The following is a 55,453-nucleotide window of genomic DNA, read 5'->3' as shown; positions in this document are numbered from 1 at the left end:
GAAGAGGTGGCGAAGCTGAACACCGTGGCCAAGGGCGGCAACATCGACCAGATCAAGGCAGCGGTCGGCGATGTCGGCAAGAGCTGCAAGGCCTGCCACGACAACTACCGCAAGGAGTGAACCGACGGCGCCGGTGATGGCGCCTCGGGTTCAGCAGCCGGCGCCGCCGGCCAGCGTGATCTGCAGTGCCCGCAGCGGCCGGCCGCCTGGCGCGTCGGTCAACACGAACACCGCCTGTGCCGCGTGGCCGGCACTGACCCCGGGCAGCGCCCAGCTCGCCCGGTGGGCCTGGCCGGCTGGCCAGGCGGCGACCGGCTGGTAACGCCGCACCACGTGCTCGTGGCGCAGCGCGCGGCCCGAGTTCTCGCCCGCGGCCACCTGGCTCTGGTGGCCGTCTTCGAGCAGGGCCCAATAACCCGCCAACGCACCGCTGCCGCCGGCCCCGATGTCGGCGACCAGCTCGGCGCCTTCGCGGCGCAGATGCAGGCTCGGCGCGTCGGCCGGCCAGGCCGGGGCAGTGGACGCCAACGCCGCCGCCGGCAATTGGCGCCAGCCGGGGAAGTCGCGCCCGCCGACGATCAACTGCGGCGTGTAGACGAAGCGCGCGCCGCTGCTGGCCTGCAGCTGGCGCTGGCGGTCGGTGTAGGCTGGATCGGCGAAGCGGTCGGCCCAGCCCAGGCTGTCCCAGTAGTCGACGTGGAAAGCCAGCGCCAGCACCGAGCCGTCGCGCGGCAACGCGGCCAGCCACGCATCGGCCGGCGGGCAGGAGCTGCAGCCCTCCGAGGTGTACAGCTCGACGATGACCTTGGGCGCGCGCGCGTCGGCGGCCGCGCAGGACGTTGGCGCTGACGCTGACGCCGCTTGCGCCGGCATCAGCGCGGTCAGCGCGGCCCACGAGATGACCGCCAGCGAGGTCGCTGCAGCGGGAAGACGGGTGCGGGGCATGGGGCTCCTTCAAGCCGGCGCCGCCGCGCTGCAGGGCGTGCGCGGGCGGGCCTGCTCGTCGGTCGCCGCAGAGCCGCCAGGCCTTACAGGGTTTGCCGCCCGGCCTTACAAGGCTTGCCCCTCGGCGGGCTTGAGCCAATGCAGCGCGAACCAGCGCCGCGCGTCGACCCACACCGCCTCGGGCGCGAAGCCGGCCTGGCGCGCCAGGCGCTGGAAGCCGGCCACCGTGTACTTGTACGAGTTCTCGGTGTGCACGCTGTCGCCCTCGGCGACCGGGATGGCGTGGCCGCACAGGTGCACCACCTGGTCACTGCGGCTGACCAGGTGCATCTCGATGCGCTGCAGAGCCGGGTGATAGAAGGCGCTGTGGGCCCAGCGGTTCAGTTCGAAGTCGGCGCCCAGCTCGCTGTTGGCGCGCACCAGCAGGTTGCGGTTGAAGCGCGCGGTGACGCCCTGCGCATCGTTGTAGGCCGCGTGCAGCAGGTCGGGCTCCTTGACCAGGTCGACCCCCACCAGCAGCCCACCGTCGAGCCAGCCGGCCATGCGCTGCAGCAGCCGGCGCGCTTCGTCGGGCTCGAAGTTGCCGATCGAGCTGCCGGGGAAGAAACCGACCCGCGGCCCGTGGGCCGGCGGCAGCACCAGGTCTTGCGTGAAATCGGCCGCCAGCGGGCGCACCGCCAGGCCGGGCCGGTCACGCTGCAGCTGGGCCGCGCTGGCATGCAGGTGCTCGGCCGAGATGTCGATCGGCAGCAGGCCCGCCGGGCGCTCCAGCGCCTCGAGCAGCAGGCGCACCTTGCGTAGGCTGCCGGCGCCGAACTCGACCAGCTCGACCCCCGGGCCCAGGCGGCGCGCGATGTCGTTTGCATGGCGGTCGAGCAGGCCCAGCTCGGTGCGTGTCGGGTAGTACTCGGGCAGCTCGCAGATCGCGTCGAACAGGCGCGAGCCCTCGGCGTCGTAGAACCACTTGGGCGAGATGCGGCGCGGGGTCTCGGTCAGCGCCTGTTGCATCGCATGGGCGAATTCGCTGGCGCAGGTGTCGGGCGATGGCTTCATCAGTCAAGGTCCTTGGCCAGGCGCACACCGCTGAATTGCCAGCGTGCCGACGGCGGGAAGAAGTTGCGGTAGGTGAGTCGCGAATGGCCGGGCGGCGTGGCGCAGCTGCTGCCGCGCAGCACCAGCTGGCCGACCATGAACTTGCCGTTGTATTCGGCCGCGGTGCCGGCAAACGGCTTGAAGCGGGGGTAGGGGTCGTACGACGAACGGGTCCACTGCCAGACCGCGCCGAAGCACTGCAGGTCGGCGCTGCTGCGGCGCGGCGTGGGGTGCAGCGGCCCCGGCCCGGCCGGCGCGGCCACGCCCCAGGCGCGCGCGGCGGCCTCCCATTCGAACTCGGTCGGCAGCCGCGCACCGGCCCAGGCGGCCAGCGCCGAGGCCTCGAAGAAGCTCAGGTGGCAGGCCGGTGCCTCGGGCTCGATCGGCTGCTCGCCGTGCAGCGTGAACTGGCGCCCCTCGTCGCGCCAGTACAGCGGGGCCTGCCAGCCCTGCGCCTGCACCGTGGCCCAGCCGTCGGACAGCCAGAACTCCGGCCGCCGGTAACCACCATCGGCGATGAAGGCCTGGACCTCGCGGTTGGTCACCAGCCCGCGCGACAACGCAAACGGCGCCAGCCGCACGAGATGGCGCGGGCCCTCGTTGTCGAAGGCGAAACCGTCGCGCGCCTCGTGCCCGATCTCGGCGTCGCCGCCGGCGCATTGCCACCAGCCTTGGTCGCCCGCAGTTGCGGTGAATGCGGTGGGCGCGGCAGATCGATAAGCGGGGGCCAGCGGGTTCAGCGACAGCAGGTGCAGCACATCGGTCAGGATCAGCTCCTGGTGCTGCTGCTCGTGTTGCAGGCTGAGTTCGAGCAAGGGGGCGGCGTGGGCCCAGGTGTCGGCGTCGGCGCCGTCGACCAGGCCTTGCAGCGCCTGGTCGACATGGGCGCGGTAGGCCAGCACCTCGGCCAGCGCCGGGCGGGTCAACAGCCCACGCTGCGGCCGTGGGTGGCGCGCGCCCAGGCTTTCGTAGTACGAGTTGAACAGCCGGCCGTAACGTTCGTCGAACGGCCGGTAGCTTGGCGCGAACGCCTGCAACACCAGGGTCTCGACGAACCAGGTGGTGTGGGCCAGGTGCCATTTGGTCGGGCTGGCATCGGGCATCGATTGCGCGCCCTGGTCTTCGGCCGACAGCGGCCCGGCCAGTGCGAGGCTGTGGGCCCGGACTGCGCGAAGCCGGCCGGCCAGCGCGGCACGCGAAGCAAGGCGGCGGTCATCGGTCGGCTGCAAAGGCATGGCGATCAATGCGTGGCGGCGGAACGCGCAATGTACGGTGCGCCGGCCGCGCCGTCGACCATGGGGTGTTTCGGCAAGTCACGGCACACGGGTCGGCAAGGCGTGTGCCTGCAGGAACAGCCAGCGATGGATGTTTTGCCACACAACTGTCCGCAGCGTGGCAGCAGGGGTGTGGGTGGGGCGCGACAGGGTGAGGAGCTACGAAGGTTCGGAGTGGCGGCCGTGGCGAATGCGCGGCGCCTGCGCGTACAAGAGGTGGTGAACATGGCAAGAGGCGCCGCCACGACGCACGGCGGCGTTGCCACCGTCTTCTGGCTCCGGCCGGGCGCCAAGGCGCCCTTCACGTCGGCTGAAGCCGACATGAGCCTGCGCCGGAAGAAGAGTGCTTGGCGCTACGCGCCACTGGGGTTCGCCAAGGCGAACCCCAGCACCACCCTGCGGGTGGTGGCACTCTTCTTCTCAATCTTCGTGACGACCACGGCCCCGATGTCGGCGGTGTTGTTCACATGCGTGCCACCACACGGCTGCAGGTCGACGCCCTCGACCTCGACCAGCCGCACGCGGCCCGACCCGCGCGGGGGCTGCACGCTCATGCTGCGCACCAGCTGCGGGTTGGCGTCGAGTTCGGCGTCGGTGATCCAGCGGGTGGTGACCGGGTGCGCCGCGGCGACATAACGCGCCAGGCCAGCGGTCAGCGCCTCCTTGTCCAGCGGCTCGGTCATGTGGAAGTCCAGCCGCGCATAGCCCGCGGTGATCGAGCAGCCGTCGACCGGGTGCGGCACCAGCGCGCACAACAGGTGCGTGGTGGTGTGAAAGCGCCGGTGCGCCTGCCGGCGCGCCGCGTCGATGCGGGCCGTGACGCGGTCACCGACCTGCAACACCCCATCGGCCGGCTCGGCCAGCAGGTGCAGGATCTGACCCGGCTCGGCGCCCTTGCGGGTGTCGACCACGGCCATCACGCGGCCATCGGGCCGTTGCAGCACGCCCGCATCGCCGGCCTGGCCGCCCCCTTGCGGGTAGAACACCGTGCGGTCCAGCTGCACCGCCAAGCCATCCACCGCCGTGACCACCGCATCGCATTCGTTCAGGTCAGCATCGTCGCGGAACAGTTCGACAGTCATGGCATTTGGCAATCATTGGCCCGGCGCAGCCCGGGCCGCTCCAAGTGGCGTGCGCGGAGCCGGCTCCGCCGGTCCGCTGCGCGAGCCCCCTCGGGGGGCTTCGCCCGGACATGAACAGTCCTGAGGACTGGTCGTGCCTGGCGAAGGGCCGGGCCTCTGGCCCGGCGCGGCCTGCAAGGCAGGCCCGGGAGGGCCGTGGGGGCCTCAGTACCTCGCAATGACCCCGCAAGCGATGCGGGCGCCCGAGTTGCCGGTGGGTTGGGTGGTGTAGTCGTCGGGGCTGGCGTGCACGATCACGGCGTGCTCGACCAGGCTGGTGGTGCCGGCGGTGACGGTCGGGCCCATCAGCATGAACTTCTGGTTCGCGACACCGTTCGCATCGGCCTTCAGCGCGGGCATGTCGCCGCTGTGGTGGGCGGCGTCTTGCGGGCCGTGCGGCTTGCCGTCGGGGTTGAAGTGGCCACCGGCGCTGGTGCCGTCGGCGCTCGCGCAGTCGCCCTTCTCGTGCACGTGGATGCCGTGCTCGGCATTCGGCTTCAGGCCGCTGACCTGGGCATGCACCATCACGTGGTCGCCCATCTGGTGGAACACGAACAGGCCACGCACGTTGTTGCCTTGCGTCGGCGTCAGTGATGCGACGGCGATCTTGCCCTTCATCGAGGCCATGTGCCCGTCCATGCCGTCGCCGCCGCCACCATGGCTGTGCGATGCGGGGGTGCTGCAGCCGGCGCAGGCCATGGCCAGCAGGGCGGTGGTGGTGAGGAAGCTGAATCGAATCATGGGGGGTGGCTCCGGGTCCAATCTGAGGTGGCCCCGAATGTAGGCGCGAATGCGCGCCTCGTGAAGCGGCTGGCACAGGGGCTTACAAGCCTGCGGCGTTTGGGCTACAGGCTCAGCGTGCCGCTGATGCACGGCGTCACGTCGCCGCCGATCCAGACCGTGCCGCTGGCCGCGTCGCGCTCCACATGCACACGGCCGGCCCGGCCCAGCGCGCTGCCCTGCGCGGCCACATAGCGCGCCGGCGCCAGCCCTTCGCCGATCAGCCATTGGGCGATGCCGGCATTCAGGCCGCCGGTGACCGGGTCTTCTTCGACGCCGGTCGCCGCCGCGAACGCGCGCACCTCGAACTGGGTGTCGGCGGCGCCCTCGGCGTCTTGCATGGCCACCAGGCCCACCTTGGCCAGCGCCTTCAGCCGCGCGTGGTCAGGCCGCAGCGCACGGATGCGCGACGCGCTCGCGACCCGCAGGCCCAGCCATTTCGTGCCGTTGTCGAGCCAGCAGGCACCCAGCAGATCACCCGCGGGCAGGCCGATCGCGTCGACCACCGCGGCCAGCACACCGTCGTCGACCGGCTCGCGCCGCAGCGGTGGCGCGGCGAAGGCCAGCCGTGCACCGTCGCGCCGCACCGTCACCAGGCCCACGCCACATTGCTGCACCACCTGCTGTGCCGCGCGCGGTTGCCCACCGGCGGCCAGCCACGCGTGGCAACTGCCCAGCGTCGGGTGGCCGGCAAATTGCAGCTCGCCGCCGGGCGTGAAGATGCGCAGCCGGTAGTCGGCGCGCTCGTCGGTGGGCGGCAGCAGGTAGGTCGTCTCGCTCAGGTTCGTCCAGCGCGCGAAGGCCTGCATCTCGTCGTCCGACAGCCCCTGGGCGTCGTGCACGACGGCCAGCGGGTTGCCCTTCAGGGGCGTGGCGGTGAAGACGTCGAGCTGGCTGAATCGGCGCATGGGTTACCTGGGTACCTGCATCAGGGGGTGACTTGTTCGAGCTCTTCGTTCAGGTGGCGGTTGAGCACGCGGCCCAGCGCGGCCACCGCGGTGCGAATGTCGTCCGGCGCCAGCGTGACGAACGACAGGCGCATCGTGCGCACATCCGGCGCGTGGGCGTAGAAGGCCTCGCCGGGCACGTAGGCCACGCCGGCGGCCACGGCTTGCTCGAGCAGTGCCATCGCGTGGCAGCCCTCGGGCAGGCGGACCCAGAAGAACATGCCGCCCAGCGGCGCTGCCCATTCGCTGCCGGCCGGCAGGTGCTCTTGCAGCGCGGCGGCCATCGCGTCGCGCTGCGCCTTGTAGCGGGCGCGGATCGTCGGCACGTGCTGGTCGAGGAAACCGTTCTTGATCACCTCGTAGACCACGCGCTGGTTGAAGCCCGGCGTGTGCAGGTCGGCCGCCTGCTTGGCCTGCAGCAGCTTGGGCATCAGCTCCGGCGGTGCCACCACGTAGCCCAGGCGCAGGCCGGGCGCCAGCACCTTCGAGAACGAGCCGAGGTAGACCGTGCCTTCGGGCCAGCGTGAGGCCAGCGGGGCCGGCGGCGCTTCGTCGAACCACAGGTCGCCGTAGGGGTTGTCTTCGACCAGCGGCACGCGCGCGGCCTGTGCGGCCTGCACGATCGCCTGGCGGCGAGCCTCGGGGATCACGCGGCCGGTCGGGTTCTGGAAGTTCGGCAGCACATAGGCGAAGCGGGTGCCCGGCGCGTCGTGCGGCAGGCGCTCGATCGCCTCGGGCAGCGGGCCGTCCGCGTCGCTGGCCAGGCTCTTGAAGATCGGCTCGTAGGGCGCAAAGGCCTGCAGCGCGCCGAGGTAGGTGGGCGTTTCGACGGCCACCGGCGCGCCGGCGTCGACCAGCACCTTGGCGACCAGATCGAGCCCCTGCTGCGAGCCGGTGGTGATCAGCACCTGCGCCGGCGTGACCTGCTGGCCCTGCTTGGCCAACTGGGCCGCGACCCACTCGCGCAGCGGGCCGAAGCCTTCGCTGGCGGCGTACTGCAGCGCCTCTTTCGGCGTGTCGGCCAGCACCTTGGCGGTGGCCTCGCGCATCGCCTCGATCGGGAAGGTCTCGGGCGACGGCAGGCCGCCGGCCAGCGACAGCACGCCCGGTTGCTCGGTGACCTTCAGGATCTCCCGGATGATCGACGGGTTCATGCGGGCGGCGCGTTGCGCCAAGGTCCAGGCACTGGCGGGGGTGGTCACGTTCATGGTCTTACTTCCTCAAGCATCCATTGCACAGCCTCGTGAGCGTGCAAGGCGGTGGTGTCGAACAGTGGCAAGGGCCAGCCGTCCGGTTCGGGGGGGTGATCGGGTGGGGTCAGCAGGGAGATCTCCGTGCAGCCCAGGATGATGGCCTCGCAGCCTTGTTCCGCCAAGCCGGTCATGATGCGCACGAAGCGATCGCGTGACGCAGGCAACGTCTGGCCGCGGCAGAGTTCGTCGTAGATCACGCGGTGCACCTCGTCGCGATCGGCCGGGCCGGGCGTCACGCTGGTCACGCCGTGGTGGTCGGCCAGGTGGTCGGCGAGAAAACGGTCTTCCATCGTGAAGCGGGTGCCGAGCAGGCCGACGCGCGTGTGGCCGGCGGCGCGCAGCGCGCGGCCGGTAGCGTCGCCGATGTGCAGCAGCGGCAGGCCGCAGGCCTGGACGATCGGTGCGGCCACCTTGTGCATCGTGTTGCTGGCGATCAGCAGACCTTCGGCGCCGGCGGTGCGCAACTGCGCGGCTGTGTGGCCCAGCACCTCGGCGGCGCCGGCCCAGTCGTCGGCGCGCTGCTGCGCGGCGATGCTGGCGAAATCGACGCTGGCCAGGCGCAGCGAGGCGCTGTGCAAACCGCCCAGGCGGGCGGCCACGCCCTGGTTCAACAGCCGGTAGTAGACCAGCGTCGATTCCCAGCTCATGCCGCCGAGCAGGCCCAAGGTCTTCACCGCGTCACCTCCGGTTGGACGGCTGGTGCGGCAACGGCGGGTGCGGTCGGCCGCACGGGCATGCGCTTGCCGATCACCACGGTGGCCAGCACGGCGAGTGCAAACAACAGGGTCGACGCTTCGAGCGGCTCACCCAGCACCGGCACCGCGAACAGCAGCGCGAGAAACGGTTGCAGCAGCTGCACCTGGCTGACACGCAGCGCGCCACCCAGCGCGAGCCCGCGGTACCAGGCGAAGAAGCCCAGCCACATCGAAAACAGCGTGACGTAGGCGAAGCCGCCCCAGGCCGACGGCGCAACCGGTGCGTCGGGCCACCAGGCCCAAGCCAGCGGCGCGGTCAACGGCAGGCTCAGCACCAGCACCCACGAGATCACCTGCTCGGCCGGCCATTCGGCGGCGAGCCGGGCGCCCGCCACGTAGCCACCGGCGGCGCTGAACACCGCCACGAGCAACCAGGCATCGGCGCCTGTCAGCGCGCCGCCCCCTTCGTGCGCGGCAAATGCCAGCACCAGCAGGCAGCCCAGCACCGCGCAGACCCAGAAGCCGGTCGACGCACGTTGGCGCAAGGCCAGCGCCGCGATGGCCGCGGTGGCCAGCGGCAGCACGCCCGTGACCACGGCCGCGTGCATCGCCGGCACTTCGCGCAGCGCCAGCGCAATGCCGAGCGGAAAGCCGACCACGGTGCCGAGCGCGCTCAACACCAGCGCCAGCAGGTGGCGCCGCTGTGGCCACGGCGCGCGCGTGGCCAGCAGGTAGGCCACGCTCAGCAGCCCGGCGCCCGCCGCGCGGCCGGCGGTGACGAAGCCCGGCGGCAGCTGCGGCGCATCGGCCGGGCCGACCGCCAGGCGCGTCATCGGAAAGGTCAGCGCGAAGATCACCACGCCCAGGGCCCCCAGCAGCAGGCCGCGCCGGGCGGACCCGGGCGTCTGGGGGGCAGCGGGCATGGCACGCATCTGGACAGTCTAGGCGGCCGACCAGTACAGTGCCGGTACAGTTGGGCGGCGCACGTCACCAAACTGTATTGCCGACGCAGCCGACACACCGGGACAGGACCCCTGCCATGAACGCCCCCGACGCCTTCGCCCTGACCCGCGCCGCCGGTGCCACCTTGACCGAGCAGCTGGCAGGCCAGTTCGCCGAGCGCATCCGCCAGCGGCTGCTGGCGCCCGGCGCGCGGCTGCCGTCGGTGCGCGACTGCGCGCGCCGCCACGGCGTCAGCCCGCACACCGTGGTCGCCGCCTACGACCAGCTGCTGGCGCAGGGGCTGGTCGAGGCGCGGCGCCAGCGAGGCTTCTTCGTGCGCGAAGGTGGCCGTGGCCCGCACAGCGCCGCACCCGACCCGGTGTTGGCGCCGGCCAAGGCGGCCGCGCCGCCGCGGGTCGCCCCGGTGGATGCGACCGCGCTGATCCGCGGCATGTTCCATGGCGCCAGCCAGCTGCCCGCGCCCGGGCTGGGCACCTTGCCGCCCGATTGGCTGGACCTGCCGCTGCTGGCCAGCGCGTTGCGCCGCGTGTTGACGCATGGCGACTCGGCGCTGGCGCTGCAATACGGCCAACCCGCCGGCGACAGCCGCCTGCGCGAGGCGCTGGCGACCAAGCTGGCCGATTTCGGCGTGCGGGCGCGGGCCTCGCAGATCGTCACCGCGACCGGCGCGACCCATGCGCTGGACATCGTCTCCCGCGCGCTGCTGTCGCCCGGCGACGCGGTGCTGGTCGACGAGCCCGGCTGGGCGGTCGAGTACGCGCGGCTGACGCAGCTGGGCATGCGCCTGCTGCCGGTGCCGCGCGGCGCCGACGGGCCCGACCTGAACGTGATGGCCACGCTGGCGCGCGAGCACCGGCCGCGGCTGTATGTGACGGTGTCGGTGCTGCACAACCCGACCGGCCATTCGCTGAGCCTGGGCGACGCGCACCAGGTGCTCAAGCTTGCCGAGGCGCACGACTTTCGCATCGTCGAAGACGACACCTACGCCCACCTGGCGCCGAACCACCTGCCGCGCCTGGCTGCGCTCGACGGCCTGCAGCGAACGCTCTACGTCAGCGGCTTCTCGAAGATCCTGACGCCCAGCTGGCGTGTCGGCTACGTGGCGGCGCCGCCGGCGCTGGTCGAGCGGCTGATCGACGTGAAGCTGCTGTCGACCCTGACGACACCGGCGGTGCTGGAGCAGGCTGTGGCCCATTGCCTGGAGCAGGGCAGCCTGCGCCGACACGCCGAGCGCGTGACCGCGCGGCTCGACGCGGCGCGCCACCGCAGCGTGCAGCTCGCCCAGGCCCACGGCTGCCGCTTCGTGACCCCGCCGCAAGGCCTGTTCGGCTGGGTCGACACGGGCGTCGACACCGAGCCGCTGGCCCACACCCTGCTGGACCAGGGCTGGCTGCTTGCCCCTGGCCACCTCTTTCATGCCACGCGCCGGCCCAGCACGCTGATGCGGATCAACTTCGCGACCTCGCAGGACGCGCGCTTCTGGCAGGCGCTGGGCGCGGCGCGCCGGGCATCGTCGAAGCAGCCGGTGCAGTGAGAATCAGGCGTTCCACCCACGGGAGATCCACATGACCCACACCGAGCCCCAGCAGGGCCCACGACACCGGGCGCTGACCCGGACCGCCCTGGCGGCCCTGGCCTTGCTGGCCGTTGCCGGCTGCGGCGGGGGCGGCAACGGCGACGATGAGCCCGGCGCCACCGGCCTGGTGCCGACCGCGCCCGCCCTCGGCGCGACGCTGTTCAACGACGCCACCGTGCTGCGGCCGCTGGTGGCCGGCGCGCGCTGGCAGTACGCCGGCATCGCGCCCGACGGCGGCGCTTACACCAACGTCATCACCCAGGCCAGCGCCTCGCCCGGGGTGACCGAGTCGGGCACCAACACCTTCAACTCGGGCCCGGGCAGCGTGCACGTGGCGGTGGTGAACGGCAACGTCGTCCAGCCCGACCCGGTCGACGCCAACGACGACGGCATCACCGACTTCGCCAACGCGGTCGAACTGCAGTCGCCGGTGCGCGTGAACGACCAGTTCGTGGCGATCGACCAGCGCCTGTCGAACATGGTGCCCGACATCGACGGCGACGGCCGCGGCGAATACCTCGACCTGGCCAGCTACAGCCGCGTCATCGGCACCGAAGACGTGGCATTGACCGGCCTGCCGACGCAGCATGCGGTGCGCATCGACCGCATCACCGCGGCCCGTGTCGTGCTCACCAAGGACGGCCAGAAGCTGCCCACCGTGACCTCGACCCAGACGGTCTGGTACGCGCCGTCGATCGGCGTCGTGCGGCGCCGGCTCGATGCGCCGGACGAGACCGGCGTCGGCCGCGACATCTCGGACGAGCGCGTGACGGGCTGGTCCGGCCTGCCTTGACCTGACACCGGCCGCCTGACACCGGCCGCCTGATACCGGCCGTCCGATGGCGGCCGGCGTCACGCCGCTCAGGGCGCCGGCGGGCTGAAGCTGTACACCACGCCGCTGTGGTGCGCGCCGCCGCCGCTGGCGCGGCCGTACAGGCGCCCATCGCTGGCCTGCAGCAGGCCCGAGTGCGGCCAGCCGCCGCGGGCTTCGCCGTCGAAGTGGTACAGCACCTCGTAGCTGCCACCGTCGGGTTGCAGGCGGTAAATCACGCCTTGGCCATGGGTGCCGCCGGTGGCGCAGGTGCCATACAACCAGCCATCTTTCGCGCGGATCGGCGCACTCGTCGGGTGGGATCCATCGGCGCCGTTGAACAGGTGCAGCACCGTGGTCTGGCCCTCGGGGCTGACGCGCAGCACGCTGCCATCGGGCGTGTTGTCGCCGCTGTTGATCGTCAGGTAGAAGCTGCCGTCGTGGCCGTCGACCAGATCACCGTTGACGATGCCATACGGATAGAACCTGGCCAGCACCTTCAGGTTGCCCGCATCGTTGACGCGGAACAGCGAGGTCCCTCCCTGTTCGCCTTCGATGTTGACAGCCAGGCCGTAAAGAAAACCGTCGCCGCGACTGGCCAGCGTGTGCGGGCTGGTGATCCCGTCGTTGGCCGTCACCTGGCGGAAAAGTTCGGGTTGGTAGGCGGGCGCTGCGTTGCGCTCGAACTGCCCCGCAGAGCCTTGGGAGGTGAAGACGCGCACCGTCCTGAGGCTGCCATCGGCCCAGGGTATTGGCGTCGCCCCACCGGCATAACCCTCGCTCTTGGTGTACGCATGCGCCAGCGTCGGTGAGCCGCCGGCGGGGATGCGGAAGAGGCTGCCGCGCTTGCCCGGCCCCTTGGTGGACAGGCTGCCCCACAGCGTGCCCTGTGCGTCGACATTCAGTGTCTCGCTCGGCATGCAGCCCAAGGCGTCGCGGTCCAGCGTCACCTTGCTGACCACGCCGCTGGCCGGGTTCAAGGCCAGCAAGGAACCGCACGGCAGGTTCGACGACTCGTGCGTGGCAATGAAGATCCGCCCGTCGCCGCCCTGCGCCAGCCGGCCGCCGGCATAGCTGTTCTGGTAGGCGAACGGGAATTTGTAGTGCACCGTCGGGGTGACGCTGGCGGCATTGGCCAGGGCGCTGCAGCCGAGCGTTGCCAGGGTGATGGCGAGGCGCAAATGCTGTGAAGGCGGTGTGCCGCGATACGGCGAAGAGGTCAGAACGGGCATCGGTCGATCCTGGTTGGGAAGTGACCCTCAGTATCAACACCGATGGCCAACTCGGCAACCGCTGATCTGTACAGTTATTCGGTTGTGTCCCTGTCAATCTGGGGATGGTGGCCCGACGCCAGATTCGCTGCGTGCGGGACGCGCACGCCGGTCGAGTACCGGCTGTGCCCGATCCGCCGATCGGTGGCGAGGTGATCGAGCGCGAGGTTCAGTTGAACCAGCGACCGACCAACCTTCCTAAAATGCGGCGAAAACGCGAAGGGTGCACCGGCCAATGCCAAGCCCTTCATCGATACCAGGAGAGGGAGGACCGATGAGGCGCAGCCATTCGATCAAACAAGCCGTCGCGATGCTGGTGATGGCGGCACTCGTTGGTTGCGGTGGGGGCCGTGATCGCCTGATGCCGGAAGCGCCGGAGCTTGGCGCGATGATTCAAGAGAACGCCACCGTGCTGCGGCCCTTGCAGCCGGGGTCGACATGGACGTACGAAGCGGAATCGTCGACGTCGCCAACGGGGTGGCGCATCGATGTTTCCCAGCGCGCGTTCGAAGATGGTGTGCGAGAGAGAACCTCTCCCAACAGCACCGACGTGCAGTTGGCACATCGACGCGGCGATGTGGTTCATTTCGGTGCCTGTGGATTGCTCGGTGCCGTGACCACGTGTGATGAGTGGGTCGAGCTGAGATCACCGGTGCGGATCGGCGACCAGATCGAACTGGTCGATCTGGACGACTCCAGCCACGACTACACGGGCGACGGCGTGCCGGACCGCTTCGAGTATGTCGTCTACCGACGCGTTGTCGGGGAAGAGTGGCTCAGCCTTCCTGGACTGGGCAGTGTTCGCGCCGTGCGGGTAGATACCTTCATCAAGCAGCGGACCACCGAAACCACGGGCGAGCAGCGCCTGGTCGAAGTGAGCTGCGCGACGTGGTATGCGCCAGGGATTGGCATTGTGCGCCGCCACATGGACATGCCATATGGGCCCGTCGGTACGCGGCGCACGCAGGATGAGCGCCTTGTGGCGTGGGATCTGCAGAGTGCGTTTGCACTCCCCGCCCCGGCGCTGCAACCTTAACGAGCCGGCAACGCCGCCCGCTCGGCCTCGCTGAGCACCCGCAGGTGCATCTCGCCGTCGACCAGCGCGAGCCCGTGCAGGTCGATCGATTTCTGCGTCTGCAGCAGGCGCACCAGGTAGGCGACGATGCTGGCGCCGACCACCTGGCCGGGCACCAGCACCGGGATGCCGGGCGGGTAGGGCACGATCTGGTCGCAGCAGACGCGGCCGGTCAGCTGTGCGTTCGGCTGGCCATGGTCGTCGAGCAACGGCAGGCGTTCGCCGGCTTCGTAGAACGCGTCGCGCGGCAAGCAGGCCAGCTCGGTGAAGCGCGGTGCTTCGGGCACGCGGGCGTAGGCGCGCGGGGCACGCTTTTCTTTCGCCAGGCGCAGCATCGCGTCGAACAGGCGGCTGACCTTGCTGCGCGTGGTGCCGATGGTCAGCAAGAGGGTCAGCGTGTTGTGCGTGTTCTTCTCGACCTGGATGTTGTAGCGGCCGATCAGCTCGTCGCGCAGTTCGTCGGCCGAGTAGCCGCTTTGCGAGATGTCGATCGTCAGCTTGGTCGGGTCGAGACGGATGCCGTCGCCCTTGACCTCGTCGGGCAGCAGGTCTTCGAGCTCGAGCACGCGGAAGGCGCCGGTGGCGTTGATCTTCTCGCGCAGCTCGTGGGCGAACTTCAGCGATCGGTCGAGCAGGCGATAGCCTTCGAGCACGGCCTGCTTGCGCGCGACATCGAGGCTCGCGATCAGGTTGTACTGCGGGCTGGTCGACGCGTGCATGTTGAAGTTCTCGCGGAACAGGTGCTCGTCGAACGCAGGGTCGTTGACGTGCACCATGCTGGCCTGCGAGAACGCCGACAGCACCTTGTGCGTGCTTTGGGTCGCATAGTCGGCGCCGCACTCCAGCGCGGTCGGTCGCAGTTCGGGGTGGAAGCGCGCGTGGCCGAACCAGGCCTCGTCGATGATGACCTTGATGCCGGCCGCGTGGGCCATCGCGATGATGGGCTTCAGGTCGTAGCGCAGGCCGTCGTAGGTGCAGCTCGTGAGGATCAGCACCTTGGCGTCGGGGTGGGCCTCGATCGCCGCCTGCACGGTGGCCTTGGGCACCGGGCCGAAGATGCCGTAGTGGCGGTTGACCGATGAATCCAGGTAGACCGGCCGGGCGCCCGACAGGATCACGCCGTGGTGGACCGACTTGTGGCAGTTGCGGTCCAGCAGCAGCTTGTCGCCCGGCGCCAGCAGGGTCTGGAAGATGACCTTGTTGGCGGTCGAGGTGCCGTTGGTCGCGAAGTAGGTCTTCTTCGCGCCGAAGGCCTTGGCGGCCAGCTTCTGCGCCTGCGCGATGACGCCGGTGGGGTGCAGCAGCGAGTCGAGCTCGGGCACGCTGACCGAGAGGTCGGCGCGCAGCATCTGCTCACCGACGAAGTCGTAGAAATCGCCGACCCAGGGGCTGCCCTTGAACGAGTCGCCACCGCCGTGGCCGGGGGTGTGCCAGCTGTCCTTGGCCTGCGCGACGTATTCGCGCAGCGCGTTGTAGAACGGCGTCTCGGCCTTCTCGGCCACTTCGGCGGCCACGATGCGGAACCAGCCGTTGTAGTCGTGCTCGCCGCGGAAGAAGTAGCCGTCGACGGCGTCGCTGGCCAGTTGCTCGACCAGCAGCTTGTCGGCGTCGTCTTCGAGCACCATGTACAGCGACAGCTCGGGCCGGGCCTCGATGATGCGCTGCGCCGCGCGCACGGCCGGCACGCCGGTGTCGTTGGCACCGCGCGGGCCGTGGTCGATCAGCACGACCTGCAGGTCGGCCTGCGTCGGGCCGGTGGCCAGCACGGCGTCGACCGCCGAATCGCCACAGGGGCAGCCGACCGCCATCAGGCCGAACGGGTTGTCCAGCCGGCCGGCGGCGTGGTTCAGGCCCTGCACGACCTGCGCGCGCCATTCTTCGTCGGCGCTGACGACCAGCACGTGGGTGGCAGGGTTCATGGTGGGCACTCCTCGTCGGTCGCGCCCGGAAGGCGCAAAACCCGACAGTGTAGGCACCCAGACGCCGACGAAAACTCGGTTCGGCCCTATGAGGGGCGCAATTTGTTCAGGGCGAGGTCAGAGTCTCGGTGGGCCGCCAGGCCGTTGGGCGGGCCCGGCGGTGGGCTTCAGGCGCTCGTGTGCGTCGCCGATGCGCGCTGGCGCGGCGCCTTCAACGCTGGCGCTGGAACGCCAGCGCCACGCCGCCGGCCACCACGCCCCAGAACGCCGAGCCGATGCCGGCGATCGTCAGGCCCGACAGCGTGACGACGAAGGTCAGCAGCGCGGCGTCGCGGTGGTGCTCGTCCTTCAGCGCGCTGGCCAGGCCGCCGGCGATGGTGCCAAGCAGCGCCAGGCCGGCGACGGCGGCGACCAGCTCGCGCGGGAAGGCCTGGAAGAGCCCGGCCACCGCACCCCCGGCCAGGCCCAGTGCGATGTAGAACACGCCGGCCATCGCCGCCGCGGTGTAGCGCCTGGCAGGGTCTTCGTGTGCTTCGCGGCCCATGCAGATCGCCGCGGTGATCGCCGCCAGGTTGAAGGCATAACCGCCGAAGGGTGCGAGCACCAGGCTGGCCACGCCGGTCGCGCCGACGACCGGCGAGACGGGGGTCTGGTAGCCCGATGCGCGCTGCGCTGCAACGCCGGGCAGGTTCTGCGACGCCATCGTGACGACGAACAGCGGCAACCCGATGCCGACCAGGGCGTTGACGCTGAAGACCGGCAGCGTGAACACCGGCCGGGTCCATTCGACGGCCACGCCGGCCAGGTGCACCTGGCCCTGCGCCAGCGCCACGGCGATGCCGGCCAGCAGCACGCCCGGCACCGCGTAGCGCGGCCACCAGCGGCGCCCGGCCAGGAAGGCCAGCGCCATCACGATCACCAGCAGCGGTGCGCTGCGCGTGGCCAGCACCGCGTCCAGCGCAAAACGGGCCAGCACGCCGGCCAGCAGCGCCGAGGCGATCGCGATCGGGATGCGGCCCATCACCCGCTCGAACAGCCCCGAGTAGCCGGCCACCGTGATCAGCAGCGCGCAGGCGACGAAGGCGCCGGTGGCCTCGGGCAGCGAGATGCCGTGCGACGCGGCGATCAGCGCCGCGCCCGGCGTGGACCAGGCGGTCAGCACCGGCAGCCGGTAGTGCAGCGACAGCCCGAGGCTGGTGATGCCCATGCCCAGGCCCAGCGCCCAGATCCACGACGCGGTCTCGGCGGTGCTGGCGCCCAGCGCCTGCGCGGCGGCGAAGACGATCGCCACCGAGCTGGTGAAGCCGACCAGCACCGCGACGAAACCGGCGACGGTGGCCGACAGGGACAGGTCACGCAAGGGGTTGGGCAAGGGCATGGGCGGCGAGCATAGCGGCGCAGCGGCCAGGGCTTAAGCTGGCGGGTCATTGCCATGACCCACACCACCCCCGACCCCGACACACGCGTCGCCACCTTGCCCAACGGCGTGCGGGTGCTGACCATCGCCCTGCCGCGGCTCGACAGCGCCAGCGTCAGCGTCTTCGTGCGCACCGGCAGCCGCAACGAGAGCCGGCGCCTGAACGGCATCAGCCACGTGGCCGAGCACATGGCCTTCAAGGGCACCCATGCGCGCAGCTGCCAGCAGATCAACCTCGATGCCGAACGCCTGGGCGCCGAGGTCAACGCCCACACCGACAAGGACCACACGGCCTACCACATGCGCGGCCTGGCCGAGCATGCCCCGCTGTTCGTGCGCATGCTGGGCGAGATCGTGCGCGACTCCAGCTTCCCGGCCGACGAGCTGGAGCGTGAGCGCCAGGTCATCCTGCAGGAGTTCGCCGAGACCGAGGACGACGCCTTCGACGCGGCCTTCCAGTGCTTCGACAAGGCCTGTTACGGCAGCCATCCGCAGGCCCAGCCGGTGATCGGGCGGCGCCGCAACATCGAAGGCTTCACGCGTGAGCAGTTGCAGGCCTATGTGGCGCAGCAGTACACCGGTGCCAATGTCGTCGTCGCGGCGGCCGGGCGCATCGATGTGCGGGCCCTCGTGCGCGAGGCCGAGGCGGCGCTGGGTGGCCTGCCAGCAGGAGCACCGAACGTCACCACGGCACCGGTGTTCGCCGGTGGGCTGGGCCTGCGCCGGCTGGCCGGCCACAGCCAGGCCCACGTGGTGCTGGGTTACCCGGCGCCGGCGGTCACCGAGCCCACCCACGCCGCGCACCAGCTGGCGGCCGCGCTGCTGGGCGAAGGCATGAGCTCGCCGCTGATGGACAGCCTGCGTGAGCGGCTGGGGCTGGTCTACTACGCCGCCTGTTCGGCCGACCTCGGCGACTTGGCGGGTCAGTTCGTCATCGAAGCCTCGATGGCGCCGGCCAACGTGCCGGCCTATGCCGACGAGGTGGTGCGCCTGCTGCGTGCGCAGTCCGGCCAGATTGCGCCGGCGCAATGGGAGCGGGCGCGCAACCAGATCGCGGTGCGGCGGCTGCAGGCCTGGGAGCGGCCCTCGCGCCGGCTCGAAGACGCGGTGCTGGACCTGTTCGCCTTCGGCCGCGTGCGCTCGCGGGCCGAGCGCCGCGCGGCACTGGACGCGGTGACGCCGCGGCAGGTGCGAAAGGTGTTCGACCAGATCCTCGCCGGGCCGGTGGCAGTGGGTGCCGCCGGTCGCCTGCCGAAGCCCGCCGCCGAGCAGTTGCACGCCCTGGCGGAAGGCTAGATTTCCGCCGCGCGAAGCGCCGGTCGCTCCAAGTGGCGTGCGCGGACCGGCTCTGCCGGTCCGCTGCGCGAGCCCCCTCGGGGGGCAGCCCCTGGAAGGGGCGTGGGGGCTAAATCTCGACCTTCGCGCCCAGCTCGACGATGCGGTTGGACGGCAGCGCGAGGAAGTCGGCCATGTCGGCGGCGTTGCGGTGCATGCTGGCGAAGAGCTTCTCGCGCCACATCGCCATGCCTTCGCCGAAGGTCGGGATCACCGTGTCGCGGCTCAGGAAGTAGCTGGTGTCCATCTCTTCCAGCGGCACGCCGCGGCCTTCGAGCAGGCGCAGCGCCTCGGGCACGTCGGGGTCGTTCTTGAAGCCGAAGTTCAGCGTGACCTGCCAGCAGTCGTGGCCCAGCGATTCCATCGCCAGCCGCTTGTCGAAGCCGATCCAGGGCACCTCGTGGTGCTTCACGTGCACGAACAGGTTGTGCTCGTGCAGCACCTTGTTGTGCTTCAGGTTGTGCATCAGCGCGTTCGGCGCCAGGCCCTCTTCGGCGACCAGGAACACCGCCGTGCCGCTCACCCGCACCGGCGGGCTGACGAACACCGCCTCGAGGAAGCCCTTGAGCTCGATCGCCTCGTTGCGCACCCGCTCGTGCATGATCGCGCGGCCCTGCTTCCAGGTCAGCATCAGCACGAACATGCCCGAGCCGATGACCAGCGGGAACCAGCCGCCGGCCAGCAGCTTCAACGTGTTCGACAGGAAGAAGGTCACGTCGATGATGAAGAAGAAGCCCGTCGCCAGCAGGCACAGCGCCAGCGGGTACTTCCAGCCGTAGCGGATGACGTAGAAGGTCATCACCGTGGTGATCGTCATGTCCAGCGTCACCGCGATGCCATAGGCCGAGGCCAGGCTCGACGAGTTCTTGAACAGCGCCACCGCCAGCACGATGAAGACGTACAGGCCCCAGTTGACGAAGGGCACGTAGATCTGCCCGGTGTCGCGCACCGAGGTGTGGCGCACCGTCATGCGCGGCAGGATGCCGAGCTGGATCGCCTGCTTGGTGACCGAGAAGGCGGCCGAGATCAGCGCCTGCGACGCAATCACCGTGGCGGCCGTGGCCAGCACCACCAGCGGCAGTCGCAGCGCCTCGGGCGCCATCAGGTAGAACGGGTTCTCGATCGCGTCGGGGCTGCCGAGGATCAGCGCGCCCTGGCCGAAGTAGTTGACCACCAGCGCCGGCATCACCACCGCGTACCAGGCGATGCGGATCGGCCGGCGGCCGAAGTGGCCCATGTCGGCGTACAGCGCCTCGCCGCCGGTCACGCACAGCACCACCGCGCCGAGCGCGATGAACGCCACCTTCGGGTGCGTGATGAAGAAGCCGATCGCGTACATCGGGTTCAGTGCCACCAGCACGCCCGGGTTCTCGAGCACGTGCGGCAGGCCCAGCGCGACCAGCACGACGAACCAGACGAGCGTGATCGGGCCGAAGAACTTGCCGATGCCGCCGGTGCCGAAGCGCTGGACCGCGAACAGCCCGGTCAGCACGACCAGCGTGATCGGTATCACCCACTCGTGCATGCCGGGCGCGATGACCTGCAGGCCCTCGACCGCCGACAGCACCGAGATCGCCGGCGTGATGACCCCGTCGCCATAGAAGATCGCGGTGCCGAACAGGCCGACGACCATCAGCGTGCGGCGCAGCGTCGGCCGGCCCCTGACCGCGGTGGTGGCCAGCGCGAGCATCGCGATCAGCCCGCCTTCGCCGTTGTTGTCGGCGCGCAGGATCAGCAGCACGTACTTCAGCGAGACGATGATCGTCATCGTCCAGAAGATCAGGCTGAGGACACCCAGGATGTTGACCGGCGAGGCTTCGACGTGCCCCGCATGGAACACCTCTTTCAGCGCGTACAGCGGGCTGGTGCCGATGTCGCCGTACACGACACCCAGGGCCGCCAGCGTCAACGAAGCAAGTGCCGGCAACGAGCGGCTGGCGGTGGGCGAGGAACTCAAAAGGAATCTAGGGGGCGCGGCGCGGCCGCTGAAGTTGGTATTGTGCGCGCTGCGGCCGTGGGGTCGAAATCATCGAAAATCGATTCGAACTGTCTCTGTCGCCCTGTTGCGCCACGAGTGTCATGCCCGCCGACGCACCTGCCACCCCCCCCGATATCGCCTCCTCGACCCTGGTCGATCTCGAACTCCCGATGACCGTTTCACCCGCCGCGCGCTTGGTGGTGGAGCGCCTGGCGGGCGCAGTGATCGTCGGCTGGGCCTTCGACCCCCAGGCGCCTGGCCGCGAGCGGTTGAACCTGGTCTGCGGCACGCAAACGTTTACAACCACGGTGCGCCGCCAGCATCGGGCCGACGTGGCGCGGGCCGTCGGTGCCAGCGCGGCCCTGGTGCTGGGGTTCGAGATCGATCTGCCGCTGGCGATCTGGCCGGCGCTGGCACAACCGGGCGCCGAACTGGGCGTGCGTATCGGCGATGACGGCGTGGTCGTCAAGTCGCCGGTGCGGCCCACCGCCGCCAGCTTGCGAAGCTGGATGACGACGCTGGAACACAGCCCGGAACGGCAGCGTGTCCAGGCCGAACTCGATGCCCTGGCCTTGCACCTCGAACAAGCCGAGCGGTGCGGCGACGCCGGCGTGCCGCCTGTCGCGCCGCCGCCTGCGCCGGTGCTGTGCAACGTCGAAGGCTGGCAGGGCTTGACGCTGCTGGGCTGGTTTGCCGACACGCCCGAGGCGCGCGAGCCGCTGCGCCTGCGTTGCGGCGACCGCCGCTACGAGGCGCCGGTGCGCCGCATCTCACGCGGCGATGTGTCGTCGCGGCTGAACCTGCCGCACGACGAGGTCGGCTTCGCGCTCGAGGTGCCGGGCAGCCTGTGGGGCGACCAGCCGCCGGGTGCCGACGAACTGGTGTTGCAGATCGAGGGCCGCAGCGGCCCACTGGGGCCGGAATGGTCGGTGAAACGCGCCGAGCTGCCGGCGCGGCTGGACGATGCGCTGGCCTGGCCCGACCCGGTGCAGCGTGGCCACCTGGCGCTGCTGGCAATGGAGCACCTGGCCTGGGCCGGCAACTTGAGCGAGATCGACGATTCGGCCCGCCAGGCCTTGTCGGTGCTGGCGGAGTCGGCCGGGGTCGGCGCCTGGCTGCACGAAGACCCGCGCACGCTGGCCGCGCCGGCCGAGCGGTTGCGCAAACCGTTTCGCATCGCGCCGCGTGGCCGCCTGGGCCGTTGGTTGCAGAAGCCGGCCCATGCCGACCGGGCGCTGCAACTGCTGACCCGGCTGCACAGCCAACCGCGTTTGGCCGGCCTGGCCAAGCGGCTCGAAGTGAGCCTGACCCATGCGCTGGGCCTCTTCGACAAGGCCTGCTATGACGAGCAGATCAGCCCCGACGCACGCGGCGGCATGCCGGCGCTGCGCCACTATGTCGAGCAGGGCGACGCACGGTCGCTGGTGCCGATGGCGCTGTTCGACGCTCGCCACTACACCGGCCAGCTCAAAGGCCGGCGCCATCCCGGCATCAACCGCCTGCTGCACTACGGCCTGGTCGGGCGCCGCGAGGGCCTGTCGCCCTGCGCCTGGTTCGACCCCGCCTACTACCTGAGCACCAACGCCGATGTGCGCAGCACCGGCGCCGACCCACTGACGCACTTCGTCAACTGGGGCTGGAAGGAGCACCGCCGGCCCGCGGCCCGCTTCGAGCCGGTCACCGGCTCGCGCCAGGGCTTGCTGCAGCGGCTGTCGCACGGGCGCGGCAGCGAGGCTGCCACGCCGGTCGACCCGTTGCAGCGCTACCTGCTCGACGGCCTGCCGGCCGATGCGCAGCCGACCGAGCCCAACCGCCTGCCGTGGTCGGTGCCGGCGCGGCTGGACGGGCGCGACTACCTCAACCTCGAGCCCTGGCGCCACCTGCCGCGGCCCGCGGCCGAGCCCAAGGTCGACGTGATCGTGCCGGTCTATGCCGGCGCGCAAGAAACGCTGCGCTGCCTGTGGAGCGTGTTGTCGTCGTGGGTCGAGACGCCCTATCAACTGGTGGTGATCGACGACTGCAGCCCCGAGCCGGCCTTGTCGGCCCACCTGCGCGAGCTGGCGGCGCTGGGCCTGATCCACCTGATGGTCAACGAGCGCAACCGCGGCTTCGTCGCCACCGTCAACAAGGGCCTGAAGCTGCACTGGGACCGCGACGTCGTGATCCTGAACGCCGACACCCGCGTGCACTCGGGCTGGCTGGACCGGCTGGCGGCGCACGGCGAGGCCGAGCCGCGGGCGGCGTCGATCACGCCGCTGTCGAACAACGCGACGGTCTGCAGCTACCCGCGCATGCTGCACAGCAACTGGGAAAAGCTCGAGCTCGACGACGGCGCGATCGACACGCTGGCGGCGACGGTGAACAAGGGTCGCCACGTCGAGGTGCCCACCGGCGTCGGCTTTTGCATGTGGATGCGGCGCACCGCGCTGGACGCGGTCGGCCTGCTCGATGTCGAGCGCTTCGGCCGCGGTTACGGCGAAGAAAACGACTGGTGCATGCGCGCCAACGCGGCCGGCTGGGTACAACTGGTCGCCAGCGATGTCTATGTGCTGCACCAGGGCTCGGTCAGCTTCAGTGGCGAGGCCAGCGCGCGCACGCGGGCCGGCGTCGCGACGCTGCTGCAGCGCCACCCCGACTACCAGCAGCGCATCGACGACTGGATCGCGCACGACCCGCTGCTGCCCGAGCGTGCGCGGCTGGACGCGGCGCGCCTGAAGCGCGCGACCGAGGTCAGCGAAGGCGGCGGCCTGGTGCTGATGGTCAACCACGCCCGCGGCGGCGGCACGGCGCGCCACGAGGCCGAAGAGGCGGCGCGGCTGCGGGCCGAGCGCGGCGTCGGCGTGATCACGATGCACCCGTCGCGCCGGCCCGGCTGCGTCACCCTGGGCGCCACCGGCGGCCAGGGCGGCACGCTCGACCTGCCGGCATTGCAGGCGGTGCCGCTGCTGACCGATGGCCGCTACGGCCCGCGCCACCCGGCGCAGGCGCTGCTGGACGTGCTGGCGGCGCTCGACCTGCGCGAGGTGCAGCTGCACCACCTGGTCGACCACCCGCCGGTGCTGCGCGAGTTGCTGCCGTACCTGTGCAAGTCGCTCGAGGTGCCGCTGTCGGTGACGGTGCACGACTATCACCTGATCTGCCCGCGCATCAACCTGGTCGACGCGAGCGGCCGCTACTGCGGCGAGCCGGACCGCGACAGCTGCGACCGCTGCCTGCAGCGCGACGACGAGGGCCGCGCCGCCGGCCGCATCGGCGCCTGGCGCGCGGCCAACGCGCAGCTGCTGTCACAGGCGCAGCAGGTCATCGTGCCCGACGAGGATGTCGCGGCGCGGCTGTCGAACTACTTCCCGGCCGTGCACACGCGGGTGCAACCGCACGAGCCCTTGCACCTGCCCGCGAACCCGTCGCCGCGCGGCCCGGTGCGCGAGGTGCTGGTGATCGGTGCGCTGAGCCCGATCAAGGGCTTGCAGGTGCTGCTGGGCCTGGCCCGCAGCCGCGTCGCGGCCGAGCAGGGCCTGCACTTCACGCTGCTGGGGCATTCGTCCGACGACGCCGCCTTGCGGGCTGCGGGCGTGCAGGTGCTGGGCCGCTATGAAGACAAGGCGCTGGCCGGGCGCATCGCCGAGCTGGCGCCGGACCTGATCCTGCTGCCCTCGGTGTGGCCCGAGACCTTCTGCTATGTGCTGACGACCGCGGCCGAGTCGGGCCGGCCGGTTGCGGTGTTCAACCTCGGCGCGCAGGCGCGGCGGCTGAAAGAGGCCAAGGCGCCGGCGGTCTACCTGCCGATCGAGCTGGCCGGGCAGCCAGAGCTGCTGGCGCGGGCGCTGGTGGCCTGACGCCGGCCGCGCCCCCGCTCGAACCCCGGCGACGGTATCCCGTCGCCGGGGTTCACTTCTTCGGCCGCTGCCAGCCCGCCAGGCTGACCTGCTTGGCGCGCGCCACGGTCAGTTGACCGGCCGGTGCGTCCTTCGCGATCGTCGAGCCGCCACCGATCGTGGCGCCGTCGCCGAGCGTGATCGGCGCCACCAGCACGCAGTTGCTGCCGACGTGCACGTCGTTGCCGATCACCGTGCGGTGCTTGTTGGCACCGTCGTAGTTGGCGGTGATCGAGCCGGCGCCGTAGTTGACGCGCTCACCCACCGTCGCATCGCCCAGGTAGGCCAGGTGGTTGGCCTTGGCGCCCTTGGCCAGCGTCGAGTTCTTGACCTCGACGAAGTTGCCGATGTGCACCTCGTCGCCCAGCACCGCACCGGGGCGCAGCCGCGCGAACGGGCCGATCAGCGCACCGGCGCCGACCTGCACGCCGAGCGCCTCGCCGTCGATGTGGGTGAACGGGTGGATCACCGCACCGGCGGCGATGCGCGCGTTGCGGATCACGCAGTTCGCGCCGATGCGCACCTCGTCGCCCAGGTCGACCGCGCCTTCGAAGACGCAGTTGACGTCGATCTCGACATCGCGGCCATGCGTCAGCGTGCCGCGCAGGTCGAAGCGGGCCGGGTCGGCCAGCCGCAGCCCGGCGTTCATCAGGCTGTCGGCCTGGCGACGCTGCAGCCGGCGCTCCAATTCGGCCAATTGGGCCGGGCTGTTGACGCCCAGCACTTCGGTTTCGCTGGCGGCATGGCGGGCCACCACCGGCACGCCCTCGGCCACGGCCATCGCGACCACGTCGGTCAGGTAGTACTCGCCCTGGGCGTTGTCGTTCTTCAGCGCCATCAGCCAGCGCTTGAGCAGCGCCGTGGGCGCGGCCATCATGCCGGTGTAGACCTCGCGGATCTCGCGCTGGCGCGGCGAGGCGTCCTTGTGCTCGACGATGCCCAGCACGTGGCCGCCGTGCGCGTCGCCCGAGCGCAGGATGCGGCCATAACCGGTCGCGTCGGCCAGCTCGACCGTCAGCAGCGCCAGCTGGCGGCCATCACACGCCTCGGCCAGCGCCTGGGCGGTGTCGGTGCCGATCAGCGGCACGTCGCCGTTGAGGATCAGCGTGGTCTCGGCCGCGTCGTCCAGCGCCGGCAGCGTCTGCTGCACCGCGTGGCCCGTGCCGAGCTGCGGCTCCTGCCGCACGCACACGCCGGCTGTGCCCACCTGCTGCTCGACCCGCTCGGCGCCGTGCCCGGTGACCACCACGCAGCGCGCCGGCGCCAGCGGCGCGACACGGTCCAGCACGTGTTGCAGCAGCGGCCGGCCGGCCAGCTTGTGCAGCACCTTCGGGGTGGTCGAATGCATGCGGGTGCCCTTGCCCGCGGCCATGATGACGACGTTCAGCGCCATGGATCTGTGCTCCAGAAAAGCCTGAGCCGGCGTCGGGCGCCGGCTCGTTGGCATGAAGACGGGATTATCCCGCCCCTCTCGGGGTGCTCAGGCCTGCTTCAGGGCAGCTGGATGTCGACGTCGTGCGGTTCGTTGCGCGCCTTCGGAAACTCTTTCAGCGCCGCCGAGAACATCGCCGCGATCACCGGCGGCCCGCCGGCGGTGATGCCGTCGGTGTGGGCGCGGGCCTCGTACAGCGGCTGGCCCGAGGCCTTGTCGCGGATCAGCAGGCCGACCTCGCGCTGGTACTCGCTGGGCTCGGTATTGCGCCAGCGCCACGGCCCGTAGGGGCCCCAACCGCCGGGCCAGCCCGGGCCGGCCCAGCGCGAGCCGTAGGGCCGCCACCACAGCGGGTCGTCCCAGGGCGAGCGGTCGTAGCGGGTGATGCGCGCGCCGATCTGCACCACCACATCGGGCGTGGCGCCTGTGGCGGCGGGCACGAAGCCGGCCGTCTGCAGCGCCTGGTGGGCCGCCTGCTCGACATCGGCCTGCAGCCCGCCCGGTGCCGCCTGCTGCGAGGGCAGGCGCTCGATCACGTAGCTGCCGGCAGGCCGGCCGGCGGGCCATTCGCCGAAGGTGCTGACTTCGCTGGTGACGGTCTTGAACGAGGCACAGCCGGCCAGCGTGGCGGCCGCCAGGGCAGCGCCAACGGCGGTCCAGCGAAGGGCGAGTCGGCGGCTGTTCATTTGGCTTACTCCTCAGGCGCGGTTGGCACCGGCCCACCCGGCACCTTCTTCGTCAGACCCCATTGAACGACCTGCGGTTCAGTCGAGTTGACCGCCGGGCTGCCGCAATCGTCGTCTTCGTCGAAGGCCTTGTCGCCGGCCGGGTCGGGCTGGCCGGTGGCCCGGATCGTCGTGAACGGGTAGAGCGAGCGGTCCATCATGTGCGACAGCGTGATGTTGCCCATCGCGCTGAACATGTTGTCGATCCGGCCCGGGTGCTTCTTGTCCCAGTCGCGGATCATCGCCTTGATCTGCACCCGCTGCAGGTTCTCCTGGCTGCCGCACAGGCTGCACGGGATGATCGGGAACTGGCGGTGCACCGCCCACTTCTCGAGATCGGTCTCGGCCACATAGGCCAGCGGGCGGATCACCACATGCTCGCCGTTGTCGCTGACCAGCTTGGGCGGCATGCCCTTCATGCGCGAGCCGAAGAACATGTTCATCAGCAGCGTCACGACCATGTCGTCTCGGTGGTGGCCGAGCGCGATCTTGGTCGCCCCCAGCTCCTTTGCCACCCGGTACAGGATGCCCCGGCGCAGCCGCGAGCACAGGCTGCACATCGTCTTGCCCTCGGGGATCAGGTTCTTGACGATCGAGTAGGTGTCCTGCTCCTCGATGTGGAACGGCACACCACGCGAGCGCAGGTAGTTCGGCAGCACGTCTTCGGGGAAGCCCGGCTGCTTCTGGTCGAGGTTGACGGCGACCAGTTCGAAGCGGATCGGCGCGCGCTGCTGCAGGTTCAGCAGGATGTCGAGCAGCGCGTAGCTGTCCTTGCCGCCCGACAGGCAGACCATCACCTTGTCGCCTTCTTCGATCATGTTGAAGTCGGCGATCGCCTGGCCGACCTGGCGGTGCAGCCGCTTGCTGAGCTTGTTGGTCTCGAAGGCGGCCTTCTTCTCGGCGGCGGTGGCCGCGGTATCCATGGCCGCGTTTTCAGCGAGGGCGATCGTGTTCATGTCAGCAGTCCAAACCGCGGCGCTCCGCAGGAGTCGCCGCCTTCAAGTGGCGTGCGCGGATCCGGCCCGGCCGGTCCGCTGCGCGAGCCCCCTCGGGGGGCAGCCCCCGGCAGGGGGCGTGGGGGTTCCATTGCTGGTCACCATATCCCTGCTTCGCAGCGGATGGCGACTTCGCAGTCTTCAAAAATCTCCAGCTTGGCCACGCGGATGCGCACACCCAGCACACCCGGCAGGCGCATCAGCCGCACGCAGAGTTTGGCCAGCAGCGATTCGAGCAGATCGGTGTGCTCGGCGGTGCACTCGTCGATGATGATCTGGCGCACCTTGCGGTAGTCCAGCACATGGCCCAGGTCGGCGTCGCGCGCCAGCGCCGGCTGCTGGCCCAGGTTCAGCTCGGCATCGACCTGGATCGGCTGCGGCCCGACGCGCTCGTGCGCCAGCACCCCGAGGTTGGCGCCGAAGCGCAGGCCGTTCAGGTGCAGGATCTGGCTGTTCAGCGTCGACGGCGGCGGCTTCGGGGCGGCATGGGCCAGGCTGGCGCCTGCCGGGTGCAGGAAGGCGGCCACCTGCTGGGCCGCGGTCACGCCATCGGCCAGCGCGGTCTGCACACACGGGTGCCAGCGGCCGCTGGCGTCGCCGGCCACGAATACACCCAGCGCCTCGGCCGCCCGGCCCGGCGCCAGCCGGGGCGCCGCCGGGCCGCTGGCCTGCAGCGCTTCGGCCAGCCAACCCCACGGCGCGGGCTCGGGCTCGTAGCCGAACAGCACCGCCACCGCATCGAAAGTCTCGCAGCCGAAAGCGGCCGATTCGGCCTCGATCCGGCCCCCGGCCACCGGCCGCAGCGCGGTTGGCAAGGGGGTGTGGGTGCGCTGGACCAGCGTCGGATGCCGGCCCAGCGCCGCGACCAAGGCCGCCTGGCCGCGGAAGTCGCCGCGGGTCCACACGGTCACCGCGTGGCCGCGGTCGGCGAGGTAAGCGGCGTTTTCGAGCGCGTTGTCGCCACCGCCCAGCAGCAGCACACGGCCCGGCGGCAACGCGGCGCGCTGCGCGGTCAGCGTTTGCGCGTCGAGCACGCCGTGGGCGCTGAAGAAGGGCGCCGGCCGCACCGGGCGCACGCCGGTGGCCAGCAGCAGCGTGGCGGTATCCAGGCGCCGGCCATCGGCCAATTGCACCTGCCAACCCGGGGCATGGCGCGCCAGCCCGGTCACGGCCTGGCCCAGGTGCCACTGCAGCCCGGCCAGCCCCAGCGCATGGGCCGAGAGTTGCTCGCCGATCGTGCGCAGGCTGGTGTGTGGTTGGCCCAGCACCCAGTCCTGCGGGAAGTCGAGGGCGGCCAGCGACGCGCAAGGCGCCGCGGCCTGCTCGACGACCGCCACGTGCAGGCCCATCTGCGCCGCCCAGGACGCGGCGCTGCAGCCGGCCGGGCCGGCGCCGATCACCACACAGTCGAGCAGGGCAGGAGGGTTCATCGCTGGGGGCCGGCCGGTCAGGGCGGCAAAGACGGCGGCGCTGGGGGGCCGGGCAGGGCGCTTCCTACAATCGGGCGATGCAAGCAAGCGAAGCCGGCAGTGTATCGGCGCCCCTGGGCGAACACATCCGCGCGGCCATCGCCGCGGCCGGCGGCTGGCTGCCGTTCGACCGCTACATGGCGCTGGCGCTGTACACGCCCGGCCTGGGCTACTACGCCAACGCCCGGCCCAAGCTCGGCCGCATGCCGGCCGATGGCAGCGACTTCGTCACGGCGCCCGAGCTGTCGCCGCTGTTCGGCCGCACGCTCGCCACCCAGGCCGCGCAGGTGCTGGAGATTGCCGAGGCCGACCAGGTGTTCGAGTTCGGCGCCGGCACCGGCGCACTGGCCGAAAGCCTGCTCGACGGCCTGGCCGCCTGCGGCCACCCCGCCGCCCGCTACACCATCGTCGAGCTGTCGGCCGACCTGCGCGCCCGGCAGCAGGCGCGGGTGGCCCGCTTCGGCGACCGCGTGCAATGGGCCGATCGCTGGCCCGAGGCGATGCACGGCGTCGTCTTCGGCAACGAGGTGCTCGATGCGATGCCCGTGCAGCTGCTGCATTTCGACGGCGAACGCTGGCAAGAGCGCGGCGTGGCGCTGCAAGACGGCCGGCTGGTGTTCGAAGACCGCGCCAGCACGCTGCAGCCACCGCACGACGGCCCGTTCCTGCCCGGCACCGTGACCGAGATCCACCGCCAGGCCGAAGCCTTCGTCACCAGCCTAGCGCAGCACCTGAAGCGGGGCGCCGCCTTCTTCGTCGACTACGGCTTCCCCGAGGCCGAGTACTACCACCTGCAGCGCCACGGCGGCACGCTGATGTGCCACCGCGCCCACCTGGCCGACACCGACCCGCTGGCCGACCCGGGCGAGAAAGACATCACCGCCCACGTCAACTTCACCGGCATCGCACTGGCCGGCCAGGACGCAGGCCTGGACGTGATCGGCTACACCAGCCAGGCGCGCTTTCTCGTCAACTGCGGCATCGCGCCGCTGCTCGAAGCGGCCGATCTGCGCCAGCGCGCGATGGCGCAAAAGCTGATCACCGAGCATGAGATGGGCGAGCTGTTCAAGGTGATCGGTTTCGCGACGCCCGGCCTGGCCTTCGAGCCGATCGGCTTCGCCGAAGGCGACCGGCTGCATCGGTTGTGACCGGTGCCGCGGTACTTTTGCTGCCGGCGAGCCTCATTCGTGATCGACCTGACGCGAAAAGCAGTCTCCGATTGTTAGGATTCTGGGTTTTTGTAACCACGAATCCTGAGGGAGATGAGATGAGAATGTTGCGTGCCTGGATGGCCATGGGTGCTCTGGCGGCGTTGGTGGGTTGTGCGTCTGCGCCGCAATTGCCCGTCGCGCTGGATGCCACCCGGTTGAATGCAAGCAGCGGCAAGGTTGGCGTGCTGATGAGCGCGGTCCCGAACGCCGATACCCATTTCCCGGGTGCCGGCTGCTTGTTGTGTCTGGCAACTGCCAGCATGGCCAACAGTTCCTTGACCACCCACACCAAGACCCTGCCCAGCAAGGATCTGGCGAGCATTCAGGCGGACGTGACCGAAGCGCTGCGCCGCAAGGGCGTGGACGTGGTTCAGATCACCGATGCGGTGAAGATCGATGACCTGCCGAAGGGCACCAGCACGGCGCCGAACGCGTCGCGTCGCGACTTCTCTTCATTGAAGACGAAGTACAAGCTCGAGCGTTTGCTGGTGATCGACGTCACTCAACAGGGCTTCGAACGCACGTACGCGGCCTATGTCCCGACCAGCGATCCCAAGGGGCTGGTGCGCGGCACCGCCTACCTGGTCAACCTCGGCACCCAAACCTACGAGTGGTATGCACCGATTGAAGTGCTCAAGGCCACCGACAAGAAGTGGGACGAGCCGCCTGCGTTTCCGGGCTTGACGAACGCTTACTTCCAGGCTGTAGAAGCTGCACGCGATACGGTGCTGACGCCCCTGTCGAACTGACACGGCGATGCGAGCGCGAAAGACGAAGCAGCTGCCGCCTGCGCGGCGTCTGCGTGGGATCGTGCTGAGCGCCGCGGCGACGTTGGCGGTCACGTTGGCGGCCGCCGAGACTGCCCCGGCCGAACAAGCCGCGTCGCAGCGGTTGCAGGCGACGGCAGCTACGCGCGCCTGGGCATGGCGAGGTGCCGCGGCCGAAGAATCCGCGGTGTTCCATGGGGTCGTCAGCTATGACACGGCGGGCGGCGGTGCGGGAGCGATGCTGTATCCGGCGCCGGGGCCGGCCGGCTTTCTGGTGGCGATCCTCACACACGCGGCGATCAACAGCGGCGCCCGCAGTGCCGAAGCCAAGCGGATCGAAGAGGCCGCCGACAAGGTGCTGGTGCCGTTGAAAGACCAGGTCGATCGACTGCGGCTGCGAGATCTTCAGCAAGACGCCTTGGCGCGTTGGGAAATCGGCACCGAGGTCAAGCTGTTGGGGCGAGACGAAAACGCCGACAACGCGTGGATCGTCGAAACGCAGCCGGTCTTCTTGATGACCCAGGACCGGCGGGCGTTGGTGGTCGAGGCCGTCGTGCGCCTGTTCGACGGAGCCGCCAAGGTGCCGGCGATCGAGCGCGCAGTGCGTGTGGTGTCTCCACCGGTCAAGGGCGACGTCGACGGCTACTGGCTCGACCCGGTCAATGGCAGATTGGCGCAGACCAGTGCCGCCTTGCTGGCAGAAGCCATTCGCGTCGCGGTGCTCGACGCCCAGGTGTCGGGCGACTCTTCTCAGCGCACGATTCGCTACGTCGAGGGGGGCGCCGACAAGTTCGAGCGAGCCACGCTGTTGAGCGAACGCTGCGAGCGGGTTGCCTTGCGTACGCTGCGTGGCGGCGTGATGTCGGTGCCGGCACGGCCGAAGCTGACGCCCGCGGTTTCGGTCGATGGCGCCGCCGGCCCTGCCGCGTGCGGGGCGGCGTGGCCCGACGTGAATGGCCCTGTCGCTGTCGTCAATGCGCCTGCGACGGCCGCGCAGACTGCCGCGCAGACGGTGGCGGTCGACGGCGCGTCAGCTGGTCAGCCGGCCGCTGCAGCCGTTGCCGGCGACAGCGTCGTCAAGACGCCGCAGTAGCCCCGGTCTGGTGGCCGTCGCGCTCCAGCGCGTCGGCCACCGTCCTTACCCGGGCCTGGTGGATCGCCTTGGCGATTTCGTCGCCCTGGGCGCCGCGGGCGATCGCGGTGGCGGCCACGTCGGCGGTCGGCATCGCGGCTGCGGCGGCGAACACCTTGGTCAGCAGCGGGCGGCTGGGGTAGTCGCGCTGCTCCAGGCCGAGCCGGCCGCGGGCGTCGAGCTCGCAGGCCAGCAAGGCTTCGGCAAAACGCTGCGGGCGGCGGAAGGCGTCGCAGCGTTCGAGCAGCCGGGTCAGCGCCGCCGGGCGCAGGTCGGTCGCGCGGTGGATGTTGGTGTGTTCGCGCGCCACCAGCGCGGCGAGTTCGGTCGCTTCGGTCGGTGCCTTCAGGCGCGCTGCCAGCGCGCGGGCCAGCACCTCGCTGCGGCCTTCGTGGCCGATGTGGCGCGGCCACTCGTCTGGCGGTGTCGTGCCCTTGCCCAGGTCGTGGCACAGGCAGGCGAAGCGCACCGTCAGCGGTGCGTTCATCACCGCGGCCTGGTCGAGCACCATCTCGAGGTGCACGCCGGTGTCGATCTCAGGGTGGTGCGCCGCGGGCTGCGGCACGCCGTACAACCGGTCGACCTCGGGCATCAAACGCGCCAGCGCACCCTCTTCGCGCAGCACCTGCAGCATCCGGCTCGGCCGGTTCTCCATCAACCCGGTCGCCACCTCTTGCCAGACGCGCTCGGCCACCAGCGCGTCGACCTCGCCCGCGTCGACCATGTGGCGCACCAGCGCCATCGTCTCGGGCGCGACGGTGAAGCCCTCGAAGCGCGCGGCGAAGCGGGCCAGCCGCAGGATGCGCACCGGGTCTTCGGCGAATGCTTCGCTGACATGGCGCAAGACCTTGGCCTCGAGGTCGCGCGCGCCGCCGTACGGGTCGACCAGCGTGCCGTCTTCGTCGCGCGCCATCGCGTTGATCGTCAGGTCGCGCCGCAGCAGGTCGTCTTCGAGCGTGACGGTCGGTTCGGCATGCACGACGAAGCCGCGGTAGCCCGGCGCCGTCTTGCGCTCGGTGCGGGCCAGCGCATGCTCTTCGTGCGTCTCGGGGTGCAGAAAGACCGGGAAGTCCTTGCCGACCGCCTGGTAGCCGGCGGCCAGCATCTGTTCTGGCGTGCTGCCGACGACGACCCAGTCGTGGTCGCTGACCGGGCGGCCGAGCATCGCGTCGCGCACCGCGCCGCCGACGATGTAGCGCTTCACGTGTGGTGGGCGCGCAGTGGGTCCAGCCGCGCGCAGCCGGCCAGGTGGCCCAGGTAGCCGGGCGCCACGCTGTCCAGCGCCGCCGGCTGGATGCCCAGCGCGGCCAGCCCGGGCCGGCCCGGTGTCGCGATGCTCGGCACCTTCATCGAATCGAGGTTGTCGCGCGACATCAGCGGCGGCCCGGGCAGCCACTCCATCAGCGTCGCCTGCGTGCGCGCCAGCGCGGCCGGCAGCGGCACGACCGGGCGCGTGTGGCCGGCGTGGCGGCCCGCGGCACGCACCAGGTCGGACAGGTTCATCGCCTGCGGGCCGACGCATTCGTAGGTCTGGCCGATCGTTTCGGGCGCGTTGACGCAGCGTGCCAGGGCCTCGGCCACGTCGCCGACCCAGACGGGCTGGAAGCGGGCATCGGCACTGGCCAGCGGCACGAACGGGGCAAAGCGCTGCAGCTGGGCGAACAGGTTCAGCAGCCGGTCTTCGGCACCGAAGATCACCGAGGGGCGCAGCACGGTCAGATCGAGCCCGGCCGCGCGCAGGGCGGCCTCGCCGCGGGCCTTGCTGCGCAGGTAGCGCGAGGGCGCGTTGTCGGCGGCGCCGAGGGCGCTGATGTGCACCACGCGCCGCACGCCGGCGGCGCGGCAGGCCGCGGCCAGGCGGCGTGGCAGCGCCACGTGCACCTGCTCGAAGGCGGCTTCGCTGCCGTGCAGGATCGCCACCAGGTTGATCACCACCGCGGCGCCGGCGACCAGTTTGGCCAGGTCGCCATCGTCGTGCACATTGGCCTGCACCACGTCGACCCGCGGCAGGTGGGCCAGGCGCAGCGCGTGGGCCCGCTGACGGGTCGGCACCAGCAGCCGCGGGCCGGCGTCATGCGAGGGCCGGCACAGTCTTTCGGCCAGCGCGCGGCCGACAAAGCCGCTGCCGCCCAGCACCAGCCAGTAGGCCGAGGCTTCGGGGGCCATCCGTGGCGGGACGTGGGCAGCCGCGTCGGAGGGTTTGGGTGAGTCGTGCATGGTGGTGGGCCTCTGGCGTGCTCAGGGCAATTCCGGGTCCGCCGGCGGCGCGCTGGTCGCGCGCGGGCCGATCGGTGCCCCCAGCCGGGCCTTCAGCGAGGCCGGTTTGCCACTCATCAGGCTGGCGTAGATGGTGGCGTTGGTCAGCACCTTCTTGACGTAGTCGCGTGTTTCGTTGAGTGGGATGTTCTCGGCCCAGATCGCCGGCTCGATCACCGGGCCCTCACGCCAGCGGCGCGGCCGGCCGGGGCCGGCGTTGTAAGCGGCGGCGGCCAGCGGTTGCGAGCCGCCCAGGTCGTCGAGCACCAGCTTCAGGTAGGCGGTGCCCAGGCGCAGGTTGGTGTCGCGGTCGGTGATCATGCCGGGCTTGTAGTCCAGGCCGATCTTCTTCGCGGTCCATTTCGCGGTGGCCGGCATGATCTGCATCAGGCCCGACGCACCGACATGCGAGCGCGCGTCCATCACGAAGCGTGATTCCTGCCGGATCAGGCCGTAGACGTAGGCCGGGTCGAGGTCGATCTCCTTGGCCTTGGCCAGCACGTCGGCGCGCATCGGCTGCGGAAAGCGCTGCTCGATGTCGACCTCGGCCTTGGTGCGCTCGCTGGTGTTGATGCAGCGGTCCCAGACCTCGCGCTCGCAGGCCAGTTGCGCGGCGGCCAGCAGCTCGCGGTCGCTCATGCCGATCAGCGAGAAGTTCCACTCGCGCACGCCCTCGCCGCGCAGGCCGGCGCCGATCGCGGCCAGGGCCCGCTGCAGGCCCGGCATGGCGCGGGTGGCGTTGCGTTCGGTCTCGCTCGGCGGCGCGCTGCGCAGCGGCAGCGCCTGCGGCGCGCCCAGGTCTTCGGCGGCCAGCAGGCCGTAGAAGTGCAGCTGGCTGGCCAGCGTGGCCAGGGCCTGTTGCGCCTCGGCCCGCGCCGGATCGCCGGCCTCGCCAGGCTTGGCCAGCGCGATCTGGGCGCGCGCCCGCCAGTACTGCCAGGTCGGGTCGTTGCGCTCGGTGGCGCTCATCGCGTTGATCGCGCGCAGGGCCCATTGCCAGCGCTCGGTGCCATCGCCCTGGCGCAGCGCGGCGCGGGCCAGCCAGCCGAGCGTCTCGTCGCTCCAGTCCGGCTGGTCTTCGATCTTCTTCGGCAGGGTCTTCCACGCGGTGCGGGCGTAGGCCAGCGCGTCGGGCTTGAGGCCGATGGCCGCCTGCTTGGCCACCTGCGCGCGGGCCCAGGCCCCATGCTCGGCGCCCAGGATCTCGGCCCAGCGGTCGTCGAGCAGGCGCGCGGCGGCGTCGACATCGTTCGCGGCCACGCGGGCCACCGCGAGCGTGGCCAGCTCGGTGCGCAGGTGGCCGATCGCATTGGCCTTGACCGCCAGGTAGCGGGCCGGGTTGTCGAAGATGTCGGCGACCGCCTTCGCGGCCGGCTCGCTCAGCAGCGCGGCCGTCTGGCGGGCCAGCTTGACGCGGTTGTGCTCGACGGCGTGGCGCAGCTTGCGCAGCACGTCGTCCTGGCTGAACAGCTTGGCGTCGACCAGCGTCTGGGCCAGCAGCTGGCAACCTTCGTCGGGCTCGCGCTGGGCCATCCAGGCGCGGCGGGCGCTGTCGCGCACGTCCTTGCCGGCGAGGTGGTCGATCAGCTGCGCATAGCAGCTCACCTCGCGGTCGTCGTTCATCTTGAAGCGTGGCAGGTCGCGCGCGAAGGCGTCGAAGTCGCGCCGGTGGCCGAGCTCGAGCAGCCAGTCGTTGCGCAGCCGGTCTTCGACATAACTGCCGGGCCAGCGCACGTAGAAGGCCTCGATGTCTTCGCTGCGGGCCTCGGTCAACCGGCTGGTCAGCTCCCAGTAGTCGACCCAGGGCGCGAGCGGGTGCTTGGCGTCGACCACCTGCGCGCGCAGCGCGGCCAGCCGGGCCTTGTCTTTCTTGACGAAGGCGTCGCGGGCGCTGCGGATCGGGTCGTCGCGGTCTTGGGCAAGTGTGGCGGCAGGCGCGAGCAACGCCGCCGACAAAGCCGCGCCGCAGAGCGCGGGCCCCATGGCGGTGGCTCGGCGCAGCGCGGCGCGCGTGAGAGAGAAAAGGGGCATGCGGTCAATGTACCGCAGCACCCCTGGCACTGATGGGCGCAGGGCGCTGCGGCGCGGCCCGATCAGCGGGCCTGGCGGTAGGCCTCCTCGAAAGCGAGGAAATCCTTTTCCTGCAGCGCATCGGCGACCCAGGCCTGCACGCTGTCGGTGGCCCACACGCGCTCGGCCCAGGCGGCGGCCGCGGGTGGCAACGGCAGGCCATAGGTGCGCGTGCGGCTGACCACCGGTGCGAAGAAGGCGTCGGCCAGGCTGAAGTCGCCGAACAGGAACGGGCCGCCGGACGTGGCCAGCGCGTCTTGCCAGGCCGTGGCCAGGCGGTCCAGGTTGGCGCGCACGGCGGGCTGCTCGGCCAGCACGCGCTGGCCGATGTCGGTCAGCGAGGCTTCGATGTTCATGCCGCAGGCACTGCGCAGCGCGCCGAAGCCGGCGTGCATCTCGGCGCACAGGCTGCGGGCGCGCGCCCGGGCGTGTGGCGCGGGTGGCCACAGCGCATGCTGCGGGAACTTCTCGGCCAGGTACTCGGCGATGGCCAGCGTGTCCCAGACCGCGAAGCCCTCGTCGACCAGCACCGGCACGGTGCCGGCCGGCGACACGCGGGCCAGCGCCTGCTTGAATTGCGAATCGCCGTCGAAGCTGTCGAAGCGCAGCTTGACCTCTTCGAAGGGGATGCCGAACTGGCGCAGCGCCACCCACGGGCGCATGGACCAGGAGGAGTAGTTCTTGTTGCCGATGTAGAGCTGCAGGGGCATGGGGGCTCGATCCGTTGCGAAAAAGGTGGCCCCCGATGCTAGGCGTTATGCCGGCCGAGCGTGATGCCTTCTCGTCATCGCGGTGATGCCGGTGGTGCATCGGTCGCCGCTCCTTCTTCGCCGATCGCCCGGCGTGTGTCGGCGGCATGCTGACGCACGAACTCGAGCAGGGCGGTCAATTCGGGCCGCGGCGGGCGGCCTGCGGCATGCGCGCCGGCATGGTCCAGCGCGACCATGAAGTAGGCAAAGGGCGAGCGCAGCCGCAGGGCCGGGCCGAAGGGCTCGACCAGCTCGCCGCGGGCCAGCGCGTCGTGCACCATCGGCAGCCAGGCCAGCCCGACGCCTTGGCCGGCGACGACGGCCTGGATCTGCTGGTGGTTGAAGTTGACGCTGTACCAGCGCCGCGGCGCCAGCTGCGACAGCCCTTGCGCGCTCAACCACGCCGGCCAGGCCAGGGCCATCGCGCTGGGCGTGTTGTCTTCGACCTCGACCAGCGCGTGCTGCGCCAGGTCGGCCGGCTTGGCCAGCGGGGGCACCTCGCCGCGGGCGATCGCGTCGGCCATGCGGGCGCCGACCACGGGCGTCAACACCTCGCCGAACATGCGCTCGGCGCCGGCCGGCGCGCGCTCGGGCCGGCAGTGGCGCAGCAGCAGGTCGAGCTCGGGGTCGTCGGTGTCGGCCAGGCGGTCGGTGGCCGACAGGCGGATGTCGATGCCCGGGTGGCGGCGCTCGAAGTCGGTCAGGCGCGGCATCAGCCACAGCGTTGCGAACGACGGAAAGGTCGACAGGCTGATCTGCGCGCGGCCCTGGGCGATGCGGATCTGGCGCACGGTGCCGTCGAGCCGCACGAGCATCGGCTCGACCGCCCGCAACAGGCTCTGGCCGGCGTGCGTCAGCTCGACCCGGCGCGTGCCGCGGCTGAACAGCATGCTGCCCAGCTCTTCTTCCAGGCTCTTGATCTGGCGGCTGATCGCGGGCTGGGTCAGGTGCAGGTCTTCGGCCGCGGCGCTGAAACTGAGCCGCCGGGCCACGGCTTCGAAGCTGCGCAGGAAGTCCAGCGACAGGGGCCGGGCGCTTGGTTTATTCATGACGTAATCTGATCAATCGACGCCGTCGAAAGCATTGGTGCTAACCCCGACTCCCGCGCATGATGCAGTCCATCGGGAAAACGTTCCCGACCGACCGGAGATTGATGATGAGCACGCATTCCTTCGCTTCCTTGGCCTTGCCCCAGCTGGAACAGCCCAGCAGCCTGGCGCTGCCGCAGGCGCGGCGTTGGGTGGCAAGCGATGCGGGTTGGGTCACCGTGCAGGCCGGCCGCGCCTGGCTGACGCGTGACGGCGACTTCGACGACCACGTGCTGACCACCGGCGAACGGCTGTGGCTGCGCCGCGGCGACGTGCTGACCGCCGAAGCCTGGCAGCCCGGCGAGCCGGCGTGGTTGGTCTGGCGGCCCGAGCCGGCTCAGGCCTTCTTGGCCAGCTTGACGGCCTTGGCGGCCGGCGGTTTGGCCCGCGGCGCGCGCGGCTTGGCCGAGGGTTTGCTGGCCCTGGCGCGCAACGCCGAAGCCAGCGCCTGCCGCGCCCAGGGCAGCATTTGCGCCGGCGAATCCATGGCCTCGGCCGGCGCGCTCCAGTAACTCATCGCCACTTTCTTGCCGTCGGCCGTCTGGAACTCGAACGGCCGACAGCCGGCGGCTTCGAAGGCGCGGCGGCTCTCGTCGTCGGTCTTCAGGAACAGGTCGTCGCCGACGATGATGGCGATGAAGACCTCGTCGACATAGAGGCCGTGGCCGCCGAACATGCGCTTGACGCGCACCGGGCCGAGTGCGCCGAGCAGCTCACTGCACCAGCGCACGGTTTCCTGGGTCTGGGTGCTGACGGGCATGGCGGGGAGTTTAGAGGCGGGGTTGCATGATCCACTGTCACGGTAGTGGCGCAGGGCGATGGCGGCCCCCCCCCGCTCTGCGGCCCGCTCGCGGGCGACTGTTTGCGGTGAGCCACGGGCTGCCCATCAACACCGTGGTGCCCGATATCCGTTGGGGCGACCGCGAATGAGGCCCGCTGAGCGGGGGCACCACCATCACCCTGTGGAACTGACCGCGGCATGGCACGCCGTGCACAGGCACCCGGCCCTCGCGCCGACCTTCGCAGTCCCGGCCCAGCCTTCGATGTTCAAAGTCCAGCACGGACATGAAAAAAGGGGTCACCCGTGAAGGTGACCCCAACATCTCTGGAGCGCGCCTGGTGCCACGTCCCCACGCGGCGGCGCGCCCGAGACCTCTGAAAATCTGTCGCGCTGATGCGATGGATCGTCGCTCAGAAGTTGTGCTTGATGCCCACGTCGTAACCGGTGGTTTTCAGGTTGTCGGGGACGTTGTCGCGGCCTTCGTGCGTGACGTCAGCATAGACCGTTGTGCGCTTGGACAGGGCGTAGTGATAACCCAGGCTGAACTGGCGATCGCGGATCACGTCGGTGGTCGAGTTCTTCAGCTCGCCCCAGCTGGCGCGCAGCTCGCCCTGGCCGATCGGCGCGGTGGCCGACACCAGGTACGAGCGGGCCTTCTGGTCGCTGCCGTCGCGGCCGGTGCCGAAGAAGGCGCCCACCTTGACGAAGCCGAAGTTGTAGCTGCCGTTGACCGTGGCCCAGTAGTCGTCTTCATCGGCCGGGTTCTCGTAGCCCACGCCCAGCACGATCGGGCCACTGGCCCAGGCGCCGCCCAGGCTGTACGGGCGCTTCTCGCCAACGCCGCTGGCCGGCGTGTTGCCATCGGCCTCGGCGACCTGCGCGCCGAAGGTGAAGCCGTTGGCGCTGAAGCGGTAGTTCACGCTGTTGCTGTAGCGGTTCGTGCCGATGCGGCCGTTGACGATCGTGCTGTTCGACGCCACGGTGTCGGTGCCCCACGGGTCGGCGACGAGCTGGCTCAGCGCGTAGGCCGGGTTGTCTTCGCGGCCCAGCGACACGCGGCCAAAGCCGCCTTCGAGGCCGACGATCGCCTTGCCGTCCCAGAAGGCGGCCTTGGTCTGGGTGCCGTCGTCGGCGTTGAAGCGGTGCTCGATCTGGAACACGGCCTTCAGGCCGTCACCCAGCTCTTCGGTGCCGCGAAAACCCAGGCGGCTGCCGGAGCCGTTGCGGACTTCGTTGTTCTTGACGGCGTCGGCCTGCTGGGCGACCGAGAGGTCGACCCGGCCATAGACGGTGACGGACGATTGGGCGAAGGCACTGCCGCTGAACGCAGCGGCCAGGGCCAGGGCGAGGGGGGCCAGGGAACGGGTGGTCATGGGTCGGTGTTGTCTTCAGAAGGGACGCAGTGGTCCGGGAAAACCCGACTCTAAGGACCGAGTGGTGTGGCACCAAGACGCCCACGGCGAATAGTCCATTGCAGAAACAGCAATAACGATTCATTCGATCGACATGCCCTTGCAGATTCGTTCTGAATCAAGGCATTGCCGTGCGCATGCCCGTGGCCCAAGCGGGCCGGGCGCCGGCACAATCGTCATCCCTGTCTCGCACCCGCCACGGACCATGACGCTGCCGTTCAAGCTGAACCTGGAGCCCTCGCGCGACAAGGCCGTGCTCCGCAAGCAGTTGCAGGCCGAGCGCATGGCCTTGCTCGACCGCCACCAGCGGGCCGCCCACCTGCAAGAGGTGCTGCAGGTCTGGTTGATCGGCCGGCCGGAAAAGACGATCGGCGCGTACTGGCCGATCAAGGGCGAGTTCGACGCGCTGCCGGCGCTGTACCGCTGGAGCGAGGGCCACGACGAGCGCCGCATCGGCTTGCCGGTGATCGACCGCGAGACCAAGCAGCTGCGGTTCCACGTCTGGTACCCGGGCTGCCCGATGGAAGACGACGCCTACGGCATCCCGAAGCCGAAGAACACGGAAGAGTTCCACCCCGAGCTGCTGTTGGTGCCCTGCGTCGGCTACGGGCCGGGCGGCGTGCGCCTGGGCTACGGTGGCGGCTTCTACGACCGCACGCTGGCGGCGATCACGCCCAAGCCGGCGACCGCCGGCCTGGGCTATGCGCATGGCTATGTGCCGTGGCTCGAAGGCGAGCCGCACGATGTGCCGCTGGATGCGCTGCTGACGGAAGAAGGCGTCTTCTGGCAGCGCACCTGGCCGGGCCAGGTGATCTGAACCGAACCCCGGGGCTGCCCGGCGCAGCCCCCAGGCCAGGGCTTAGAAACGCTTGCCGAAGCCGATGCTGGCCAACCAGGGGTTGACCTTGAAGTCACCGGCCTTGACGCCGAACGACGACACCTCGGTGCCGATCTGCACCTTCTTCACATCCACGTTCAGCAGCCAGCCACCGCCCAGCGGGAAGTCGGCGCCGACCTGCGCGGCCAGGCCGAAACTGTCCCTCTTGAGCGTCGGTTGCAGCGCGGCTTCGACGGCCGGATCCCAGCTCACGTCCGAGATGTGCGTGTAGTTCAGACCCAGACCGACGTACGGGCGCCAGACGCTCAGGCCGGTGAAGTGGTACTGCGCGGTCAGCGTCGGCGGCAAATGCTTGAAGCTGCCGATCTTGGCGCCGGCGGACTTCACGTCGTGCTGTTGCGGGTAGGTCAGGATCAGCTCCATCGCCCAGTTGGGCGACAGGAAGTAGCTGATGTCGACTTCGGGGATGACCTTGTCGTTGATCGACAAGTCGAGGCCGGTCGAATCGTCGTTGGCCGAGGTCAGGCTGACGGCGCGGGCTCGGACGATCCAGTCGCCCTGGTCTTGCGCATGGGCAGCGAGCGGGGCCAGGGTGGCCGCAACGGCCAATGCGATGAGGTGACACTTCATGGGGACACTCCTTCTTGGTTGCAATGCTCATGACCCGTAGGCCATGGCTGCATTGCATCGGGAATGCCCTCTTGTCAAATTGCTGCACTGCAACAGCTACCGGGCAAAGCCCCTTGTTGCAATGCAGTATTGACCTGTATCAACCAGCCTCGCCGGCGCGCGACGCGCCGGCGCCACAACCCGGCCTCAGACGCCCAGGCGCTTGCAAACCTCGAGCGTCAGCGCGCTCTGGTTCAGCGTGTAGAAGTGGATGCCCGGCGCGCCGCCTTCGATCAGCCGCTCGCACAGCCGGGTGACGATGTCCAGCCCGAACGCGCGGATCGAGGCCGCGTCGTCGAGGAAACCTTCCATCTTCAAAGCCGCCCAGCGCGGGATCTCGATGCCGTCGCGCGCCGCGAACTGGGCGATGCGCGCGTAGTTGTGGATCGGCATGATGCCCGGCACGATCGGCACGGTGATGCCCATCGCGCGCACCTCGTCGACGAAGTGGAAATACGCGTCGGGGTTGAAGAAGAACTGCGTGATCGCCGAGTTGGCACCGGCGCGCACCTTGTCGGCGAAGAACTGCAGGTCACGCTTGGCATAACGCTGCTGTGGGTGGTATTCGGGGTAGGCCGCGACCTCGATGTGCCAGTCGCTGCCCTGCGTCTCGCGGATGAACGCGATCAGCTCGCTGGCGTAGCGGAACTCACCCGCCGTCGCGGTGCCGCTGGGTAGGTCGCCGCGCAGCGCGACCAGGCGGCGGATGCCCTGGGCGCGGTAGGTGGCCAGGATCTCGGCGATGTTGGCGCGGGTCGAGCCGACGCAGCTCAGGTGCGGCGCGGCTTCGTGGCCGAGTGCGGCGATGTCGCGCACGGTCGACAAGGTCTTCTCGCGCGTCGAGCCGCCGGCGCCGTAGGTGACGCTGAAGAACTCGGGGTCGACGACCGCCAGGTCCTGCACCACGGTCTTCAGCTTCTCGCTGCCGACGGGGGTGTTGGGCGGGAAGAACTCGAAGCTGATCGGCACGCGCTTCGAGACGGGGCGGGAGGTGGTGTCGGTCATGGTCAGGTCGGTTCGGGGGTGGAGGCCGCCAAGCGCGCCTCGATGAAGAACTCGCGGTTGCCGTCGCCGCCGGTGGTGGGGCTGTCGCGCCAGGCCACCACGTCCAGGCCGATGCGGCCGCAGGCCTTGCGCAGCTTGGCTTCGACATGGCCGTAGGCGGCGGGGCTCTTCACCAGGCCGTTCTTGCCGATGTCCACCGGCTGCAGCTCGAACTGCGGCTTGACCAGCATCAGCAGCGTGCCGCCGGGCGCCAGCAAGGCCACCAGCGCCGGCAGCACCAGCGTCAGCGAGATGAACGACAGGTCGCCGGTGATCAGGTCGAAGCCGCCGGGCGGCATGGCCTCGCCGAGCTGCTCGCGGGTCAGCGAGCGCGCGTTGACGCCCTCCAGCGCGGTGACGCGCTGATCGGCCGCCAGGCGCGGGTGCAACTGGCCCCGGCCCACGTCCACGCCGACGACACGCGCCGCACCGGCCGCGAGCAGCACATCGGTGAAGCCGCCGGTGCTCTGGCCGACATCGAGCGCGACAGCGCCTTGCACGGTCAGGCCGGCGTCGCGCAGCACCCCCTCCAGCTTCAGGCCACCGCGCGAGGCCCAGCGCAGCTCGGCATCGTCGGTGACCTCGATCTCGCAGCCTTCGGGCAGCTCGTCGCCGGCCTTCTTCGGCACCTTCCAGCCGTTGGGGCCGAGCCAGCGCACGGCGCCGCGTTCGATCAGCCGCTGGGCGGCCGACCGGCTGGGCGCGAGGCCCTGGGCAACGAGCAGTTGGTCGGCACGCATCGGCTTAGTAGCGGTAGGTGTCGGGCTTGTACGGGCCGTTCTTGTTCACGCCGATGTACGCGGCCTGCTCTTCGCTCAGCTCGGTCAGCCTGGCGTTGAGCTTCTTCAGCTGCAGGCGCGCGACCTTTTCGTCCAGGTGCTTGGGCAGCACGTAGACCTTGCCGACCTCATAGGCCTCGGGCTTGGTGAACAGCTCGATCTGGGCGATGGTCTGGTTCGCGAACGAGCTGCTCATCACGTAGCTCGGGTGGCCGGTGCCGCAACCCAGGTTCACCAGGCGGCCCTTGGCCAGCATGATGATGCGCTTGCCGTCCGGGAAGATCACGTGGTCGACCTGCGGCTTGATCTCTTCCCACTGGTACTTGTCGAGCGACGCGATGTCGATCTCGTTGTCGAAGTGGCCGATGTTGCAGACGATCGCCTGGTCCTTCATCTTGACCATGTGGTCGTGCGTGATCACGTTCTTGTTGCCGGTCGCGGTGACGAAGATGTCGGCCTGCGAGCAGGCCTCGTCCATCGTCACGACGCGGTAGCCTTCCATCGCGGCCTGCAGCGCGTTGATCGGGTCGATCTCGGTCACCCAGACTTGCGCCGACAGCGCGCGCAGCGCCTGGGCCGAGCCCTTGCCCACGTCGCCATAGCCGGCGACCACGGCGACCTTGCCGGCGATCATCACGTCGGTTGCGCGCTTGATGCCGTCGACCAGGCTTTCGCGGCAACCGTACAGGTTGTCGAACTTGCTCTTGGTGACCGAGTCGTTGACGTTGATCGCGCGGAACAGCAGCGTGCCCTTGGCGCTCATCTCGTTCAGGCGGTGCACGCCGGTGGTCGTCTCTTCGGTCACGCCGATGATCTGCGCGCTCTTGCGGGTGTACCAGTTCTTGTCGACGGCCAGCTTGGCCTTGATCGCGGCGAACAGCTCACGCTCTTCCTCGCTGCTCGGGTTGGCCAGCAGCGACGCGTCTTTCTCGGCGCGTTGGCCCAGGTGCATCAGCAGCGTCGCGTCGCCGCCATCGTCCAGGATCATGTTCGGGCCTTCGCCCTCGCTGAACGCGGGGCCGAAGTCGAAGATGCGGTGGGTGTAATCCCAGTAGTCTTTCAGCGACTCGCCCTTGTAGGCGAACACCGGCGTGCCGGTGGCCACCAGCGCGGCGGCGGCGTGGTCCTGCGTCGAGTAGATGTTGCACGAGGCCCAGCGCACTTGCGCGCCGAGGGCCTGCAGCGTCTCGACCAGCACGGCGGTCTGGATCGTCATGTGCAGGCTGCCGGTGACGCGCGCACCCTTCAGTGGCTGGCTGGCGGCGAATTCTTCGCGGATCGCCATCAGGCCGGGCATCTCGGTCTCGGCGATCTTGATCTCTTTGCGGCCCCAGTCGGCGAGCTTGATGTCGGCGATCGCGTGGTCGGGGGTGGTTTTCAGAACGGCTGCGTTCATGTCGGGGTCTCCGGTCGGGCAGGAAAGGTCAACCCGCAGCAACGGCAGGTGAACGGAAACCGGTCAGGAGACACAGCCCACCCACGACACCATCGGTGCGGGTGAGCGCCGTTGCAATATTGCAGCCCCAGGGTCGCCGCAAGCAGCGCCCGCCCCCCGAGGGGAGCCAGGCATTCTTGGGGTGGCCCTGCGAATGCCTGTGGGGTTCCGAGCCTGGGGCCTGTGGATGAGGCCTCGCAACGCTCCTCGGAACGAGCGCGAATTCTAGCCCGCGCCAGGGAAGTCGGCCAGGGCCTGCGTGAAGCGTTCCACGTCCGCGTCGTCGTTGTAGGCCTGGGCCGAGAAGCGCCAATACAAGCGCTCGTCGATCGCCAGGATCTGCGCCTCGATCTGCGCCTGCGCCAGCAACCAGCTCTTCAGCGCCATCGCTGCATCAAAGCCGCGACCCAGCGCCGGTGGCAGCGGCAGCGTGACCATGCTGGCGACCATCGCACGCGGGGTGGTCCAGGGCAGGCCCCAGTGCGTGGTCAGTCGCTCGGCGGTGCGCCAGGCCAGCGCATGGTTGTGGGCCCACAGCGCATCGCGGCCGCCGAGGGCCTCGTCGATGAATTGGAAGCCGGCCGGGGCGCACAGGAACGGCGTGGGGTCGCGTGTGCCGACCCAGTCGAACTCGGCCAGCCAGCCGCCGCCGGCACCCCAGCTGATCACCGGTGGGTGCAGGCCGGCGCGGCGCTCGGGGGCGGCCCACAAGATGCCGGCGCTGCGCGGCGAGAACGCCCACTTGTGCAGGTTGGCGGTGTAGTAGTCGACGCCCAGCGACGGGATGTCGACCGGCAACGCGCCCGGTGCATGGGCGCCATCGGCCAGCACCGCCACGCCGCGGGCGCGGCAGGCGGCGGCCATCGCGGCCAGCGGCATCACCAGCGCCGTTTCGGGGCTGACATGGTCCAGCACCGCGAGCCGGGTGCGTGGGGTCAACGCCGCCTGGACGGCGCCCACCAGCTCGGCTTCGCCGCAGACCGGGAAGGGCAGGTGGGCGGTGACGATCTGCGCGCCGGCGCGGGCCGCATGGTGCGCCGCGGCGCGTGTCACGGCGCCATAGGTGCGGTTGGTCACCAGCACCTCGTCGCCGGGCCGCAGGTCGAACGACGCGAGCACCGCATTGGCGCCGGCGGTGGCGTTGTCGACGAAGACGAGGTCGTCGCCCTGCGCGCTCAGCCAGGGCGCGACCGCCATGGCCGCCGCGCGCAGGCGTTGGCGTGGGCCGCCGGGCAGCGCGCGGTCGGGGTGCTCGTCGGGCCGGCCGATCGGTGTCAGCTCGCGCAGCAGGAAGCGCGCCGGCTGGCGCTCGATCTCGTCGCGCAGCGCGGCCTGCGCGGCCAACACCACGAGTGGCGTGGCGCCGACGGTGCCGTGGTTCAGGTAGGTGATTGCCGGGTCCAGCGCCCACAGCGGCAGCAGGCTCCGACCAAAGTGCGGTGGGGTCGACATGGGCTGATTTCAGCACGCGTGGGACACTGCCGCGCATGCTGGATCTCCCCCTCGCCGGTGCCACCGCCTGGTCGGCGGTGCCGCCGCAGCGGCTGGCTGCCGTGGCCGGTGTGCTGACCGACATCGACGACACGCTGACGCGTGACGGCGCGATCGAGCCGGCCGCCCTGGCCGCACTCGCGCGCTTGTCACAGGCCGGCGTCCCGGTGATCGCGATCACCGGCCGCCCGGCCGGCTGGAGCGAACCCTTTGCGCTGGCCTGGCCGGTGGCCGCGATCGTGGCCGAGAACGGCGGGGTGATGCTGTGCCGCGCGGCCGATGGCAGCCTGCGACACGACTTCGCGCAGGCGCCCGCCGAGCGCGCCGCCAACTTCGAACGCCTGCAAGCCTGTGCCACCGCGGTGCTGCGCGAGGTGCCCGGCACCCGCCTGGCGCAAGACAGCGCCGGCCGCCTGACGGACATCGCGGTCGACCACAGTGAGTTCGCGCACCTGGGCCCGGCGCAGATCGACCAGGTGCTGGCCGTGATGCGGGCCCATGGCCTGACGGCGACCGTCAGCTCGATCCATGTCAACGGCTGGATCGGCACGCACAGCAAATGGACCGCGGCCGAGTGGGCCGTGCGCGAGACGCTCGGCCGGGCCTTCGTGGCCGACGAGTGGCTTTACGTTGGCGACTCGACCAACGACCAGCTGATGTTCGAGCGCGTGCCGTTGTCGGTGGGCGTGGCCAACATCGCGCGTTTCTGGCCCGAGTTGTGTGTTAAGCCGGCCTACGTGACAGCGGGCGAGCGGGGCGTCGGGTTTGCCGAGGTCGCCGACGCCCTGCTGGCCGCGCGTTAGCCCGAAACGCCGAGGAACTCGGCCAGGCGCTGCCGTTCTTCGTCCAGCGCGCGGCGGAAGTCGGTGTCGCGCGGCGCGCGGCCGGTGATGTAGCCGCAGTCCAGCTGGAGCCGGTCGCCACTGGCCGCGGCGTTGGCCCAGCCGATCACCTGATCGCGCCACAGCAGCGGCAGCGCGTAGTAGCCCAGCTGGCGTTTGGGCGCCGGCGTGTAGGCCTCGAAGCGGTAGGCCCAGCCCCAGAAATGCTCGAAGCGGCGGCGGTCCCACACCACCGGGTCGAAGGGCGCCAGCAGGTGCACGCGCTCGGGCGCCTGGTGGCGGCGCGAGGCGGGGTTTTCGCCGGCCGGCCAGTACCAGTCGATACCGTCGACCCGGGCATGTACGAGGCGGGCCTTGGCCCGTGCCAGCGCCGCGGCCCGCTCGGTGGCCCACTGCGGCGCGCCGCCGCGCAGGTGGCTGACGAGCTGGCCCAGGCTGGCGGCCGGCAAGGGGGCGTACTTGGCCACGACCAGGTCGATCAGCGCGTCCATCCGGGCCTGCACCTCGGCCTCGTCGAGCGGCGGCTCGTGCGCATCGCGCGCAGCGTAGACCCGCACGCCGCCGTCGCGCCGGGCCACGCGCAGCAGGCCGCGGTAGTGCATGCCGTCGAGCAGTTGGGTGCTGGCGTTCGACGAGCCGCCGAACCAGTTGCGCGTCTTGCCGTGCGCGAAATGCGCGTCGACCTCGCGCGGGTGCACCGCGCCGTGCTCGCGCACGAAGGCCAGCACCTCGTGGGCCTGCTTCCAGCGCGCCGGCGTCCAGGCCTGGCGCGGTGTGCGCGGGTGCATCAGCGCGAGGTGGCGGCGCGGCAGGAAGCCGTAGTTGACGAAGAAGTCTTCCTCGATCGGCAAGCGCGGGTAGCGGCGTTCGAGTTCGCCGGCGGTGTAGCCGGTCACGCGGTGGCGCAGGGTCAGGTCTTGCGCCCGCGCCGGCGCCCGGATCGGGTCGGCCTGCACGAAGCCCAGGCGCTCGATCGCGCGTGGCAGCGTGGTCGGCTTGAACAGGCTGCGGGCAACGGCGTAGCGGCGCAGGTCGTCGAGGGTCGGGGAACGCGGCATGGCGCGATGATGCCGCAGCGCCGCGAGCAGCGAGGTGGCCAGCCGGGCCGACCCAGAAAAAACGCCCGGGCGGTGCCGGGCGTTCTCAGGATGCTGGCGATCGGCGGATCGCCAGGCGGCGGGGGCAGGCCTGGGGGCCCACCCCGAATCCGCTCACTGTTGCGGGTTGGCCTTGCCGCCCTGGGCCTTCAGGGCCGGCGGATCGCACACCGCCTTCACGAAGGCAATGGACGTCGGGCTGATGACGGTCTGGAACGACAGGTCGTCGCGCCATTCGGTCCAGGAGCCGGTACCGTCCTTCTTCTTGAAGACCATCGAGTCGTTGCCGGCACCAGCGGCGTAGTTGCCATAGATGTGGGCGTTCTTGCCGACGATCTGCCAGGCGCCGCCCCAGCCGGAGAAGGTGGTGCCATACCACGTGCCGCCGCTGGTCAGGCAAATCTGCTGAATGCCAGCCACGCTGTACTGGCCCGGACCGATCGCGGCCATCGCGAACATCGGGGCCATCGCGGCGATGGCAATGCAGGTGCGAACAAACTTCATGCTGGACTCCTGAGTTGTTGGATCGAACATCGAGGGTGTCACTGATGAGCATGGGTCCGCGCCGCCAGTGACTGTCGGCAGCTGCCTTTGCTGATGTTCGTCAGCGAAGACCCCATGCGGCGCACTGTAAGAATGTGATTCAGGATGTCACATCCCTAGCAGAAGGGGGCTGGATGTCCCACTTATGGGGGGATGTGGAACCGGTTCGGATCCACCCGTGCGGCGGGCCCGTCGGCGGTCTGCACGGCGACAATCGCCGCTTGCATCACTTCTGTCGGCAAATGGGCCGCCGCACGCCATGAAACCTTTGGGAACACCTCTTTCGACCGCCGCTTTGCGCGTGATGCTGCTGGGCGCCGGTGAGCTGGGCAAAGAGGTCTTGATCGCCTTGCAGCGCCTGGGCGTCGACACCACGGCCGTCGACCGCTACGACCACGCGCCGGGCCAGCAGGTGGCCCACCACGCCCGCACGATCGCGATGAGCGACCCCGCCGCCTTGCGGGCGCTGATCGAGGCCGAGCGGCCCGACCTGGTGGTGCCCGAGATCGAGGCCATTGCCACGCCGGTGCTCGAAGCGCTCGAGGCCGAAGGCGTGGTGCGCGTGATCCCGACCGCCCGCGCGGCGCGGCTGACGATGGACCGCGAAGGCATCCGCCGCCTCGCCGCCGAGACGCTGGGGCTGCCGACCAGCCCCTACCGCTTCTGCGATTCGCTGGCCGAGTTGCAGGCCGCGATCGATGCGGGCATCGGCTACCCCTGCATCGTCAAGCCGGTGATGAGCAGCTCGGGCAAGGGCCAGAGCAAGCTCGATGGCCCGGCCGATGTGCAAAAGGCCTGGGACTACGCGATGGCCGGTGGCCGCGTCAGCCATGGCCGCGTGATCGTCGAAGGCTTCATCGACTTCGACTACGAGATCACCTTGCTGACGGTGCGCGCCGTCGGTGAAGGCGGCCAGGTGCAGACCCAGTTCTGCGCGCCGATCGGCCATGTGCAGGTCAGCGGCGACTATGTCGAAAGCTGGCAGCCGCAACCGATGTCGGCGCAGGCGCTGGCGCGCGCGCAGCAGATCGCCGCCGCCGTCACCGACAACCTGGGCGGGCAGGGGCTGTTCGGCGTCGAGCTGTTCGTCAAGGGCGACGAGGTCTGGTTCAGCGAGGTCAGCCCGCGCCCGCACGACACCGGCATGGTGACGATGGCCACGCAGTGGCAAAACGAGTTCGAGCTGCACGCCCGCGCGATCCTCGGGCTGCCGGTCGACACACGGTTGAAGAGCCCGGGTGCGAGCGCGGTGATCTACGGCGGCGTCGACGCCCAGGCGGTCGTGTTTGACGGCGTGGCCGAGGCGCTGGCCGTGCCGAACTCGGACCTGCGCCTGTTCGGCAAACCCGAGAGCTTCGTCAAGCGCCGCATGGGCGTGGCGCTGGTGCACGACGAGGATGTCGACGTGGCGCGCCGGCAGGCGAAGCTGGTGGCGAGCAAGGTCAAGCCGCGCGCGGCGTGAACCTGCGGGCATGAAAAAGGGCGCCCGAGGGCGCCCTTGAAGACATTGATCAGCGGCTTTGCCGTGCATTCGTTTGGCTTCGGCCGGGGCCTGTTGGCCCCTTAACTTCGCGAAGCGAAGTTAGCCTGCGCCGAAGAACCGACAAGCGGCGCTTCGCGCCGGGGCCGCTTCAGCGGCCCGCGGCTGCGCGGAGCGCAGCCACCTTGTCAGTTCTTTCCCAGGTGAACTCGGGCTCCTCGCGGCCGAAGTGGCCGTAGGCGGCGGTCTTCGAGTAGATCGGGCGCAGCAGGTCCAGCATCTGGATGATGCCCTTCGGGCGCAGGTCGAAGTGCTCGTTGACCAGCGCGGCGATCTTCTCGTCCGAGATCACGCCGGTGCCTTCGGTGTAGACCGTGACGTTCATCGGGCGGGCCACGCCGATCGCGTAGGCGACCTGGATCTGGCACTGCTTGGCCAGGCCGGCGGCGACGATGTTCTTGGCCACATAGCGGGCGGCGTAGGCGGCCGAGCGGTCGACCTTGGTCGGGTCCTTGCCCGAGAAGGCGCCACCGCCGTGCGGGCAGGCGCCGCCGTAGGTGTCGACGATGATCTTGCGGCCGGTCAGGCCGCAGTCGCCCTGCGGGCCACCGACCACGAAGCGGCCGGTCGGGTTGACCAGGTACTTGGTGTCCTTCAGCCACTCTTTCGGCAGCACCGGCTTGATGATCTCCTCGATCACGGCCTCGTAGAACTCGGGCTTCATCTTGTCGCCCAGGCTCATCTCGGGCGCGTGCTGGCTCGACAGCACCACGGTGTCGATCGAGTGCGGCTTGCCGTCGACGTAGCGCATCGTCACCTGGCTCTTCGCGTCAGGCCGCAGGAACGGCAGGCGGCCGTCCTTGCGCAACTGGGCCTGGCGCTCGACCAGGCGGTGCGCGTAGTAGATCGGCGCGGGCATCAGCTCGGGCGTTTCGTCGCAGGCGTAGCCGAACATCAGGCCCTGGTCGCCGGCGCCGATGTTCAGGTAGTCGTCGCTGGCGCGGTCCACGCCCTGGGCGATGTCGTTCGACTGCTTGTCGTAGGCCACCAGCACCGCGCAACCCTTGTGGTCGATGCCGTACTCGGTGTTGTCGTAGCCGATGCGCCTGATCGTGTCGCGGGCGACCTGGATGTAGTCGACGTTGGCCTGGGTCGTGATTTCGCCGGCCAGCACCACCAGGCCGGTGTTGCACAGGGTTTCAGCGGCCACGCGGCTGAGCGGGTCCTGCGCGAAGATCGCGTCCAGGATCGCGTCGGAGATCTGGTCTGCGACCTTGTCGGGATGGCCTTCCGAGACCGACTCGGAGGTGAAGAGATAATCGTTCGCCACGTTGCGTTGCTTTCAGGTTGCGGGTTCGAGACTGGGCCGATTGGCTTGGCGTCGTCCCACTTGGCAACCTGGCAAGGGCGGCGAACGCTTTAGCGGTATTTGGCGGGCCGTTCCGAAGAATGACCCGGCGGGCTGCACGAAATGCGCCTGCGTCGCCCCGCAAGTTGTCCTCTTAACTCGGCGACAGGCCGCGATTATAAAAGACGCCGACTTTCACCATGACGCTGATATTGCGCTGGCTGTCACGCTGGCCGCTGGCCTGGTTGCATGCGCTGGGCGCGATGCTGGGCTGGGCCACCTGGGCGCTGTCGCCGAGCTACCGCCGCCGCCTGAAGGCGAACGCCGCACTGGCGGGCCTGAGCGCTGCGCAGCGTCGCCAATCGATCGCCGAGGCCGGCCGCCTGGTGGCCGAGGTGCCCTGGCTGTGGTTCATGCCGCCAGACGAGCGGCTGGGCGAGCGGGTGCGCTGGCAGGGCGGGGGGCTGATCGACGACGCGCTGGCCGCCGGCCGCGGCGTGCTGTTGCTGACGCCGCACCTGGGCAGCTTCGAGGTCGCCGCCCGGGCGGCGGCCGAGCGGTACGCCAAGCCGATCACCGTGCTGTATCGGCCGGCGCGCAAGGCCTTGTTGCGCAAGCTGGAGGAAACGGCCCGCGCCCGCCCCAACATGGCCACCGCGCCGGCGTCGCTGTCGGGTGTGCGACTGCTGCTGCGCGCCCTGAAGCGCGGCGAGATGGTCGGGCTGCTGCCAGACCAGGTGCCGCCGCTGGGCCAGGGCGTCTGGGCGCCGTTTTTCGGCCGGCCGGCCTACACGATGACGCTGGCGGCCCGGCTGGCGCAGCAGACCGGCGCGGCGGTCTTGCTGGCCTGGTGCGAGCGGCTGCCGGGCGGTGCCGGCTACACGATCCACCTGGCGCCGCTCGATGAGCCGCTGCCGGCCAACGCCGAGGACGACGTCGAGTCGGCCCGGGTCATCAACGCCTCGATGGAGCGGGTCATCCGCGCGCTGCCGACGCAGTACCTGTGGGGCTACAACCGCTACAAATCACCCCGTCGGCTGAAGCCCGACGCGGGCGGCTGACGAACGGAGAACATCGATGGCATGGTGGGGGCGCGTGGGTGCGCGGGCATTGCTGGGGCTGTTGTGGCTGATCCATTGGCTGCCGATGGGGGCGCAGGCGGCGCTCGGCCGCGGGCTGGGCGCGCTGCTGCACACGTTCGCGCGCCGGCGCCGGCGCATCGCGCTGCGCAACCTGGCGCTGTGTTTCCCGACCTGGTCGCCGGACAAGCGCGCCGCGCTGGTGCGTGAGCATTTCGGCTGGCTCGGCCGCAGCCTGATCGAGCGTGGGCTGATCTGGTATGCGCCGGCCAAGCGGCTGAAGCGCCTGATCCATGTCGAGGGCCAGGTCGATTTCGCCGACAACCACGCCGGGCCGGTGATGTGGCTGGTGCCGCACTTCATGGCGCTGGATGTCGCCGGCATGGCGACCCAGCTGTTCCAGCAGCGCCGGGTGGCGTCGATCTACCAGCGCCAGAGCAACGAGGTGTTCGACGCTCGCATGCGCGACGGCCGGTTGCGTTTCGGCCGGGCCGAAATCTTCTCGCGCCACGAAAAGGCCTTGCCGCTGGTGCGGGCGATCAAGCGCGGCGCCGTCTTCTTCAACCTGCCGGACATGGACTTCGGCGCCCGCGACGCCGCCTTCGTGCCCTTCTTCGGCGTGCCGGCCGCCACGCTTCTGGCTCCGGCGCGCATGGCCGCCAGCCTGGGCATGACGGTGCAGCCGGTGATCGCCGAGATGCTGCCGGGTGGCCAGGGCTACCGCGTGCGCTTCCTGCCGCCGTGGACCAACTTCCCCGGCAAGGAAGACGAGGTGACCGCGACCCGGCGCATCAACGCCTTCATCGAGAGCGAGATCGCCCAGCTGCCAGCGCAGTACCTGTGGGTGCACCGCCGCTTCAAGACCCGCCCGCCGGGCGAGGCCAAGCTGTACTGAGCGCCCCCAGACCTGTCGTGTCGCGCGGGGACCTCGGGAGCGGCCCTCGGCTTCGTTAAGACACCGCCCGCCGCCGCCCGGCTCACAGTGCGTGCTCGGCGCCGAGCGCTGCATCGATGACGCGCAGCGCCTCAGCGATGTTCACCGGCTTGGTCAGGTAGGCGGTCGCGCCGGCTTCGAGGGCGGCGTCCTGCTGGCGGCGGGTGGCATCGGCCGACACGACGATCACCGGCGTGCCGCCCAGCACCGGCTGGCGCCGCAGCCAGCGCAGCAGCTCCAGGCCGTTGCCGTCGGGCAGGTGCATGTCGACCAGCACCAGCTGCGGGCGCAGCTGCTCGATCAGCGCCTGGCCTTGCCGCATCGAGTCGCACAGCTGCAGGCGGCAGTCGGGCCGCAGCGCGAACAGGTCGCGCATCAGCGCGGCGTTCATCGCGTTGTCTTCGACATAGACCACCTGGCCCTGCGCGCCGGCGGCCTGCGGCGCCCGGGCCGGTGCGGCGGTGTCCTCGGCCGGCCCGCCTGCGCCCGGGGCGGCCGGCAGCAGCACGCTGAAACAGCTGCCCTCGCCGGGCCGGCTCTGCACCTCGATCCGGCCGCCCATCAGGTCCACCAGGCGCTTGCTGATCACCAGGCCGATGCCGGTGCCGGCGATGCCCGACGACTCCAGCCCGAGCCGGTCGAACGGCGAGAACAGCCGGGCCTGCTGGGCCTCGGCCATGCCGCGGCCGCTGTCCTGCACCTGCACGCCGGCCATGCCATCGGTGGCGACCAGCATCAAGTGGACGTCGCCGCCCGGGCGGTTGTACTTGATCGCATTGCTCAGCAGGTTCAGCAGCACCTGGGTCAGCCGCGTCGGGTCGGCCAACACCATCTGCGCGTGGTCACCGGGCGGGGCATGCAGCTGCACCTGCATCTCGCTGGCCTGCGGGGCCACCAGCCGCAACGCCTGGGCGATCGAGGCTCGCAGGTCCACCGCGCTGGTGGCCAGCGTCACCTGGCCGGCCTCGATGCGCGACAGGTCCAGCACATCGTCGATCAGCTTGAGCAAGTGCCAGCCGGCGGTCTCGATGCGCAGCGCGCGCTCGCGCTGGGTTGGCGTCAGCGCGTCCGGCCCCTGCAGCCCCATCAGCTGCGCAAAGCCGAGGATCGCGTTCAGCGGCGTGCGCAGTTCGTGGCTGACGCGGGACAGGAACTCCGACTTGGTCCGGCTGGCCGCCTCGGCCCGCTCGCGCGCCAGTTCCAGCTCGGCGGCCCGCTGGCGCTGGGTCTGGTCGGCGGCGATGTAGAGAAAGCCGGTCAGCACGCCATCGGTGTCGCGCACCGCGGTCACCGCCAACGACACCAGCAGCCGCGAGCCGTCGCGCCGCACATAGGTCCAGTCGCGCACCTCGTAGCCGGTCAGGCGCGCCATCGCGACGAACACCTCGTCGCCGGCCACCTCGCGGCCCAGCTGGGCGCGCAGCTCGGCGGCGCGCGCCTGCACCTCGTGCGGGTCGTGA

General features: G+C 70.3%; 47 protein-coding genes, 2 pseudogenes and 1 riboswitch (2 of these 50 cut by a window edge). Of the genes and pseudogenes, 15 read left to right on the top strand and 34 right to left on the bottom strand.

All coding sequences use genetic code 11. The features are described from left to right. Window positions 1-120, top strand: the final stretch of a protein-coding gene (locus tag ACE3SG_RS18890) for a cytochrome c (protein WP_374567619.1). It extends 333 nt beyond the left edge of the window; 120 of the gene's 453 nt are visible here — the last part of the coding sequence; its start codon lies beyond the left edge, outside the window; it ends in the stop codon at window positions 118-120. Between the two features lie 30 nt (window positions 121-150). Here ACE3SG_RS18890 and ACE3SG_RS18885 read toward each other — a convergent pair whose 3' ends face one another. From ACE3SG_RS18885 to ACE3SG_RS18845, 9 genes are all read right to left on the bottom strand, one after another. Further along, the gene (locus ACE3SG_RS18885) at window positions 151-945 is read right to left on the bottom strand and encodes a DUF1223 domain-containing protein (RefSeq protein ID WP_374567617.1); all 795 of its coding nucleotides are present in this window, start codon (window positions 943-945) and stop codon (window positions 151-153) included. Window positions 946-1,050: 105 nt separating this feature from the next. After that, complete coding sequence (gene egtD / locus ACE3SG_RS18880; RefSeq protein WP_374567615.1) at window positions 1,051-1,998, bottom strand: L-histidine N(alpha)-methyltransferase; 948 nt, start codon at window positions 1,996-1,998, stop codon at window positions 1,051-1,053. Then, entirely contained in the window at window positions 1,998-3,272 is a 1,275-nt protein-coding gene (gene egtB, locus ACE3SG_RS18875) for an ergothioneine biosynthesis protein EgtB (protein ID WP_374567614.1), read from the bottom strand. Before egtB ends, egtD begins: the two co-directional genes overlap by 1 nt. Before the next feature lie 392 nt (window positions 3,273-3,664). Next, on the bottom strand, window positions 3,665-4,393 hold the full coding sequence (locus ACE3SG_RS18870; RefSeq protein WP_374567613.1) for an alanyl-tRNA editing protein: 729 nt from the start codon (window positions 4,391-4,393) through the stop codon (window positions 3,665-3,667). Between the two features lie 204 nt (window positions 4,394-4,597). Then, window positions 4,598-5,173 carry a superoxide dismutase family protein gene (locus ACE3SG_RS18865; RefSeq protein ID WP_374567612.1) on the bottom strand — a complete coding sequence of 192 codons (576 nt, stop codon included), beginning with the start codon at window positions 5,171-5,173 and terminating at the stop codon, window positions 4,598-4,600. A 104-nt stretch (window positions 5,174-5,277) separates the two neighbouring features. Further along, window positions 5,278-6,120: a PhzF family phenazine biosynthesis protein gene (locus ACE3SG_RS18860; protein ID WP_374567611.1), complete on the bottom strand. Its 843-nt coding sequence runs from the start codon at window positions 6,118-6,120 to the stop codon at window positions 5,278-5,280. Between the two features lie 20 nt (window positions 6,121-6,140). Further along, window positions 6,141-7,367: a PLP-dependent aminotransferase family protein gene (locus ACE3SG_RS18855; RefSeq protein ID WP_374567610.1), complete on the bottom strand. Its 1,227-nt coding sequence runs from the start codon at window positions 7,365-7,367 to the stop codon at window positions 6,141-6,143. Then, entirely contained in the window at window positions 7,364-8,086 is a 723-nt protein-coding gene (locus ACE3SG_RS18850) for an aspartate/glutamate racemase family protein (RefSeq protein ID WP_374567609.1), read from the bottom strand. The genes ACE3SG_RS18855 and ACE3SG_RS18850 overlap by 4 nt, the downstream gene beginning before the upstream one ends. Next, entirely contained in the window at window positions 8,083-9,030 is a 948-nt protein-coding gene (locus ACE3SG_RS18845) for a DMT family transporter (RefSeq protein ID WP_374567608.1), read from the bottom strand. The genes ACE3SG_RS18850 and ACE3SG_RS18845 overlap by 4 nt, the downstream gene beginning before the upstream one ends. Window positions 9,031-9,146: 116 nt before the next feature. Between ACE3SG_RS18845 and ACE3SG_RS18840 the strand changes: the two genes are divergently transcribed. After that, on the top strand, window positions 9,147-10,604 hold the full coding sequence (locus ACE3SG_RS18840; RefSeq protein ID WP_374567607.1) for a PLP-dependent aminotransferase family protein: 1,458 nt from the start codon (window positions 9,147-9,149) through the stop codon (window positions 10,602-10,604). Window positions 10,605-10,635: 31 nt separating this feature from the next. Beyond that, window positions 10,636-11,439: a hypothetical protein gene (locus ACE3SG_RS18835; RefSeq protein ID WP_374567606.1), complete on the top strand. Its 804-nt coding sequence runs from the start codon at window positions 10,636-10,638 to the stop codon at window positions 11,437-11,439. Between the two features lie 68 nt (window positions 11,440-11,507). On the opposite strand, the gene ACE3SG_RS18830 is transcribed toward ACE3SG_RS18835, so the two are convergent. Next, on the bottom strand, window positions 11,508-12,689 hold the full coding sequence (locus ACE3SG_RS18830) for a choice-of-anchor tandem repeat GloVer-containing protein (protein ID WP_374567605.1): 1,182 nt from the start codon (window positions 12,687-12,689) through the stop codon (window positions 11,508-11,510). 313 nt (window positions 12,690-13,002) lie between these two features. Here ACE3SG_RS18830 and ACE3SG_RS18825 point away from each other — a divergent pair, with 313 nt between their 5' ends. Next, on the top strand, window positions 13,003-13,764 hold the full coding sequence (locus ACE3SG_RS18825) for a hypothetical protein (protein ID WP_374567604.1): 762 nt from the start codon (window positions 13,003-13,005) through the stop codon (window positions 13,762-13,764). Here the strand turns inward: ACE3SG_RS18825 and ACE3SG_RS18820 are convergent. Together ACE3SG_RS18820 and ACE3SG_RS18815 are read right to left on the bottom strand one after the other, a co-directional pair. Further along, window positions 13,761-15,722 carry an aminotransferase class I/II-fold pyridoxal phosphate-dependent enzyme gene (locus ACE3SG_RS18820; RefSeq protein ID WP_374567602.1) on the bottom strand — a complete coding sequence of 654 codons (1,962 nt, stop codon included), beginning with the start codon at window positions 15,720-15,722 and terminating at the stop codon, window positions 13,761-13,763. The genes ACE3SG_RS18825 and ACE3SG_RS18820 overlap by 4 nt on opposite strands. Window positions 15,723-15,933: 211 nt before the next feature. Beyond that, window positions 15,934-17,100 (bottom strand): benzoate/H(+) symporter BenE family transporter, encoded by a 1,167-nt coding sequence (locus tag ACE3SG_RS18815; protein WP_374567600.1) that lies wholly within the window; start codon window positions 17,098-17,100, stop codon window positions 15,934-15,936. Window positions 17,101-17,154: 54 nt separating this feature from the next. Here ACE3SG_RS18815 and ACE3SG_RS18810 point away from each other — a divergent pair, with 54 nt between their 5' ends. Beyond that, window positions 17,155-18,435 (top strand): M16 family metallopeptidase, encoded by a 1,281-nt coding sequence (locus tag ACE3SG_RS18810; RefSeq protein ID WP_374567598.1) that lies wholly within the window; start codon window positions 17,155-17,157, stop codon window positions 18,433-18,435. Window positions 18,436-18,544: 109 nt separating this feature from the next. Here ACE3SG_RS18810 and ACE3SG_RS18805 read toward each other — a convergent pair whose 3' ends face one another. After that, window positions 18,545-20,431 (bottom strand): potassium transporter Kup, encoded by a 1,887-nt coding sequence (locus ACE3SG_RS18805; protein WP_374567596.1) that lies wholly within the window; start codon window positions 20,429-20,431, stop codon window positions 18,545-18,547. Between the two features lie 191 nt (window positions 20,432-20,622). On the opposite strand from ACE3SG_RS18805, the gene ACE3SG_RS18800 reads away from it, so the two are divergent. After that, complete coding sequence (locus tag ACE3SG_RS18800; protein WP_374567595.1) at window positions 20,623-24,288, top strand: glycosyltransferase; 3,666 nt, start codon at window positions 20,623-20,625, stop codon at window positions 24,286-24,288. A 52-nt stretch (window positions 24,289-24,340) separates the two neighbouring features. Here the strand turns inward: ACE3SG_RS18800 and glmU are convergent, their stop codons facing one another. The 5 genes and pseudogenes from glmU to ACE3SG_RS18775 form a co-directional block, all read right to left on the bottom strand. Then, window positions 24,341-25,720 (bottom strand): bifunctional UDP-N-acetylglucosamine diphosphorylase/glucosamine-1-phosphate N-acetyltransferase GlmU, encoded by a 1,380-nt coding sequence (gene glmU, locus ACE3SG_RS18795; protein WP_374567593.1) that lies wholly within the window; start codon window positions 25,718-25,720, stop codon window positions 24,341-24,343. Between the two features lie 98 nt (window positions 25,721-25,818). After that, complete coding sequence (locus ACE3SG_RS18790; RefSeq protein ID WP_374567592.1) at window positions 25,819-26,445, bottom strand: DUF4136 domain-containing protein; 627 nt, start codon at window positions 26,443-26,445, stop codon at window positions 25,819-25,821. A gap of 5 nt (window positions 26,446-26,450) precedes the next feature. Next, entirely contained in the window at window positions 26,451-27,440 is a 990-nt protein-coding gene (ttcA, locus tag ACE3SG_RS18785; protein WP_374567590.1) for a tRNA 2-thiocytidine(32) synthetase TtcA, read from the bottom strand. A gap of 137 nt (window positions 27,441-27,577) precedes the next feature. Then, complete coding sequence (locus tag ACE3SG_RS18780) at window positions 27,578-27,937, bottom strand: dihydroneopterin aldolase (protein WP_374567673.1); 360 nt, start codon at window positions 27,935-27,937, stop codon at window positions 27,578-27,580. 444 nt (window positions 27,938-28,381) lie between these two features. Further along, a pseudogene (locus ACE3SG_RS18775) lies at window positions 28,382-28,909 on the bottom strand (FAD-dependent oxidoreductase); the annotation flags it as partial. 77 nt (window positions 28,910-28,986) lie between these two features. Between ACE3SG_RS18775 and ACE3SG_RS18770 the strand changes: the two are divergent. The 3 genes from ACE3SG_RS18770 to ACE3SG_RS18760 all read left to right on the top strand — a co-directional run bounded on the left by ACE3SG_RS18770 (window position 28,987) and on the right by ACE3SG_RS18760 (window position 32,019). Next, complete coding sequence (locus tag ACE3SG_RS18770; protein ID WP_374567588.1) at window positions 28,987-30,096, top strand: class I SAM-dependent methyltransferase; 1,110 nt, start codon at window positions 28,987-28,989, stop codon at window positions 30,094-30,096. A 119-nt stretch (window positions 30,097-30,215) separates the two neighbouring features. Continuing rightward, on the top strand, window positions 30,216-30,908 hold the full coding sequence (locus ACE3SG_RS18765; RefSeq protein ID WP_374567586.1) for a hypothetical protein: 693 nt from the start codon (window positions 30,216-30,218) through the stop codon (window positions 30,906-30,908). A 7-nt stretch (window positions 30,909-30,915) separates the two neighbouring features. Then, a complete protein-coding gene (locus ACE3SG_RS18760; RefSeq protein WP_374567584.1) occupies window positions 30,916-32,019 on the top strand; it encodes a hypothetical protein in 1,104 nt (367 codons plus the stop codon). Here ACE3SG_RS18760 and ACE3SG_RS18755 read toward each other — a convergent pair. The 5 genes from ACE3SG_RS18755 to ACE3SG_RS18735 all read right to left on the bottom strand — a co-directional run bounded on the left by ACE3SG_RS18755 (window position 32,003) and on the right by ACE3SG_RS18735 (window position 38,182). Next, the gene (locus ACE3SG_RS18755; protein WP_374567583.1) at window positions 32,003-33,262 is read right to left on the bottom strand and encodes a multifunctional CCA addition/repair protein; all 1,260 of its coding nucleotides are present in this window, start codon (window positions 33,260-33,262) and stop codon (window positions 32,003-32,005) included. The genes ACE3SG_RS18760 and ACE3SG_RS18755 overlap by 17 nt on opposite strands. Next, on the bottom strand, window positions 33,259-34,275 hold the full coding sequence (locus tag ACE3SG_RS18750) for a complex I NDUFA9 subunit family protein (protein WP_374567581.1): 1,017 nt from the start codon (window positions 34,273-34,275) through the stop codon (window positions 33,259-33,261). Before ACE3SG_RS18750 ends, ACE3SG_RS18755 begins: the two co-directional genes overlap by 4 nt. 21 nt (window positions 34,276-34,296) lie before the next feature. Then, entirely contained in the window at window positions 34,297-36,345 is a 2,049-nt protein-coding gene (locus ACE3SG_RS18745; protein ID WP_374567579.1) for a transglycosylase SLT domain-containing protein, read from the bottom strand. Between the two features lie 62 nt (window positions 36,346-36,407). Continuing rightward, window positions 36,408-37,094 carry a glutathione S-transferase family protein gene (locus tag ACE3SG_RS18740; protein WP_374567578.1) on the bottom strand — a complete coding sequence of 229 codons (687 nt, stop codon included), beginning with the start codon at window positions 37,092-37,094 and terminating at the stop codon, window positions 36,408-36,410. 74 nt (window positions 37,095-37,168) lie between these two features. Then, the gene (locus ACE3SG_RS18735) at window positions 37,169-38,182 is read right to left on the bottom strand and encodes a LysR family transcriptional regulator (protein ID WP_374567576.1); all 1,014 of its coding nucleotides are present in this window, start codon (window positions 38,180-38,182) and stop codon (window positions 37,169-37,171) included. A gap of 59 nt (window positions 38,183-38,241) precedes the next feature. Between ACE3SG_RS18735 and ACE3SG_RS18730 the strand changes: the two are divergent. Further along, a pseudogene (locus ACE3SG_RS18730) lies at window positions 38,242-38,502 on the top strand (DUF2917 domain-containing protein); the annotation flags it as partial. Window positions 38,503-38,558: 56 nt separating this feature from the next. Here ACE3SG_RS18730 and ACE3SG_RS18725 read toward each other — a convergent pair. Both ACE3SG_RS18725 and ACE3SG_RS18720 read right to left on the bottom strand, forming a co-directional pair. Continuing rightward, window positions 38,559-38,981 carry a TfoX/Sxy family protein gene (locus ACE3SG_RS18725; protein WP_374567574.1) on the bottom strand — a complete coding sequence of 141 codons (423 nt, stop codon included), beginning with the start codon at window positions 38,979-38,981 and terminating at the stop codon, window positions 38,559-38,561. 431 nt (window positions 38,982-39,412) lie between these two features. Further along, on the bottom strand, window positions 39,413-40,375 hold the full coding sequence (locus ACE3SG_RS18720; protein ID WP_374567573.1) for a porin: 963 nt from the start codon (window positions 40,373-40,375) through the stop codon (window positions 39,413-39,415). A 244-nt stretch (window positions 40,376-40,619) separates the two neighbouring features. Between ACE3SG_RS18720 and ACE3SG_RS18715 the strand changes: the two genes are divergently transcribed. Further along, complete coding sequence (locus ACE3SG_RS18715) at window positions 40,620-41,231, top strand: 5-formyltetrahydrofolate cyclo-ligase (RefSeq protein WP_374567570.1); 612 nt, start codon at window positions 40,620-40,622, stop codon at window positions 41,229-41,231. Window positions 41,232-41,273: 42 nt separating this feature from the next. On the opposite strand, the gene ACE3SG_RS18710 is transcribed toward ACE3SG_RS18715, so the two are convergent. The 5 genes from ACE3SG_RS18710 to ACE3SG_RS18690 all read right to left on the bottom strand — a co-directional run bounded on the left by ACE3SG_RS18710 (window position 41,274) and on the right by ACE3SG_RS18690 (window position 46,631). Beyond that, window positions 41,274-41,882, bottom strand: a complete 609-nt coding sequence (locus tag ACE3SG_RS18710; RefSeq protein ID WP_374567568.1) for an OmpW family protein — start codon at window positions 41,880-41,882, stop codon at window positions 41,274-41,276. Between the two features lie 186 nt (window positions 41,883-42,068). Continuing rightward, window positions 42,069-42,926, bottom strand: coding sequence for a methylenetetrahydrofolate reductase [NAD(P)H] (gene metF / locus ACE3SG_RS18705; protein WP_374567565.1), 858 nt, complete (start codon window positions 42,924-42,926; stop codon window positions 42,069-42,071). A 2-nt stretch (window positions 42,927-42,928) separates the two neighbouring features. Next, window positions 42,929-43,705 (bottom strand): TlyA family RNA methyltransferase, encoded by a 777-nt coding sequence (locus tag ACE3SG_RS18700; RefSeq protein WP_374567563.1) that lies wholly within the window; start codon window positions 43,703-43,705, stop codon window positions 42,929-42,931. 4 nt (window positions 43,706-43,709) lie between these two features. Further along, complete coding sequence (ahcY, locus tag ACE3SG_RS18695; RefSeq protein WP_374567561.1) at window positions 43,710-45,140, bottom strand: adenosylhomocysteinase; 1,431 nt, start codon at window positions 45,138-45,140, stop codon at window positions 43,710-43,712. A 96-nt stretch (window positions 45,141-45,236) separates the two neighbouring features. Beyond that, a riboswitch (S-adenosyl-L-homocysteine riboswitch) is annotated at window positions 45,237-45,394 on the bottom strand. A 10-nt stretch (window positions 45,395-45,404) separates the two neighbouring features. After that, on the bottom strand, window positions 45,405-46,631 hold the full coding sequence (locus tag ACE3SG_RS18690) for an aminotransferase class V-fold PLP-dependent enzyme (RefSeq protein ID WP_374567559.1): 1,227 nt from the start codon (window positions 46,629-46,631) through the stop codon (window positions 45,405-45,407). 35 nt (window positions 46,632-46,666) lie between these two features. Here ACE3SG_RS18690 and ACE3SG_RS18685 point away from each other — a divergent pair, with 35 nt between their 5' ends. Then, window positions 46,667-47,473, top strand: a complete 807-nt coding sequence (locus ACE3SG_RS18685) for an HAD-IIB family hydrolase (protein ID WP_374567558.1) — start codon at window positions 46,667-46,669, stop codon at window positions 47,471-47,473. Here the strand turns inward: ACE3SG_RS18685 and ACE3SG_RS18680 are convergent. Both ACE3SG_RS18680 and ACE3SG_RS18675 read right to left on the bottom strand, forming a co-directional pair. Further along, a complete protein-coding gene (locus ACE3SG_RS18680; RefSeq protein ID WP_374567557.1) occupies window positions 47,470-48,570 on the bottom strand; it encodes a DNA glycosylase AlkZ-like family protein in 1,101 nt (366 codons plus the stop codon). The two genes, ACE3SG_RS18685 and ACE3SG_RS18680, sit on opposite strands and share 4 nt — an antisense overlap. Window positions 48,571-48,723: 153 nt before the next feature. Continuing rightward, on the bottom strand, window positions 48,724-49,113 hold the full coding sequence (locus tag ACE3SG_RS18675) for a hypothetical protein (protein WP_374567555.1): 390 nt from the start codon (window positions 49,111-49,113) through the stop codon (window positions 48,724-48,726). Window positions 49,114-49,411: 298 nt separating this feature from the next. Between ACE3SG_RS18675 and purT the strand changes: the two genes are divergently transcribed. Next, complete coding sequence (gene purT, locus ACE3SG_RS18670) at window positions 49,412-50,614, top strand: formate-dependent phosphoribosylglycinamide formyltransferase (protein WP_374567553.1); 1,203 nt, start codon at window positions 49,412-49,414, stop codon at window positions 50,612-50,614. A gap of 169 nt (window positions 50,615-50,783) precedes the next feature. On the opposite strand, the gene metK is transcribed toward purT, so the two are convergent. Continuing rightward, on the bottom strand, window positions 50,784-51,962 hold the full coding sequence (gene metK / locus ACE3SG_RS18665) for a methionine adenosyltransferase (RefSeq protein ID WP_374567551.1): 1,179 nt from the start codon (window positions 51,960-51,962) through the stop codon (window positions 50,784-50,786). Window positions 51,963-52,180: 218 nt separating this feature from the next. Between metK and ACE3SG_RS18660 the strand changes: the two genes are divergently transcribed. Both ACE3SG_RS18660 and ACE3SG_RS18655 read left to right on the top strand, forming a co-directional pair. After that, window positions 52,181-53,041 (top strand): lysophospholipid acyltransferase family protein, encoded by an 861-nt coding sequence (locus ACE3SG_RS18660; protein WP_374567550.1) that lies wholly within the window; start codon window positions 52,181-52,183, stop codon window positions 53,039-53,041. Window positions 53,042-53,057: 16 nt separating this feature from the next. Continuing rightward, complete coding sequence (locus tag ACE3SG_RS18655) at window positions 53,058-53,954, top strand: lipid A biosynthesis acyltransferase (protein WP_374567549.1); 897 nt, start codon at window positions 53,058-53,060, stop codon at window positions 53,952-53,954. Window positions 53,955-54,036: 82 nt separating this feature from the next. Here the strand turns inward: ACE3SG_RS18655 and ACE3SG_RS18650 are convergent, their stop codons facing one another. Continuing rightward, on the bottom strand, window positions 54,037-55,453 hold the 3' portion of the coding sequence (locus tag ACE3SG_RS18650; RefSeq protein WP_374567548.1) for an ATP-binding protein. It continues 1,235 nt past the right edge of the window; 1,417 of the gene's 2,652 nt are visible here — the last part of the coding sequence; the start codon falls outside the window, past its right edge; its stop codon occupies window positions 54,037-54,039.

The organism is Ideonella sp. (assembly GCF_041914305.1).
In the GTDB taxonomy this organism is placed as follows: domain Bacteria; phylum Pseudomonadota; class Gammaproteobacteria; order Burkholderiales; family Burkholderiaceae_C; genus Ideonella.
The sequence above is the reverse complement of the archived record's forward strand: the minus strand, read 5'-3'. Positions and strand labels throughout refer to the sequence as shown.

Excerpts from the sequence above, each read along its gene's own strand:
- ACE3SG_RS18885 (WP_374567617.1), bottom strand. The coding sequence starts at position 945 with ATGCCCCGCACCCGTCTTCCCGCTGCAGCGACCTCGCTGGCGGTCATC.
- egtD (WP_374567615.1), bottom strand. The coding sequence starts at position 1,998 with ATGAAGCCATCGCCCGACACCTGCGCCAGCGAATTCGCCCATGCGATG.
- egtB (WP_374567614.1), bottom strand. The coding sequence starts at position 3,272 with ATGCCTTTGCAGCCGACCGATGACCGCCGCCTTGCTTCGCGTGCCGCG.
- ACE3SG_RS18870 (WP_374567613.1), bottom strand. The coding sequence starts at position 4,393 with ATGACTGTCGAACTGTTCCGCGACGATGCTGACCTGAACGAATGCGAT.
- ACE3SG_RS18865 (WP_374567612.1), bottom strand. The coding sequence starts at position 5,173 with ATGATTCGATTCAGCTTCCTCACCACCACCGCCCTGCTGGCCATGGCC.
- ACE3SG_RS18860 (WP_374567611.1), bottom strand. The coding sequence starts at position 6,120 with ATGCGCCGATTCAGCCAGCTCGACGTCTTCACCGCCACGCCCCTGAAG.
- ACE3SG_RS18855 (WP_374567610.1), bottom strand. The coding sequence starts at position 7,367 with ATGAACGTGACCACCCCCGCCAGTGCCTGGACCTTGGCGCAACGCGCC.
- ACE3SG_RS18845 (WP_374567608.1), bottom strand. The coding sequence starts at position 9,030 with ATGCCCGCTGCCCCCCAGACGCCCGGGTCCGCCCGGCGCGGCCTGCTG.
- ACE3SG_RS18840 (WP_374567607.1), top strand. The coding sequence starts at position 9,147 with ATGAACGCCCCCGACGCCTTCGCCCTGACCCGCGCCGCCGGTGCCACC.
- ACE3SG_RS18835 (WP_374567606.1), top strand. The coding sequence starts at position 10,636 with ATGACCCACACCGAGCCCCAGCAGGGCCCACGACACCGGGCGCTGACC.
- ACE3SG_RS18830 (WP_374567605.1), bottom strand. The coding sequence starts at position 12,689 with ATGCCCGTTCTGACCTCTTCGCCGTATCGCGGCACACCGCCTTCACAG.
- ACE3SG_RS18825 (WP_374567604.1), top strand. The coding sequence starts at position 13,003 with ATGAGGCGCAGCCATTCGATCAAACAAGCCGTCGCGATGCTGGTGATG.
- ACE3SG_RS18820 (WP_374567602.1), bottom strand. The coding sequence starts at position 15,722 with ATGAACCCTGCCACCCACGTGCTGGTCGTCAGCGCCGACGAAGAATGG.
- ACE3SG_RS18815 (WP_374567600.1), bottom strand. The coding sequence starts at position 17,100 with ATGCCCTTGCCCAACCCCTTGCGTGACCTGTCCCTGTCGGCCACCGTC.
- ACE3SG_RS18810 (WP_374567598.1), top strand. The coding sequence starts at position 17,155 with ATGACCCACACCACCCCCGACCCCGACACACGCGTCGCCACCTTGCCC.
- ACE3SG_RS18800 (WP_374567595.1), top strand. The coding sequence starts at position 20,623 with ATGACCGTTTCACCCGCCGCGCGCTTGGTGGTGGAGCGCCTGGCGGGC.
- glmU (WP_374567593.1), bottom strand. The coding sequence starts at position 25,720 with ATGGCGCTGAACGTCGTCATCATGGCCGCGGGCAAGGGCACCCGCATG.
- ACE3SG_RS18790 (WP_374567592.1), bottom strand. The coding sequence starts at position 26,445 with ATGAACAGCCGCCGACTCGCCCTTCGCTGGACCGCCGTTGGCGCTGCC.
- ttcA (WP_374567590.1), bottom strand. The coding sequence starts at position 27,440 with ATGAACACGATCGCCCTCGCTGAAAACGCGGCCATGGATACCGCGGCC.
- ACE3SG_RS18770 (WP_374567588.1), top strand. The coding sequence starts at position 28,987 with ATGCAAGCAAGCGAAGCCGGCAGTGTATCGGCGCCCCTGGGCGAACAC.
- ACE3SG_RS18765 (WP_374567586.1), top strand. The coding sequence starts at position 30,216 with ATGAGAATGTTGCGTGCCTGGATGGCCATGGGTGCTCTGGCGGCGTTG.
- ACE3SG_RS18760 (WP_374567584.1), top strand. The coding sequence starts at position 30,916 with ATGCGAGCGCGAAAGACGAAGCAGCTGCCGCCTGCGCGGCGTCTGCGT.
- ACE3SG_RS18750 (WP_374567581.1), bottom strand. The coding sequence starts at position 34,275 with ATGCACGACTCACCCAAACCCTCCGACGCGGCTGCCCACGTCCCGCCA.
- ACE3SG_RS18745 (WP_374567579.1), bottom strand. The coding sequence starts at position 36,345 with ATGCCCCTTTTCTCTCTCACGCGCGCCGCGCTGCGCCGAGCCACCGCC.
- ACE3SG_RS18740 (WP_374567578.1), bottom strand. The coding sequence starts at position 37,094 with ATGCCCCTGCAGCTCTACATCGGCAACAAGAACTACTCCTCCTGGTCC.
- ACE3SG_RS18735 (WP_374567576.1), bottom strand. The coding sequence starts at position 38,182 with ATGAATAAACCAAGCGCCCGGCCCCTGTCGCTGGACTTCCTGCGCAGC.
- ACE3SG_RS18725 (WP_374567574.1), bottom strand. The coding sequence starts at position 38,981 with ATGCCCGTCAGCACCCAGACCCAGGAAACCGTGCGCTGGTGCAGTGAG.
- ACE3SG_RS18720 (WP_374567573.1), bottom strand. The coding sequence starts at position 40,375 with ATGACCACCCGTTCCCTGGCCCCCCTCGCCCTGGCCCTGGCCGCTGCG.
- ACE3SG_RS18715 (WP_374567570.1), top strand. The coding sequence starts at position 40,620 with ATGACGCTGCCGTTCAAGCTGAACCTGGAGCCCTCGCGCGACAAGGCC.
- ACE3SG_RS18710 (WP_374567568.1), bottom strand. The coding sequence starts at position 41,882 with ATGAAGTGTCACCTCATCGCATTGGCCGTTGCGGCCACCCTGGCCCCG.
- metF (WP_374567565.1), bottom strand. The coding sequence starts at position 42,926 with ATGACCGACACCACCTCCCGCCCCGTCTCGAAGCGCGTGCCGATCAGC.
- ACE3SG_RS18700 (WP_374567563.1), bottom strand. The coding sequence starts at position 43,705 with ATGCGTGCCGACCAACTGCTCGTTGCCCAGGGCCTCGCGCCCAGCCGG.
- ahcY (WP_374567561.1), bottom strand. The coding sequence starts at position 45,140 with ATGAACGCAGCCGTTCTGAAAACCACCCCCGACCACGCGATCGCCGAC.
- ACE3SG_RS18690 (WP_374567559.1), bottom strand. The coding sequence starts at position 46,631 with ATGTCGACCCCACCGCACTTTGGTCGGAGCCTGCTGCCGCTGTGGGCG.
- ACE3SG_RS18685 (WP_374567558.1), top strand. The coding sequence starts at position 46,667 with ATGCTGGATCTCCCCCTCGCCGGTGCCACCGCCTGGTCGGCGGTGCCG.
- ACE3SG_RS18680 (WP_374567557.1), bottom strand. The coding sequence starts at position 48,570 with ATGCCGCGTTCCCCGACCCTCGACGACCTGCGCCGCTACGCCGTTGCC.
- ACE3SG_RS18675 (WP_374567555.1), bottom strand. The coding sequence starts at position 49,113 with ATGAAGTTTGTTCGCACCTGCATTGCCATCGCCGCGATGGCCCCGATG.
- purT (WP_374567553.1), top strand. The coding sequence starts at position 49,412 with ATGAAACCTTTGGGAACACCTCTTTCGACCGCCGCTTTGCGCGTGATG.
- ACE3SG_RS18660 (WP_374567550.1), top strand. The coding sequence starts at position 52,181 with ATGACGCTGATATTGCGCTGGCTGTCACGCTGGCCGCTGGCCTGGTTG.
- ACE3SG_RS18655 (WP_374567549.1), top strand. The coding sequence starts at position 53,058 with ATGGCATGGTGGGGGCGCGTGGGTGCGCGGGCATTGCTGGGGCTGTTG.